Raw genomic sequence first — 45,716 nt, forward strand, 5'->3', positions numbered from 1 at the left:
GTAGAGCCGCACGGCCGTGCGGCTCTACACCGCCGTTACCGTATCAATCCAACCGTTCAAAAATCCCCGCTGCCCCCATCCCGCCGCCGATACACATCGTCACCATCCCGTACCGGCCACCGCGCCGCTCCAGTTCATCGAGGATCTGCACGGTCAATTTCGCGCCGGTGCAGCCGAGCGGGTGGCCGAGCGCAATCGCGCCGCCGTTCACGTTGACCCGCTCTTCGTCGAGACCGAGCTGGCGGATGACGGCAATGGCTTGCGCGGCGAAGGCCTCGTTCAGCTCGATCAGATCGATGTCGGCCAGCGTCAACCCAGCCTGCTTCAGCGCCTTGGGAATCGCTACCACCGGCCCGATCCCCATCACCTCCGGCTCAACGCCACCCACCGCAAAGCTCACAAAGCGCGCCCGCGGCTTCAGCCCCAGCTCAGCCGCCTTCTCGGCGCTCATCACCACTACCGCCGCCGCGCCATCGCTCGTCTGCGACGAATTGCCGGCAGTAACCGTTCCTTCGGCGGCAAAGACTGGCTTCAGCTTGGCCAACGCCTCTGCCGAGGTGTCGGCGCGCGGGCCTTCGTCGCGGTCGAAGATCTGCACCCGCCGCCGGGGTTGGCCATCCGGCCCCGGCTCAACCAGCTCAACCTCGACCGGCACGATGCTGCGATCGAACAGGCCGGCGGCCTGGGCCGCCAACGCGCGCTGGTGCGAACGCAGCGCGAAGGCGTCTTGATCGGCCCGGCTGATCTCAAACCGGCGGGCGACGTTCTCGGCGGTCAACCCCATGCCCAAGTAGACCGCCGGGTCGTGCTGGGCCAAATAGGGGTTGGGCGAGAACTTATTGCCACTCATCGGCACCATGCTCATACTCTCGGTGCCGCCGGCGACCACCACCTCGTTCTGGCCGGCCATAATCTGGTAGGCGGCCATTGCGATCGTCTGTAAGCCCGACGAACAGAAGCGATTGACCGTCACCCCGCAGACGCTATCGGGCAGACCGGCGCGCTGCGCAGCGACGCGGGCCACGTTCAACCCCTGCTCGCCTTCGGGCATCGCGCAACCCATGATCACGTCTTCGACCAACCCCGGCTCGATCCCGGCCCGCTCAATTGCCGCCTTAATCACAATCGCCGCTAAGTCATCGGGGCGCACCGTGCGCAACGCGCCGCGTCCGGCTTTGCCGACTGCGGTGCGAACCCCGGAAACAATCACTGCTTCTCGCATCGCGATAACTCCTTTGTTATACGAGTAACGCCAAGGCGCAACGTGTGTTCAACGCCAAGCCGCAAAGCTCGCCAAGAACGCAAAGTGTCTTTAACGCCAAGCCGCAAAGTTCGCTAAGAACGCAAAGATATCTGATGGGTCTGCTCCCAAGCGCGCTGATGCCAAACCATAGGAAACACCTTTGCGTCCTCTGCGGAGCCGGACAGCCGTCGGCTCTACTTGCGCCTTTGCGTTTCCCATCCTCTGGGTCTTTGCCCCCTCTGCGCCTTTAGTTCCGGAGCGGCTTGCCATGTTCGAGCATATGGCGGGCGCGGGCTTGGGTGCGCTCGTCCTTCAACAGCTCGATCACCGTCGTCCGTTCAAGGTTGTGCATATACACGTCGTCAACCCACTGCGCGCTGCTCAGTTCGCCGCCGCACAAGACATACGCCAGCTTCTCGGCCAGCACCGCATCGTAGGGGGTGGCAAAGCCGCCTTCGCGCATCTGGTAGATTGCAATGCGCGCCGCTGCCAACCCGTCGCGGCCAAGGGCATAGCACGGTTTGGCAGTGATCTGCGGCGTATACCCATCGGCCACCAGCCGCAGCACTTCGCGCTTAGCCTCGCCGATCAGATAATCAGGGTTGAAGACGATCCGGTCAGTCGGGCGCAGCAGACCCAACTCCTTCGCTTCGTGGGCGCTGGTGGCGACCTTCGCCAACGCAATCGTCTCGAACACCTGCTGGAAGGCTTTCAGCGTATCGTTGCCGCTCCGCGCCGCCGCAGCGATAATTCGCCGGTTCATCTCGGTGCAGCCGCCCCACGCCGGGATCACCCCAACGCCAAACTCAACGAATCCCATATAGGTCTCGGCGGCAGCCACTGACGCCGCGCTGTGCATCGACAACTCAACCCCGCCTCCCAGCGTCTGGCCGAACGGCGCGCTGACAATCGGCTTGGCGCTGTCGCGCATACGGCGGAAGGTCTGTTGCACCAGCGCCGCATACTCGTCGATGTCGTCCCACGCGCCGGCCATCACCGCCGCACCTACCTCGTTCAGATCGAGGCCAGCCGAGAAGCGCGGGCCTTGATTGCCGACGACTATGCCGATCCACGGCCCCTGCTCAAGTTCATCGAGCGCCTTGATCAGCATCTCAACCGCTTGCCCGCCGATGGTGTTGGCCTTCGAGTGCAGCTCGTAGCAGAGCACGCCATCGCCGAGATCGATCACGCTAGCGCTCTCATTGCCAAACAGCTCGCGTCCAGCAGCCTTGAGCGCAGCCAGATCGATGGCGCGCGGATCGCGCGCGATGGGTTCGAGTTGGCCGGTCGCGACATTGTATGCTGCCGGCACGCCATCCAGCTCGCCGTAGAAACTGCCTTCAGCCGCGATAAGCTGATCGACCCACGCCGGCAGACTCTCGCCAAAAGCACGCATACGTGCCGCCGTTTCAGCGATGCCCATCGCCTGCCAAAGCTGGAATGGCCCCATGTCGTGGGCAAATCCCCAGCGCATCGCGTTATCAACATCGGCCACGCTATCGGCAATTTCGGGCAGGCGGCGGGCGGCATACGCCATCATCGGGTAGATCGCTGCCGCTACCAGCTTCGCGCCGCGATCACCGGTTTCGGCCCGGTCAAGGATAAAACGCAGCCGGTCGGGCAGCGGTTTGATCCTGCGCGTCGAGGCGATAAGTTCATCAACCGCAGCGGTGCCTTGCGGCGGCACATACTCGAGCGTCTGCAAATCGAGCGGCCAAAACTCGCGCTTGCCGTCGCGCTTGACCTCTTTGTAGAAGCCTTGGCCAACCTTCTTGCCCAGTTTGCCGGCGGCGACCAGCCGCTGCGATAGATCGTTGTGCCGGTAGACCTCGCGGCTCTCATCATCGGGAATCGCGTCGTACAGATTCCCGGCCACGTATGCCATCACGTCGATCCCGACCTGATCGAGCAAGCGGAAGCTGGCTGTATTAGGCCTCCCAATCAGCGGGCCGGTCAGCGCATCGACCTCTTCCACCTGATAGCCATGTTCGAGCGCGAAATTGAGCAGCACCTGCCCCGCATACACAAAGATGCGGTTGCCAATAAAGTTGGGCCGGTCTTTGCAGATCACCACCCCCTTGCCCAGCCGCTCTTCGGCGAAGCGGCGGAAGGCAGCGACCACCGCCGGATCGGCCTCATCGCCGGGAATGATTTCGAGCAGGCGCAGATAACGGGGCGGATTGAAGAAGTGGCTGCCGAAGAAGTGGCGGCGAAAGGCTTCGCTGCGGCCTTCGGCGATGATCCGGATCGGGATGCCGGAGGTGTTGGTGGTGACGATCGCGTTCGGCTTCCGCACCTCCTCCAGCCGCGCCATCAACGCCTGCTTGGGGCCAATCTGCTCGACAATCGCCTCAACGATCCAATCGCATTCAGCCAGCCGGTGAAAATCGTCTTCGGTATTACCCAGCGTAATCAGTTCGGCGCTGCGCTCGCTGTAGAGATTGGATGGGCGCGCCTTGCGCATGCGTTCAAACCCCTGCTGCACAATCCGGTTGCGCACCTGCGGATGGCTGAGGGTCAAGCCTTTGGCCTCCTCCTCGGCGGTGAGAGAGTCCGGCGGCACATCGAGCAACAACACCGGAATGCCAGTACCGGCCACCAGCGCGGCGATCGCGGCCCCCATCGTTCCGGCGCCGATCACGCCAACCCGCTTGATCTGATAAGTCATTGGCTCCTCCTTGACCATGTCTCTCCGTTGCGGACTCTCGTGCGCTTGTCACGCGGTTGTATATTCATAACCGTGTGTTTAGACGCACTGCGTCATGGGATGAGCATATCATACCACAAGTTGCGCGAATTGGGGAAGGGGATTCGTCGTTTGCCCGCTTCGTCTGCCCGGTGAGCCGAGCGTTGGCTATTGTTCCCCCGTTTGACGCCCGTTGCCCTTATTGCTACAATGTTAAGTGATCTACTTGACTATGGAGGCAACGATGCGCATCTCGAGCAAAGGCGACTACGGGTTGCGCGCGCTATTTGATTTGGCGCAGCGCTATGGCGAGGGGCCGATCCAGAGCGAGGCTATCGCTGGCCGGCAGGGGATTCCGGTCAATTACCTCAACCAACTGCTGATCACGCTGCGCCGGGCCGGTTTGGTTGAGAGCTTGCGCGGGCCGCAAGGCGGCCATCTGTTGGCCCGCTCACCCGAAACGATCACGTTGCTCGAGGCGCTGACGGTGCTGGAAGGGCCGATCTTGCCGGCGGAAGGCGGGCGCGACGATTTGCAACCCACCGAACCGCTCGATCGGGCGCTGATCGATGAGGTGTGGAGCGAGCTGCGCGCGACGATCGAACGCCGGCTGGCTTCAATCACGCTCGATGATCTCTGCCAGCGCAAACGCAGCCGCGATGGGGCGGTGATGTATTATATCTAAACGCAAAGACGCAACGTATCTTCAACGCAAAGACGCCAAGTGCGCTAAGATCGCAAAGTATGGATGATCGTTCTGTGCCCAAGCGCACTAAAGCCAAACCATAGAAAAACCTCTGCGCTCTCTGCGTCCTTCGCGTCTTTGCGTTTTACCATCCCTGCGCCCTCAGAGCCGGACAGCCGTCCGGCTCTACATACCTTCGCGTCTTTGCGTTTAATCCCCTCTGCGTCTTTGCTTCCTCTGCGTCTTCAGAGCCGGACAGCCGTCCGGCTCTCCATGCGCCTTTACAGGATCAACCCCATGCTCTCCATCCAAAACCGCAGCCACGACATCACCCCTGCAATCACCAACGTCGGAATGAGCGCAATCGTCGCTGGGCCGGCCAGTTGGCGGATGCTGGTCACTTTGCCTTCATAACCCATAAACAGGCTGGTCAGCAACAAACAGACCAAATAGAGCACACCGAGAATACCGAAGAAGGCCAAAAACGCCAGCGGCCAGAAGGTGATGCCGAGGTTGCCGTAGATGGCGGCCAGCGCCAGCAGGTTAATCACGATAATGCCGAGCAACTGCCCCCAGTTGGCGAAAACCGGCTGCTGCGGATCGACATTTTGGCGCAGGGTGTTGTTGAGCACAATGTGCAGCGCGGTAGCAATCGTGATCCCCATACCCATGCCGGTGAGGGTGCGCAAGAAGTTGTCAGGCGGGTACCAGTTGGGCAGCCCTAGATCGAGGAAGAGCGAATTGAAGCCATCAACCGCCATAATGGCCACGAAAGCCACCAGCGTCAGCGAAATCGGCCACGGCGGAATCTTGCCAGCCCTCCCGCGCCCGATTGCGTACAGATAGAGGAAGGTGAGCATAAAGCTCAGATAGATGCCGCTGTTGCGCGCGCAGAGCGGAAATTGCAACCCGCCGACAAAGATGTTGTGCTGTTGGGCGCAGATGCCATGCACGACCGCGTACATCTTCCACTCCAGCGGCATGCCGGGGCTGAAGAGCAGAGCCACCAGCAGCGCGCTGAAGCTGCCGAGAAAGATCGGCCCCCACGGGATAGGCCGCTTCCCAGCCTCTTTCCGGGCCGCAATCCGCTCTTGCGCCATGCGGAGAATCTCATCAGGAGAACGTTCGCTCATCGTACCTCCGCTAGTCGCTCGGCCAGCCGCGCGGCGGTTAACGCGCCGAGATGGCGGGCGGCGATGGTGCCATCGCGATTGATAAAGAAGGTGGTCGGTAAATTCGTCACGCCGTACCGCTCGCCAATCGCGCCGTCGCGGTCGGTGATCAGGGGGAAGCTGACCCCTACTTTTGGCGCGAAGGCCGCGATCGCTTCGGTCGACTCATTGCGATTAACCGCCAGTATCACCAGATCAGGGTTAGCGCGGCGAGCCGCCTCAAATTCCGGCATCTCTTCGACGCAAGGCAAGCACCACGTGGCCCAAAAGTTGACGATCACCGGCTTGCCGCGTAGGTCGCTCAATTTGTAGGTGCCATCGGCCAGTGTGTAGCTGAAATCGGGCGCTTTTTCGCCGGGAATGGCGGCCCAATCCGGTTTGGTGTCAATCAGTTTGCTTTCCGATGCGATCGGTGTCTCGCCTACCACCAGCGGCTGGCTGGCCTGCGGTGCGCCGGTGCAGGCGACAAGGACGAAGATGAAGCTGAGAAAGATGATAGCGTGTCTCATAGTCTCATTCTACCATGGGTACAATCGGTTACCCCGCTGAACGCAGCGGGTCACGTGCTCGCGCTGCGTTTCTCTGACCACTCTGCAATGCTCGAAACGGGCCAATTGCGCTGGAGTCGCTTCCGGCGGTATAATGCTTCGCCGGTAATCATCACGACCGCCAGCGATGGTCTTATGTCTCTATCATACCGCATTCGCCAATTTCGCAACGCTTTGCGCGCCGATGTTTCACCCGCCGAATACGAGCTGGTCGCGCAGGTGCTCACTCCCGCCGAGCAGCGATTGTTTTGGCAGATGCCGCTCTACGATCGGCGGCACTGTCTCGATGTCTACCATACGCTCGTCGCCGCCGGCGAGCGCGATACGTTGTTGTTGCGCGCGGCGCTTTACCACGATTGCGGCAAAGTTGATGACGCGGGCCGCCCGATGGCGCTCGGCTGGTATGTGCTGGCGACGATCCTCAAGCGCTGGCCGGCCCTCTATTTGATGGCCGCCCGGCTCGTGCCGGCGATTGCCGTCTATGCCGACCATGCCGCTCGCGGCGCGCGCATGGCCGCTGCCGCCGGTTGCCCGCCGGAAATTGTTGAGACGCTGCGCCATTACCATGATCCGCACCCAACCGGTCGCGCTGCCCGGTTGCAGTGGGCCGACGAGCAGAACTAACCTCTGCACACGTTTGCGGCAGCCAATATGCCTTACGAAGTCACCTTGCCGGCTTTTACTGGCCCGCTCGATCTGCTGCTCCGTCTGATCGAACGCGCCGAACTTGATATCACCACCATCGCGCTGGCCCAAGTGGCCGACCAGTATCTGGCCCATGTGCGCGCGCTGGAAGCAGTCGAACCGGACGAGCTGGCCGAGTTTGTGAGTTTGGCTGCTCGTCTGGTGCTGATCAAGTCGCGCGCGCTCTTGCCCCGCTCGCCGAGCGCGCCGGCAGCGCCGGTTGATGAGGATGCCGAGCAGTTGGCTGCCCAGCTTGAGTTGTACCGGCGCTTTAAGCAAGCCGCCGAGCTGCTGCGCGTCTGGCACGAGAGCGGGCGCAGCACCTTTGCCCGCGTCGCGCCGCCGCCGCTCACGATCGCCCCGCCCCCGGCCAGCTATCGCATCGCCGATCTGTTGCAGGCGCTGGCCCGCCGCGCGCAGTTGCAATTGCCGCTCGAACCCGAAGAGCGGATTGTGCTGGCGCCTCGCCTAACCGTAGCCGAAGTCGCTGCGCGCATTCGCGCCCGGCTCGAACGCGCAGCGTGGTTCGATTTTAGCGATCTGCTCACCGCGCAGCCGGCTCCCGAAGAGGTGATCGTGTCGTTTTGGGCAATGTTGGAATTGCTCAAGCGACGCGCAATTGTGGTCGAACAGGAGTCGTTGTTCGGCCCGATTCTGATCGGGCGCGGCGAGTCGCCGATCGAGACCAGCGAAGCCGATGAGCGTGAGTTGTAATCAACGCCGCGATATGCGACAATGCAAGTACGTGACAGATCCTTCCCCCAGCGGGGGGAGTAAAGGTTGTTAGCAGCGGGCGAGCCGCCCGCACTCCGCGCCGGAGAGGGGGCGCGGGCCGCCGGCCCGCCACTCCTCCCCCCAGCGCGGGAAGGCCGGGAGGGAAGCATAGCGAACACAACCGTTGATCGCAGTGCGATGCCTCAACGCTTCGCTTTACGCTCCCCTCTCCCGCCGTCAGGTGGGAGAGGGGCTGGGGGTGAGGGCCGTCAGCCCGCGCAGCGGGCTTCGTAACCCAAGCCCGGCCCTTCAGGGCCGGGCACCGGGTCAGATGTTCGGTCTGCCCTTGAACCTAGCGCGGGAAGGCCGGGAGGGAAGCATAGCGAACACAACCGTTGATCGCAGTGCGATGCCTCAACGCTTCGCTTTACGCTCCCCTCTCCCGCCGTCAGGTGGGAGAGGGGCTGGGGGTGAGGGCCGTCAGCCCGCACAGCGGGCTTCGTAACCCAAGCCCGGCCCTTCAGGGTCGGGTACCGGGTCAGATGTTCGGTCCGCCCTTGAACCTAGCGCGGGAAGGCTGGGAGGGGGCATAGCGGACAAAACCATTGATCGCAGTGCGATGCCTCAACGCTTCGCTTTACGCTCCCCTCTCCCGCCGTCAGGTGGGAGAAGGGCTGGGGGTGAGGGCCATCAGCCCGCGCAGCGGGCTTCGTAACCCAAGCCCGGCCCTTCAGGGCCGGGTACCGCTACGTAACGAGCAACGCCTATGACAAGCGCTTCGCATCCTACAGCCACAAACCAATCACTCCCGCTCGGCGACTGGCTGGCGTTTGGTGATGCGCTGCGCGCCGATGACTCGCCGGAAGGTTTGCTTGGCGAAGTGGTAGAGACGCTGCGGCGGATCGTCGGCAGTCCGTGCGTCTATGCGCGGCTGCGCGACGACGAAAGCGACACGCTGCACGCCGTCGCCTTCGCCGGCGTCGAACCACAGCTTGCCGAGCAGTTGCAGGCCGCACCGGTTGAGCCGGCGCAGTACCAGTCCTTGTTGCGGCCCGAATACCGGCTGAGTTATTCGTACCTTGTGCCGGCGGAAGCCTTGCCCGCTGGTGTTCCGGACACGGCGGCGATTGCGCCGGCGGCGGCGTTGTTAACGCCATTGCGGGGGCGGGGCGAGCGGCTGATTGGGGTGATTGTGATCGCGTGGCCGCAGCCGCCCGATCTGGCGACGGTGCGGATGGTCGAGGCGATTGCCCGTCAAGCCGCGCTGGCGGTGGAAAACGTGCGGCTGGCCGAGCGCAGCGCCCGTTTGCTGGCCAAAGAGCAACTGCTGGCCGAGTTGGGGCGCGCTGTCGGCGCAACGCTTGATCTTGACACTATCTTGCGCCAAACTGTTGATCGGCTGGCTGCGGCGTTCGGTGGCGGTTTGGTGGCGTTGCTCAATGAAACTAACGATCTGCTCGTCGCTGCGGCGGCGCCATCGTTGGCAGACATGGTTGGCCAACGCCTGCCCCTGCTCGATGGCACGCTGGCATGGGTGGCGCAGAGCGGCCAACCGTTCGTGATTGACGATTGCCGGATTGCCACACGCGAGGCGTTGTTGTTTGGGCCTGATGTCGCCTCGTGCGTGATTGCGCCATTGCGTAGCGGCGGCAGGGTGATTGGCATCTTGAGTGTGGTGAGCCGCCGTGCCGGCGCCTTCAACGATGAAGATGTCGATCTGCTCGAAGCGATTGCGGCGCAGGTTAGCGGCCCAATCGTCAGCGCCCAACTCTACGCCGAATCGCAGCGGTTGGCGGCGCAGGTGCAGCGCCGCGCCGATCAATTGGCGGTGCTGAATTCGATTGCGCGTATTGTCACCGCCACGCTCGATCTGCGCGAGTCGTTGCCGCTGGCGACCGAACGCATCCAGCAGGGGTTTGGCTATCCGCAAGTCGATCTGTTCTTGATTGAAGATGATGCCAGCGAGCTGGTGTTAGTCGCTTCGGCTGGCCAGTATGCGCCGTCGCGGGTCGGTTATCGCCAGCACATCAACCTCGGTTTGGTGGGACGGGCTGCGCGCAGCGGGCGAATTGTGCGCGCCGAAGATGTGGCCAGCGAAGCCGATTATCTCGGTTTGAGCGAGCGGCTCGATATTCGCTCAGAGCTGTGTGTGCCGCTGATTGCCAACGGCAAAACCTTGGGCGTGCTCAATATCGAATCACCGCAACCGGCTGGCTTGACCGCCGAAGATGCGGCAGTGCTCGAAACGGTGGCCGATATGCTGGCCGGCGCGGTTGAGAATGGCCGGCTGTACCAACGGGCCCAACAGGCGGCGGCGCTCGAAGAGCGCAACCGCTTGGCCCGCGAGTTGCACGATAGCGTCAGCCAGCAGCTCTTTAGTATGACCCTCACGGCCCAAGCGGCCCGCGCCCAATTTGAGCGGAATCCGGCCCGCGTGCCGGCGTTGCTCGACCGGTTGCAAGAGACGGCTACCGCCGCGTTGGCCGAGATGCGTGCGCTCATTTTTCAATTGCGCCCGCCAGCGTTGCGCGATCAGGGATTGGTGGCGGCGATTCAACAGCATGCCCAGCATCTGGCCCACCGCGAAGGGTTGCGGATCGAGCTGAACGTGATCGGCGACGAGCGCCATGCCCGCGGCATCGAGCAACCGCTGTTCCGGATCGTGCAAGAGGCGCTCAACAATATCGTCAAACACGCCGCGGCCCGCAATGTCCAGATTCAACTTGAACTAACCGCTGAACAGGTGCGTATTCGCGTGATCGATGATGGGCAAGGCTTCGATCCCTCCGCGCGACCTTCCGGTGAAGGCCGCCATCTTGGTTTGCTCAGCATGCGCGAACGGGCAGCCGAACTCGGTGGTACCTTTGCTGTCCATTCGCGGCCCGGCGCTGGCGCCGAGATTGAGGTGGTGGTGCCGCTGCGCGGGCGGAATGCGGGGAGTGAGGAGGGAATGGGCAGAAGGGAGTAGGGAATAGCACGTTTCAGAACGACTCAGCTCCCTCTGTTCCCGCGTGCGGATGCAGGGAGCTGGAGGGATGAGGGTCAATCATCTACAGTCTCATCTTTTAGCTCATATCAAGCAATACGTGGTCAGCGCAAGCGGATGATAGATGGCTTACGCTGCCATCCCTTGGCTCGTGTACCCACAGGAGGCCGGCTGATGGAACAAATAACCGTGCTGTTGATCGATGATCATCGCGTCGTGCGCCAAGGGTTGCGCGACTTTCTCGAACTGCAACCTGATATCGAAGTGGTCGGCGAAGCAGGCAGTGGCGAAGAGGGGGTGGAACTGGCCCGCGAGCTCTTGCCCGACGTCGTGCTGATGGATCTGGTCATGCCCGGTATTGATGGCGTCGAGACCACTCGCCGCTTGAAAGCGGTCAGCCCCTCGTCACAGGTGATTGTGCTGACCAGTTTTGCCGACGACAACAAGGTCTTTCCGGCGATCAAAGCCGGCGCTATCTCATACCTGCTCAAAGATATTTCACCGGAAGAGCTGGCCCATGCCGTCCGCGCCGCCTGCCGCGGTGAAGCCGTCTTGCATCCCGATGTTGCGGCCAAATTAATGCAAGAGTTCAACACGCCGCGCCCCAACGAAGCGCCGGTCGAGCAGCTCACCCCGCGCGAGATGGATGTGTTGCGGTTAGTCGCCAAGGGCATGTCGAACAAAGAGATTGCCGATACGCTGATCGTCTCGGAAAAGACGGTCAAAACCCACATCAGCAACATTCTCTCGAAACTCCACTTGGCCGATCGCACGCAAGTGGCGATCTATGCCTTGCGCAAGCGACTGGTGCCGATTGATGATGAGGAGTAATCCACAAGGACTGCATTATGACGAACGCACGGATCGTCTTGCTCGGCACTGGCACCGGCTTGCCTGATCCCGATCGTGCCTATACCCATCTAGTCTGGGATGGGCCGGGAGGGCCGCTGCTGGTTGATGTTGGCGGCGAGAGCTACCGCCGTTTGTTAGCGGCGGGGATTGACCCGCAAACCTTGCGGGGTGTCATCCTGACCCACAGCCATTGCGATCACATCAATGGTCTGCCGGCGTTACTCTTTAGTCTGCGGTTAGGCGGGCGCAGCGAGCCGCTGCCGGTCTACGGCCTCGCGCCAACCCTCGAACTGGCACGTGGATACGTGCTGGCGGCAGGGTTGGAAGAATGGGCGGATATAGCGGAATGGCGACCGATCACTGCCGGCGATCGGCTGCGTCTGCCTGATGGCTTAGAGGTTGCGACCGCGTTAACCGCGCATAGCCGGCCATGCATTGCCCTGCGCTTCACCGCACCATCGTTGCCGGCAGTGTGCTACTCGGCTGACACTGAGCCGTGCCCAGCAGTGACCGAATTGGCCACCGGCGCGCACCTGCTGATTCACGAAGCGACGGTTGCGGAGCCGTTTGCCGGTCACACCACCCCGCGCCAAGCCGGCGCAGTCGCCGCCGCCGCCGGCGTGCGCCAACTGGTGCTGGTGCATTTCAGTCCACGCTGGACCATGCCGGTCGAACAGGCGTTGGCCGAGGTAGCGGCAGGCGGATTCACCGGCGCAGCGCAGGTCGGCCACGATTTGCAATCGTTACCACTGTAGAGCCGCACGGCCGTGCGGCTCCCCGGCGATGCGGTGAACGCTAGCAGGGTGGTTTGCGCCGGCGATGCGGCTCCCCGGCGATGCGGGTGCGCAATGGATGCCGGTCACGCAACCGGCCGCGCCACCGCCGAAATGGTTGCAGCGGCGCGGCGCAATCATCGTCACGCCGGCCGTGCGGCTCCCCGGCGATGCGGGGAACGCTAGCAGGGTGGTTTGCGCCGGCGATGCGGCTCCCCGGCGATGCGGTGAACGCTAGCAGGGTGGTTTGCGCCGGCGATGCGGCTCCCCGGCGATGCGGTGAATGCTAGCAAGGCGGTTTTCGTCCGGCCGTGCGGTTCCCCGGCGATGCCGGCGCGCAATGGATGGCGATCACGCAACCGGTCGCGCCACTGCCGAAATGGTTGCAGCGGCGCGGCGCAATCATCGTCACGCCGGCGATGCGGCTCCCCGGTGATGCGGTGAACGCCATCACGGTGGTTGCGCCGTTGCCATCAGGGAACCAGCGCCCGATCCTGTGCAACCCTGACACGATTTGCACACTCTGGCGAATCATGGTATCATTCCACCAATCCGAATGACATGAAGTCAATGCAGCGCAACGATGCCGCGTGGGGCAAGTTCGCCTCATCCCCAAAGGGACCGCACGGTTCGCAGCGCCGGAAGGTCCGGCGTGAGCGCGCAACCGTATCAGATTGTATAGGAGAGGACATGCGCAAACACATCACCTTGGTTCTGGCTGGGTTACTCAGCTTGATCTTGGCTGCCTGCGGCGGCCAAGCCCAGCAGTCGCCCACCACAGCGCCGGCCCAACCGGCCACCACGGCTCCTGAGCAGCCGACCGCTGCACCAGCGCCGACCGCAGCGCCTGCTGCGACCGCAGCGCCTGCCGGCGGCACTCCCGCCCAACCCGCAGCCGGCGGCCAGATTGAGCGGATTCTGGCGCGTGGCACGCTGATCTGTGGTGTCAACAACAACCCGCTGCCCGGCTTTGCCACCGTCGATGCGGCTGGCGTCCGCCGCGGATTCGATGTCGATTTCTGCCGCGCAGTCGCGGCGGCGTTGTTCGACGATCCGGACAAGGTTGAGTATCGCCCACTCAGCGCCCAAGAGCGCTTTACCGCTTTGCAGACCGGCGAAATTGACGTACTGATCCGCAATAGCACGTGGACGCTGGGCCGCGATGGCAACCTTGGCCTCGACTGGGCCCCGACCACGTTCTACGACGGCCAAGGCATGATGGTGCGCAAAGACAGCGGCATCGAGACGCTGGAGGACATGAATGGCGCTACCATCTGCGTGCAGACGGGTACGACCACTGAATTGAACTTGGCCGACCAGTTCCGTGCCCGTGGCCTGACCTTCACGCCGGTGGTCTTCCCCGATGGCGATTCGACCCGCGCTGCCTATGACGCCGGCCAGTGCGACGGCTTCACGACTGACAAGTCGGGTCTGATTTCGAGCTTGACCCTGCTCAGCAACCCGGCTGATCACAAGATCCTCGAAGTGACGATGTCGAAGGAACCGCTTGGCCCGTCAGTCCGGCAGGGTGATCCGCAGTGGTTTGATGCGGTGCGCTGGATCGTCTTCGCGACCTTCCAAGCTGAGGAATATGGTATTACGTCGCAAAATGTGAATGATTTCCTCAACAGCGACGTGCCGGAGATCCGCCGCTTCCTCGGTATTGAGGGCGATCTGGCCAAGGGCATCGGTTTGTCGAATGACTTTACGGTGCGCATTATTCGCCACGTGGGCAATTACGCCGAGATCTACGATCGCAACCTCGGCCCCGATACGCCCTTCAATCTGCCGCGTGGTCTGAATGCGCTCTACACCGACGGCGGTCTGCTCTACTCGCCGCCCTTCCGCTAGGCGTTGAAGGGTAGGCTGACAACAGATAAGTTCGCTCAGGAGAGAATTGGAGGGGCGACGTGTTGCGTCGCCCCTTTACTAAAGATATTGGATTGCAACGTTGCTCGGAACATCGGTTGCTTCCTGACGGTTTGCCGTGCGCATTGATATTGCACTTTTGCGCTGCACATCAAGATGCTTGAGACGGTGTGAGAGAAGTTATTGTTTGATTTCTACTCTATTTGGGAAATTCATATTCAAGGAGTAGCCTATGGCGGCTGGTTCTCCACCACTTCCTTCCGGTAAAGTAACGATTCCGTTTTATCGCGACACGCGCATTATTGCGATCATTGTGCAAATCGTCTTTGCAATCGCGGTCGCCGCGCTGCTCTGGTACCTCTACTCGAACATGATGAATGGGTTGCGGCAGGCCAATCTGTTGCCGACCTTCGCCTTCTTATCAGTTCCCGCTAGCTTCCCGATCGCCGAAAGCGTAATTCCGTATGACCCCTCGATGACCTACGGGCGCGCCTTTTTGGTGGGCATTTTGAACACGGTGCGGGTGGCCGTGATCGGGATTATCTTGGCGACCATTTTGGGTTTAATCCTTGGCATTGCGCGCCTGTCCGATAATTGGCTGTTGCGTAATGTGGCGCTGGTCTATGTAGAAATAGTGCGCAATGTGCCATTGCTCTTGCAATTGATCTTCTGGTTTTCGCTGACCCGTCTGTTTCCCCGCATTCAAGAGAGTATTGATGTCGGCGGTTTGCTCTACTTGCATAACCGTGGCGTGACGCTGGCATGGCCGCAGGCGGCCAGTGATTTTGGTGCGTGGATGGTCTGGGTGTACGGCGGGATTGTGTGCGGCGTGGTTTACTATGTGATTCGCCGCATCCAGTTTGCCCGTCGCGACCGGCCCGGTGTGGCCATGCCGCAAGCCTTCCTGATCGCCTTGGGTGTGGCCGTAATCGGCTTCTTCACAACCTATTTCGTTTACGGCGCTTGGCCGGTGAGCCTCTCGATCCCCGAATTGCAGCGGTTTAATTTCGTGGGTGGCGTTACCGTCACTAATAGCTTTGCCGCGCTGTTGGTCGGTTTGGTGATCTACACTGCTGTGTTTATCGGCGAGATTGTGCGTAGCGGTATTTTGGCGGTCAGTAAGGGCCAGCGTGAAGCGGCCCGCGCGCTGGGGTTGACTCCCGGCCAGACGATGCGGTTGGTGATTCTGCCCCAAGCGCTGCGCGTGATTATCCCGCCGCTTACGAGCCAATACCTGAACCTGACCAAGAATAGCAGCTTGGCGGTGGCGATTGCCTATCCTGACCTGTTCTACGTGGCAAGCACGATTAACAATCAGACCGGCCAAGCCGTGCCGGTGATCCTAATGTTGATGGCGAGTTACCTCTCGGTCAGCCTGCTGACGTCGCTGTTTATGAACTGGTACAACCGCCGCATTCAACTCGTCGAGCGCTAAGGAGACGCCTGTGGCTACCGAAATCAGTCGCCCAACTTCGCGCCGCGCGCCGCGCCAGCAGATCGGTTTGATCGAGTGGTTGCGCAAGAATCTCTTTTCGACGTGGTACAACGTCATTATTACGGTCGTGTTGCTCTATGTCATCGTGCAGACGGTGACGAGCTTTGTCTCGTGGATGGTGACTGCCCCCGGCTGGTCGGCGGCGTTTACCAATATCAAGCTGTTGCTAACGTGGACGTACCCGGTCGATCAGCTTTGGCGTCCGCAGGCGGCAATGGCGTTGGTGATGGTGTTGCTTGGTCTGAGTTCGGGTTTGTGGGGCGGCATCGTGCGCATGGTGGCGTTAGGCGCCGCAGCGATCAGCGTTGCGCTCGGTTTTGTCGCGTTTACCTTCCCGGATTTGCCCGGCCAGACCTCGCTGCCCGGCTGGCTCTTCATGTTTATCTGTGCGGTGTTGCTGGTTGGCGGCGATCAACTGGCCCGTCTCGTCGGGAATAAGGTGCGGTGGCCGCTGATCATCGCGTGGCTGCTGGCCTACCCAGCCGTGATCTTGATCTTGCGCGGCGGGATCGGCTTGCCGGTGGTTGAGACGAAGCTATGGGGCGGGTTGATCCTGACCCTCATTCTGGCCGTGAGCGGGATTGTGCTCTCGTTCCCGCTTGGCGTGCTGCTGGCGCTGGGCCGGCGCAGCTCGTTGCCGGTCATCCGTACCTTCTGCGTGCTCTATATCGAGTTGATCCGCGGGGTGCCGCTGGTGACGGTGCTCTTTATGGGGGCGCTGTTGCTGCCGCTCTTCCTCCCCGGCGGCGAGAGCATTGATGCGCTGGTGCGGGCCGTGATTGCGGTGACGCTCTTTAGTGCGGCGTATCTGGCCGAAAACGTGCGCGGCGGTTTGCAATCGATTCCGAAAGGGCAGGTTGAGGCGGCGCGCGCGCTGGGGTTGAATGTCGTGCAGACGACGCTGCTGATTACGCTGCCGCAGGCGCTGCGCGCGGTGGTGCCGGTGCTGGTCGGCCAGTTTATCTCGTTGTTCAAAGACACCTCGCTGGTCGTGATCATCGGTCTCGTCGATCTGCTCGGCGCAGCGCAGAATATCGTCGGCCAGCCGGAATGGCTGGGTACTCCCGGCGGTGTCTGGCGCGAGACGTTTCTCGTCATTGCGGCGATTTACTGGGTGTTTAGCTTTACGATGTCGCGCATTAGCAAGCGGATCGAGGATCAGATTGCGCGCAGCCGGCACTAATTGCGGATCATTCCCTATCTTGAGCGAAGGAAGTCATATATGAGCGGAAACGGCAGTAACGAACCAATTATCATCTGCGAAAACGTCAATAAATGGTACGGTAATTTCCATGCCTTGAAGGATGTGAGCCTGCGGGTGAAACGCGGTGAAGTGGTGGTGATCTGCGGCCCGTCCGGCAGCGGCAAGAGCACCTTCATCCGTACTATCAACCGGCTCGAAGAACATCAGGAGGGGCGGATCATCGTTGACGGCATCGAAATGACCAACGATATTCGCAATATCGATGCCATCCGCCGCGAAGTGGGCATGGTGTTCCAGCAGTTTAACCTCTTTCCCCACCTCACGGTCTTGCAGAATATTACGCTAGCCCCGATTTGGGTGCGCAAGAAGACCCGCAAAGAGGCTGAGGCGAAAGCCTTTGAGTTGCTCGAACGGGTGGGTATCCGCGAGCAGGCCCACAAGTACCCCGGCCAACTATCCGGTGGCCAGCAGCAGCGGGTGGCGATTGCGCGCGCGCTGGCGATGGAGCCGCGCATCATGCTGTTCGACGAACCGACCTCGGCGCTTGACCCTGAAATGGTGAAAGAGGTGCTGGACGTGATGAAGACGCTGGCTCGCAGCGGTATGACGATGCTCTGCGTGACCCACGAAATGGGGTTTGCCCGCGAAGTGTCTGACCGGATCGTCTTTATGGATCAAGGCCAGATCGTTGAGGAGGGCACTCCCGACCAATTCTTCACCAATCCGCGCAACGAACGCACCAAGCTGTTCCTCAGCCAGATTTTGTGATCCTGCGGCGGGGCGCATATCCGTGCGCCCCACGTGCTCATTCATCATCGCCGTTGTCCTCGCCTTGGCGGCGGGCAATGGCGGCAGCGTAGATCGCCTCAATCGCAATCGCGGCCCGTTCCCACGATAATTCGGCCACGGCCCGCGCTCGCGCTCCGGCAGCGCGCTCGGCAGCCAGTTCGCGGTTGGTCAGCGCCAGCTCGAGCTGAGCGGCAAAATCGGCGGCGTTGCCCAGTTTGGCGTAGAAACCGTACGGCCCCAGAATCTCGCGGTTGACCGGCGTGTCAAAGGCAACGGTGGGCAACCCCATCGCCATATAGTTGCCGATCTTGCCGTTGCCTTCGGTCAAGCTCATTTTGGGTGCGACCGCCACCTCGCCGAGGGCTAGATAACTGTGCAAATCGCGGTAGATGATGCGCCCCGGCAAGGTGACGTGATCGGCGATGCCTAAGCTGGCCGCGAGGTTGCGGTAGCTCTGCGGATCGGGGTGGCCCATAATCAAAAAGTGCAAATCAGGGTGGCGCTGGCACATCTGTTGGGCCACTTCGAGCAACAGATTGGTGCCTTGATAGGGCGCAAGCAGGCCGATATACACGACAATCCGGCGATCCGGCGGGATGCCCAATTGCGCGCGCAGTTCGGCTCGCTGGGCAGCCCATGCCGGCGAGCCATCGTAGGGGCGAAAGCGTTCGGTATCGACGCCATCGGCAATCGTAAAGAGGCGTTCTTCCGGCACCGAGCGATCACGGCGCAGCAGATTGGCTGCGTTGTGGGTCGAGGTCATGACCGCGTCGGCAGTGCGGTTCAGCATCCGTTCAAGCCGGGCCAATGGCACAAACAGCGGGTTGGTGCGCCGGATGAAGCCGTGGTCGAGCATTTCGCTGGTCATACTGCCTTGATAGTCGAGGATCAAGGGCCGGTTGAGCAGGCGTTGCAGCGGCAAGCCGATCGCAGCGGCTTCGTGAGTGTGGGCATGGATGATGTCAGGGCGAATGCGTAAGGCGGTGCGCAAGGCGCGCCACCCCAACCCCACATCGAGGTAGAGTTTGTGGCGTGATGAACCGACGACAGCGCGTTTGATCCACGGCACATCCCATGAGCGGTAGATAGTGATCCCCGGAATGTCATCGCCGTTGTGGTATGTGACCAGCACAATCCGGTGGCCGCGGCGTTGCAAAGCGCGGATCTCTTCCAAAATCCGCACGTGGTTGCCGTAGTCGGAAAAGAAGCTGGTCGAGGCAATCATCAAAATGGTGTATGGCATGGCAGTACGTGGCGCTAGCCAAGAATAGCCGCTTACTGGGCGGCGCTGGCGCGCCGTTGCACAGCAAGGTGCAACGGCGGCCCGGCTGGCGGAATCGCGCCAGCCAAAATCGCTTCATAATGGAGTTCGGGATACGGCAACCCTAGTTGACTGATCCATTCTTCGGGCAATGGGTCGGGATCAAAGGCGAGATGAACGACGCCGCGCTCGCCGTAGAAGGTGGTTTCGACGGCTTCAAACCGCTCTTCGCCGACGGTGTCGTCTTGGTACACGCCGCGGGCCCAACTGACGCCATTGCCGCCGACTTCAATCCAGACACTACGGGTATGCAGCCGGGCCGCCAATGCGCGGGCAAGGTTCCGGTCGGCAAAATAGCGAGGATCTTCCCAAATAGCCACCCACCCTTTGGTCGAGGGGGCAATAAAAAAGTGGCGATAAGGTTTATCAGGTATCATAATAATGCCGCTGATCGCATGCGGTGGAAGGTCAACCGCATGCCACCCCTGTTCGGCAAGGATAGCGGCTAGTGCCGTCGTAACGGCGGCGTGATCAGAATGGGCAACGTAAATCGCGGCGCTGTTGTTCATCATCGGCGCTATTGTATGACAGCCATCGTTCCTGCGCAACTGGAGTGCATTGATGAATCTGGCCGAATTACGCAAGGAATATACGCAACGCGGCTTATCAGAAAGCGAAGTGGACGCCGACCCGATTGCTCAGTTCATCCGCTGGCTGCGCGAAGCGGCTGAGGCTGGCCTCATCGAACCAAACGCGATGACGCTAGCGACGATTGATCCTGATGGGCGACCCTCGGCGCGGATGGTCTTGCTCAAAGGCGTTGATGAGCGTGGTTTCGTCTTTTTCACCAACTACGAGAGCCGTAAAGGGCGCGCGTTGGCGGCACATCCGGCGGTGGCATTGGTCTTTTACTGGCCGGAATTGGAACGGCAAGTGCGGGTTGAAGGCTACGCCGAGCCAATCAGCGCCGAGGAATCGGATGCCTACTACGCTACGCGCCCGCTTGAAAGCCGGATCGGGGCGTGGGCCTCGCCCCAAAGCCGGCCCATCGCCAACCGCGCTGAACTCGAACAGCGCATTGCCGAGGTGGCAGCACGATTTTCTGCGCAAGAACCGCCACGCCCGCCCTTTTGGGGCGGGTATCGGGTGTTCCCTGATCGGATTGAGTTTTGGCAAGGGCGGCCATCGCGCCTGCACGACCGGCTCTGTTATACCCGCACCGCTGCCGGTTGGCGACGCGAGCGGCTGGCGCCATAATTAGCCGTTGCCCCGGCTGGCAGTATCGTTTATAATGGCAGCAACGATTTCCCGATCACGATCGGGCAGTCTTCCGGCCTCTTACGTACATGTGCTTGTAGATACAGGTGGCCGGCTATGTGGAGGAGGATCGCGCGCATGTTTGGTTCGAACCGCAAATCCGCTCAACCGCAACCGATGGTCAATGGCCGGCCAGAGACGGTGATCGGAGCCAATACTCGCTTTGTTGGCACCTTGAATGCCGAGGGTAACGTCCGCATCGATGGCGCTGTGGAAGGCGATATTGAGGTCGTCGGCAATCTGATCATCGGTGAAACGGGGCGGGTGATTGCGACGATAAAGGCGCGGAATGTGCATGTGTCAGGCGCGGTGAAAGGCCAAATTACCGCGCTGGAACAATTGGAAATCTCGCCGACCGGAAAGGTCTGGGGTGATATTACCACTGCTGCCTTGCATATTGAGCCGGGTGGTCTCTTCCGCGGCCAGAGCTCGATGACGACCAATATCGAAGAGCCGTTGCTGTTGGAAGCGCCCCGCGAATCGCGATCATCGTCTGAGTCGTAAACACTTGCGGTTGATGACGCGCGGGAAAGCATCGTTGATCATTCCCGCGCGAACACCTTTGTATGCCACGCTATCGCCAAGCCTCGACATCCGCCACTCTCGTGACTGGCCTCCGGCGCAGTTGGGCGATGCTGCGTGGCCGGGTGCGGCGCTGGCTGGCGGCGACGTTTCCCGGTGGCGGGCGCACACTGGCCTCGTTGGCGCTGATCGCGTTGCTGCTGGTTATGACTGGCGGGATGGCGGTGAATCTGGTGAATCAAATCGTCATTGCGCGCCATCTTGAGCGTGAGTTGGCGGCTGCCAATGACCAAGTGGCCGGTTTACAGGCGACAACGCAGTCGCTGGAGGCGCGGCTTGAGTACGAACGCTCGGATGCCGCGGCGGAAGAGTGGGCGCGCGATCTTGGTTTGGCCCGTGAGGGTGATATCGTGATTGTGCCCGAACGGGTACCGGAGGTTGCGCCAACTACAGCGCCGGCGGCAGTGCCCTCTCCCGTCCCGTTGCCGCCGCCGCCGCCTAACTGGCAGCGTTGGTGGCAGGCATTCTTTCCGTAGGGTGATGTCTAAGATGGCGGACGAACGCTATGCTTGGTCATAGCGTGATCTTGTTGCGCCGTCTTCAATCCTCTGTACTATCATCCTGTTGCTCTAACTCGCTGACGAGCCCTTCCAGTTGGTTCACGAGCGCTATTTCGAGAATGGCGATGCGCGAGCTGCCGGCAATGGCGATAGCTTGCCAAATCAGGCGGCGCGCCGTCTCGCCATCTTGACGGTTCGCGTGTAAGAGCGCCTGTGTGCGCAACCCCAACACCTGCCCATAGCGATCGCCGATCGAGCGCGCAATGTGTAACGCCTGCTGCAATTGGCGCTCGGCTTCATCGAGCTGGTTGCCGGCCAACATCGTGTGGCACAGCCCGATCAACGCACGATTTTCAATGATCCAATCATTGGCCGTGCGAGCAAGCTCGTTGGCCCGCTGAAAGCGCTGGTGCGCCTGTTGAAACGTGCCCATCTCGAAGAGGATCCAGCCTTGCAATTCTTGGCTCTGCGCGGCGATGTTCTCGATGGGCATGAGGCTTGCGAGCGCATGATCCGGCACTGGTTGGCGCGCCAACATCGCGCACAGCCGGTCAACTCGTTGGAGGTGGGTGAGGGCTTCCCGCTCTTGACGCTTGAGCGCCAAGCGTTGGGCGGTGATGAGCCAGATGTTGGCCTGCAACAGGCGGCTGAGCACAGCGTTGTTGCGATTGAGCCGGTCGACTTGCAGTTGGGCATAGGCGAGATGCGCATCGAAGAGGTGCAAGGTCCCGCTAATGAGGATGTGATGCAGATGCAATACTGCCGCGATGGCAGTGATGTTCGGCTGGTCGCGCTCACGCAACAAGCTTTGCAAGAGTGCAAAATCCTCGCTCTGGTGCAGATGATTGCCGGTGCGATCATTGAGCAACATCCGCAAGACAAGGAGTTCCGCACGGCGTTCACTATGGCCCGGCAACCCAATCCCCTGTTCGAGATAACGCAACGCGCTGTTGAACAGCGAACGGCACGCACTGATCAAGGCGGCCTGCTGACAATGCTCAATCACCTCTGACCATAGTTCGGCGCGCAGCGCATGGTGGATAATGACATCGTATACAGCGAGCGGAGCTTCGCGCTGGGCGAGTTCGGCCTGATAGGCAGTGGCATACCACTGGTAAATGGCTTGATGCAATTCGCGCCGTTGCGCAAAGAGCAGGCTGGTGTAGGCTGCTTCATGCGCGATCCCGAAACTAAAGCGGTATACCGGCTCTGGATCGGCCATCTCGGTTTCAATTAACTGATCGTGTACGAGTAATTCAATATCGTGACGCAATTCGGTTTCACTCAGCCGGGCGGGATGGATGTGGTGCAGCAAGCGCAACGGGAAGCTGCGCCCGATGACCGCAGCGACTTTAAATGTCAAGCGGGTGCGTTCATCCATCTGATCGATCCGCGCTTGGACAATACCAATTGCCGAGCTGGAGAGTTGGACGTGCGGCAGTGGGCCGAGCAGGCGTGCCTCATTTTGTTCGATCGCAATCAGCCCCTTTTGTAATAAGAGCCGCACATATTCTTTGATGAAAAGTGGTTGTCCAGCCGCGTAGCGTTCGAGATACTGGAGGAGACGAGGGTCAATCGTGCGCACCCCGATCAGCTCGCAAATGAGGTTTGCCCGGTCAGCGACTGGCAGCCGTTCGAGCAGGTGATGGGTTGTAAATGGGAGTTGGCGCAAGGTTTGGGCAAACGGCACGAGATGGTCGGGCAAAGGGCGATATGAGAGTGCGACTAACAATGGGAGATGCGGCGTCAGCACTTCGATGATCTCGCCGAGCAGTAGCAACGATTCGGGATCGGCCCAATGAACATCCTCAAGGATGATCAAGATGGGTTCGCGTTGCAGCCGGTGCAACAGCAGTTCAACCACTAGTGGGGCGAGGTCGATCAGCTTAGCTGGCGGTGGAAATCCTTCCACATCGAGGAGCCGTGCTAACGCAGCTACCTGATGGGGCAGGGCCGTTGGCAACTCGGTCAATGCCTGTTGCAAGCGCGTGCGGCGCACGTGCATCGGCGCATGATCGTCAATGTCACATAACTCGCCAACAATCGCGCGCCAAGGGTGCAGGGGCCGTTCTTGGGTGCCGCTGTGACATTCGCCACGAAAACCGTGATACCCGCGCTTGAGCCATTCCAAACTAAGGTAGTACAACAGGGTCGATTTGCCAATCCCCGTCTCGCCCTCGATCAGCAAGATATTGCTGTGATGGGTTGATCGATCAATAACCTGATCAATCATCATCCGTTCGTGGTCACGCCCGATTAGAGTGACATGCGTGGGCAGCGCGGCGCGCAACGCATGCGAACCGGATTCGTCGGTGCGTATGCGATCGGAAAGCACCGTAGCTGCGGGAATATTGCGATCGTACCCCTTGATGCTCATCAGTTGCGGCGGACTGGTGCGGTAGCGGCCAATCGTATCTTGCCGCACCCGCCCTGAGATCAGAATCTCGCCATGGGCGGCAAGTTCCATGAGACGCGCGGCAAGATTCATGTCTTCGCCTTGGGCGGTGTATACGCGGCGGAGCCGGCTGCCGACTTCACCCACGAAGAGCGAGCCGACGGTGATGCCTGCTTTCCGGATCACCCCCCGGTCGCGTAATTCAAGCGCGCAGCCGATGGCGCGGCTCGTATCGTCGCCATGCGCGACCGGCGCGCCAAAGAGAAAGACCATGACGGCGCCTTTGTTGCCAACCTCAATCTCGTTTAACCACCCGCCCCACCGCATCGCCACTGATTGCGCTTGCATCACTAGTGGTTGCAGATCGATCGGGTTTTCAGGCAGATCAAAGGCAGCAAAGACCGGAACGCACCGGCGATATTCGGCCACGAGCGTGTTGAGGCGGAGGCGGCGGGCAAAGCTCGGCGGCAGGAAGTGTTCCCACGTCAAGATGGGGGCCTCGATTGGCGGCTGATACTCGATCACCGGTGTAGACTGGTGATTCGTGACGAGCAATTGCACTTCACCCGGTTGCGCTTGTTGTTCGGCCAGACTCGCGGTATTGATCGGCTGGCCGATTAAGACGGGATGGATGCCTTGATTTGGGATGCCTACCAAGGCGAGATGGACCGGGCCGACGCTGACCCCAACGCGCAATTCGAGATTGTACGGCCCGGCAGGCGTTATGATGGGGTTAAGGGCGGCGATGGCATTATGCAAGGCATAGCCGCAGTGAATAGCGACCGCGGGATCATTGATGTTGGGCCACCATGCGGTGAAAGCGTCGCCAGCGATATGGATGACGTCACCGCCATTAGCGGCGATGGTCGCAATCATCGTCTCGAAGTAGTTGCGCAAAATACTGTGCAGCCGCTCGGCTCCGTCAGGGAGGGTGGCGAAGGTGGCGGTCAAGCGGGTAAATCCGCTCAGATCGGTGTACAGGATGGTCGCTTGGTAGGTCTGCACTTGCCCCGGACGGAGCAGCCCGGCGCCGAGCGCGTCGCGCAGGGCTGCGGGTACGTAAGGCCGAAAGAGTTGGCTGGAGGTTTGCTGTTCCATTGGCAGGGGTGGCTTGTTGGTTGTCCGACTCTATTGTACCCTGACTCAGGCGGCGAAAATCGGTATGGTATACTGTCAAACGATGGTTGATGTTATTTCTTGCAACCATTGGTGAAGAACGATGATTCTTCGCCACATAACGTACATGCTGTTTACAGTCTGTGAAGCGCGTTTCCCAATATGTTCGGCATCCTTTCTCGTCTTGCCCGAACGGCAGCAGATTCGCGACGGGACGGTGGTGAGCGTTTCGTAAAGAACGTTATTCACAAACTGGTTTGAATGAAAAAGAAAGGCTATCTGTGAGTCCTGAACGATTGCAAAAAGTGTTGGCTAGTGCCGGCATCGCCTCACGCCGCGATTGTGAAGAGTTGATCGCCGCGGGACGGGTGATGGTGAATGGCCGGGTGGTCACTGTGCCCGGCACGCGCGTCGATCTTGAGCATGACGAGGTGTTGGTTGATGGGCAGCCACTGCGGATGCCGGCCAAACGCACCTACATTATGCTCCACAAACCGGCTGGGGTGGTTTCGACCGCGGAAGACACCCACGGTCGCCCAACAGTTGTCGATCTGGTTGATGTGCCGGCGCGCGTCTTTCCGGTTGGCCGGCTCGATCTTGATAGTGAAGGGTTGATTCTCCTTACCGATGATGGCGAACTGGCTCACGCGCTGACCCATCCGAGCTTTGAGGTTGAAAAAGAGTATCGGGTGTTGTTAGATCGGGCCTTAACGCCTGAGGCGCTGCGGAGTTGGCGGAATGGCGTGTTACTCGATGGCGAGATGACGGCCCCGGCATGGGTTGAGTTGATTGGCACGGTGCCGGAAGGGGTGTGGGTACGGATTGTGTTGCGCGAGGGGCGTAAACGCCAGATTCGCGCAGTAGCGAAGCTCTTGGGTTATGAGGTGCTGCGCCTGATCCGGGTGCGTGAAGGCGAGTTGGAGCTCGGTGATTTACCGCCGCGCGCATGGCGGCACCTGACCGATGAAGAGGTCGCTGCGCTCCGTGCCCACATTCCCACCCGCCGGTCGTTGCCGGAACGCCCGAGCGAACCTTCACCAGCGGCGCGGCGCGGGAGTGGCTCAGCAGAGGCTGTGCCCGAATCACCCGTTGCACCAGAACGCTCCCCGCGTGTGCCGAGGGGCGAGCGTGGTGACGCGCGCCCGCCGCGCCGGAGCGAAGAGCGGGGGCTGGGCCGGGGGTGGAGCGAGGAGCGCCCGCCGCGCCGCCGGAGCGAAGAGCGGGGGCCGGGCCGGTGGAGCGAGGAGCGTGCGCCGCGCAGCCGGGGCGAAGAGCGGGGGCCGGGCCGGTGGAGCGAGGAGCGTGCGCCGCGCAGCCGGAGTGAAGAGCGCGGGACAGGGCGGGGCTGGAGCGAGGAGCGTGCGCCGCGCAGCCGGAGTGAGGAGCGGGGGCCGGGCCGGTGGAGCGAAGAGCGCCCGCCGCGCAGCCGGAGTGAAGAGCGCGGAACAGGGCGGGGCTGGAGCGAAGAGCGCCCGCCGCGCAGCCGGAGTGAAGAGCGCGGGACAGGGCGGGGCTGGAGCGAAGAGCGCCCGCCGCGCAGCCGGGGTGAGGAGCGCGGAACAGGGCGGGGTTGGAGCGAGGAGCGCCCGCCGCGCCGGAGCGAAGAGCGGGGGCCGGGCCGGTGGAGCGAAGAGCGCCCGCCGCGCAGCCGGAGTGAAGAGCGCGGAACAGGGCGGGGTTGGAGCGAGGAGCGCCCGCCGCGCCGGAGCGAAGAGCGGGGGCCGGGCTGGCGCGGGGCCAATTATCAAGAACGCCGTGAGTCGCCATCCCAGCGCAACGCGAATACTGGCCAATCATCCCGGCGCAGTTCGGAACGCACTGATCGATCGACGTCCGATAGTCGCCGGCGTGCGCCACGGCCACGCCGTTATGACGAACAGGAATAGCTTCTATCAACACAAACTCTAGATCATCTGCTCTGATCCGCTTGACAACAGTTGGGATAGTGGTATAAATTGAGCGGTGCAATTTTGTGATAGATGCCACAAGGAAGGAACAGAGCAATGAAGATTTGGTTGCGCATGATGGCGTTCACTGTGCTGGCTGCGCTGGCAATGGCGCTGGTCGCCTGTGGCGGCGGCAGCAGTGGTGGTTCGAGCGGTGGTGGGCAGAGCAGCGGGCCGGTCACGTTAGAAATTGGCTCGAAGGGCGAAGAATTGGCATTCGATAAGACCGAATTGCGGGTCGCCGCTGGCCAGACGGTGACGCTGCGCTTCAAGAACAACTCGGCGGTGCAGCAGCACAACTGGATCTTGGTCAAGGGCGGTGATGCGGAAGCGGCAGCGATTGCCAATGCCGGCTTGAGTGCTGGCCCGGCGGCGAATTATTTGCCGGCTGACAAGAGCAATATTCTGGCTGAGTCGCCGCTGGCCAATGGCAATGAGACGGTGGAAGTCACCTTCACCGCGCCAGCAGCCGGCACCTATATCTACATCTGCACAGTGCCCGGCCACTACCCGCTGATGCAGGGCAAGCTGATTGTCACCAATTAATTTGGGGGCGTGACAGCAAACGACAAGGGGCGACATTCGTGTCGCCCCTTGTTTCATCGGATAGGTTGTTGCAGCCTACACGGTGACTGCGCGTTGGTTAGGTTCTGCTGTGCGGTACAGGCGAACCATGAGGTTCAAGAGGTGCCGTTCCACTTCGGTGGCGACGGCTCGTTCGGCTGGAGACAGCGGCAGCCGGCCAAGCTCTTCAAAATACCAGCGGATCATCGCGGTGGTGTGTTCATACGACACACCCCAGCGGGGCAAGACGCCACGGGCCCAGCGCAGTTCGGTTTCAGCGATTTCGAGGGCGTCAAACAAGAGCATAGCCCGGATCAAATCACTGAGCGGGCGCACTGCGACCTCGGCCATGCGCTCGACTGGGCCATAGTTCTCTTCTAGACGCAAGGTATGGGTCAGTTCGGGAAATGCGCGCAAGAGCCGGGCGGCAACGCGCTCAGCGATAGCTTGCCGATAGTCGTCAACGCGGCGGGCAAGTTGGGTGGCAGCGATCTCATCCATACGTGCCATCCTTCCTCTCTATGCCCCTTATTATAGCACGCCGCGCTCAAGGCCGGCTCTGTGCATAAGGCATGAATTGCGTGGAAATTCTGCGTGCAGTTCTTAGCAACTAAACCATGATTGCGCTGCGCGCACCACAGCGCGCAAGCGGGGGCGTTGGATACGCTCGATGGCTTCCGCTAGTGGCACCCACTCAGCGGCAACAATTTGCTCCCTTCCTCCGGTTGGGCGAGCACGGCCTTTGATCGCGCGCAGCAAGTAGTAATCGACCAGCTTGCGCTGCGTTCCCTGCGGCCCATTGATCAGGTAATCAATGCTGCCAATCAGATCAATGACTTCTGCGATGACGTGGGTCTCTTCATACACCTCGCGCACAATTGCCTTGCGCGGCGGTTCGTTTGCTTTGAGTTTGCCTTTCGGGAGTGACCAAAATCCTTTACGCTTCCGAATCAACAAAATCTCAATGGTTTGATCAGATTGCAACCGGAAGACGACGGCGCCAACGCCATAGATCGTTTTCATAACCGCCACGCTTGTTGTGAAGATGAGCCGCTTCTGGTTAGTTGCCGGCAATGATGCAGGCGGCCAGATACCATAGTCTCTATCATACCGCGTTTGGGTGGATGAAATGGTTGACAGGTCTAACGTTTGAGCGACATTTACTGAACATAACCATTTACGACCCTAAACTCCAGTCGTGAGCATAGTATACAGGCGTGGCATTACCACGCCTGTCTATCCATTCGTATGCCTAAGGAAGAGCGCCGGTAGTTAATTCACGGTCGCCGGTTGTTGGCGCAACAACGCAACAATATCATCTTCGATCTGCGCCGGCATATCGGTGGGTGCATAGCGCCGGCGTGGCTTGCCGTTGCGGTCAACCAAAAACTTGGTGAAGTTCCACTTGATCGCGGTGCTGCCAAAGAGGCCGGGTTGCTGGGTTTTGAGGTAGGTGAAAAGTGGATGCTCATTGGGGCCGTTCACGTCAACCTTCGCGAAGAGCGGAAAGGTGACTTGATAGGTGCGCTCGCAGAATTGGGCGATGGATTCGTCATTGCCCGGCTCTTGCATGAATTGGTTACTGGGGAAGCCGAGAACGCTAAATCCCTGATCGCGATAGCGGCGGTATAGTTGTTCGAGGCCAGCGTATTGCGGTGTTAGACCGCACATACTGGCGACGTTGACGATCAACAGCACTTGGCCACGATAGTCAGCTAGCGACTGCACCGTGCCATCGATACGCTGGGCAGTGAATTGGTATATTGGCATTGTCTTGCTCCTCGCAAAGGGTGTACAAACTGTATACGGTATTATCCCACAAATAGAGCGGCTGGCAAGATACATTGCTCATAGGGTTCCAGCCGTGCTTCTTGTTATTGTGAGGGGCGGTTGTGGCATCGATCGTTGCTGGACTTAGCCGCAGCCGTCTTCGCTGCGCGCGGCAGGCATCATTGTGACCGGTTGGCGACCGCTCGCCAACAAAAGCGTTTTGGCACAACGATATAAGGCGGCGCGCGCAAGCGCAACTCACATTGACAGCAGTGTTTATAGATGATATATTGTCTCATATAACTGAGTAGCTCGTTGTTTACTCCCACTGGTAGGTTACGATGCCGCTTTACGTCTACGAATGTGCCGAATGCGAGATTGAGCTGGAAGAGCTGCGTCCAGCGTGGCAAGCTGACGATCCGGTCGAGTGTCCGATTTGTCACGAATTTTGCCGGCGCGTTGCCAGCACCTTCCACGTGCAGCGTGCGGCTGAACCGCTCTACGCGACCCCGGCCCATCTAACGCGGGTTGCGCATGGTCTGGATTGTCCCTGCTGCCGGCCCCGCCGGCGTTCGTAAGGAGAACCCTCATGGAAACGCCTGCCCGTCCCGTTCCGGTGACGATTCTGACCGGTTTCCTCGGCGCCGGCAAGACCACGTTGCTCAACCGCATCGTGCGGGCCGATCACGGCTTGCGCGCGGCGGTGCTGGTCAACGATTTTGGCGCGATCAATATTGATGCGCAGTTGGTAGTTGGGGTTGAAGGCGATACGATTGCGCTGGCCAATGGGTGCATTTGCTGCACGATCCGCGATGATCTGCTGCGCACAGCGTTGCGCCTCGTAGACCGGCCCTTGCCGCCAGAGTATCTCATCATTGAAGCGAGCGGGGTGAGCGATCCGTGGGCCGTGGCCGATACGTTTCTGTTGCCTGAACTGCGTCCCTACTTCCGTCTTGATAGTGTGATTACGGTGGTCGATGCCGATTATGTGCGCCAGCAACCGGCCTACGAGGCGTTGATCGTTGAACAGATCAGCGCCGCCGATATTGTTGTGCTCAATAAAATCGATCTGGTTCCGCCTGATCAACTTGCCAACGTTGAAGCGTGGGTGCGCCGGATTGTGCCGCAAGCGCGGATCGTGCCGGCAACCTATGGCGACATACCGCTGTCACTCGTGCTGGATGTAGGCCGTTTTCAGCAGCGTGCCGCAACGCCGCGCATGGTGGCAGTTACTGCCCACGATGAGGGGCACGATCACGCAACAGCCGATCACGATGACCATCACCACGACCACGGCGCCGAGTTTGCCACGTGGAGCTATGTCTGTGATCGACCTTTTACCCTCAACGCTTTTCGCCGCGCGATTCTGAACTTGCCGCCGGCTATTTTTCGTGGCAAAGGGTTGGTCTATCTGGCCGAAGTTCCGCAACGGCGGGCCGTTTTGCAAGTGGTAGGGACGCGAGTGCAGGTGACGGTGGGTGAACCGTGGGGTGATCAAGCGCCGCAGACGCAGATGGTATTCATCGGTGTGCCGGGTATGATTGATGAACCGGCACTGCGCGCGGGGTTTGAACAATGCTTGCTCGCGCCGGATCAGCCGGTGAGTACGGCGCCGGCAGCATCACAGACGTGGCAGCGTCCGGCAGGATTGTGAACGAGCGCACGGCAGCGCCGGAACGGAGTGCGCTTTTATGTTATACTACAGTTCTTGTTGGAGCCGTCGCTCGTTGCACAGGAAGTCATGTATCGCCAGCACTCGTTCTGTTCATTCTGCGGCCAACCGTTTGCCGAGCACCAGTCATGGCCCCGCATCTGTTCGCATTGCGGCAGCACAACCTATCGCAATCCGTTACCAGTGGTCTTAGTCTTGCAGCCGGTTGATGATGGCTTATTGCTCATCCGGCGATCAGCCCATCCACGTCGTGGCCAGTTGGCTTTGCCCGGCGGGTTTATCGAGATGGGGGAACGCTGGCAAGACTCAGCAGCGCGTGAGTTGTACGAGGAAGCCGGGGTTGAGATTGATCCGGCGTTGGTCAGCGAGTTTGCCGTTCGCAGCACACCCGATGGTTATCTGCTGGTGTTTGGGATCGGGCCGCAACTGCGCAGCGCGGATTTGCCGGTGTTTTTGCCGAATAGCGAAGCCGCCGAGCGCGTGATCATTACCTCGCCGGCTGAGCTGGCCTTTCCGCTGCACACCGAGATGGTGCTGCGCTTTTTTACCCAACTGCGCCAATGGCGGCCTTTGACGTAGCACAGACATAGTGGCGGCAACGGTTCGATCAGCGGCCCCCTAGCCTTTTCCGTGCTTAGGGGGCTGTTTGCTTAGATCAATCCATACTGCCAGAGCCGGTCGTGATCGGCGAGGAGCGAGGAAGTTGCTTCATCGGCAACGACCCGGCCTTCGGCCAATACGATAGACCGCGGAAACACATCGGCGACGAGCGCGAGATCGTGGGTTGAGACGAGCATGGTTTGCGGCAGGGTGCGCAGCAGCTCACTCAATTCGCGGCGAGCGCGCGGATCAAGGCCGGCTGAAGGTTCATCAAGCGCCAGCAAGCTCGGCTGCATCGCCAGCACGGTCGCCAAGGCCACCCGTTTGCGCTGGCCGAGGCTCAGCCGGTGGGGCGGCCGCTGTTCATAGCCGGTCATCCCCACTGCCTGCAACGCCTGCTGGACACGCTGGTCCACCTCTGCCGGCGCGAGCCCCATATAGAGCGGCCCAAACGCAACGTCGTCAAAGACGGTTGGCGAGAAGAGCTGATCGTCGGGGTCTTGAAAGACCAATCCGACTCTGGCTCGAATCTGGCGGAGATTCTGTGCGGTGACGGGCAGGCCGTCTACCACAATGGCGCCGCTTGCTGGGCGTAAGGTACCGTTGAGGTGGAGGAGGAGCGTGCTCTTGCCGGCCCCATTCACCCCGAGCAAGGCCACCTTTTCTCCAGCAGCGACGACGAGATCGATCCCGCGCAGCGCAGGAGTGCCGTCGGGGTACGCATAACTGAGATTGGTAATGGTGAGCATAGCCGATTAGATGTAGGCAATAACGATCAGGCTCACGCAGACGATTCCGCCGCCGATGAGCGCGAAGTAATCGGTGGGCCGGAGCGGGGGTTGGGTGGCGGTAACGGGCCGGCCATCGTAGCCGCGGGCCAGCATGGCGGCATAGATCCGTTCACTCCGTTCGTAGGCCCGGATGAAGAGCGTGCCCACCATGCGTCCGGTAATGGTTGCGCGCCAGAACAGGTTACGACCGGCGGGCTGGCCGGGGATGGATGCGCTGCGGCTGTCGCGCGCGCGCAGCATCCGCAACGCTTCTTCTTGCAGTATGAAGAGGTAGCGATAGGCCATGCCGAGGATCAGGATCAATACTGGCGGTAGGCGGAGCGCCGCCAGCGCAGTGAGCAGCTCGCTGAAATGGGTGGTTGCGATCAGCGTGAGCATGGCTTGCACCGAAAGCCATGATTTCGCCATCACGGTGGCGGCGGCTACCATACCGGCATCGGTAGCCGTGATCGCTTGACCGCCGATCGTGAATTGGAAGACCGGCGCGCCGGGGCGAGCAATCGCCAGCGTCAGCGCGGCGAGGGCAAACGGCCATGCGATCAGCGAGCGCCGCCAGATCATCCACAACCCGATCCGTTTCCAGCCAATCACAAACCAGAGCGCGAGGGCGGCCATGATCAGTGCATCCCATGCGCCGGCCGGCAGCCACGCCAACGTGAAGATAAATCCGAGGGCGAGCCACGTCTTGACCCGGCCATCATCGGCGGCGGTTGGCTCAGCCGTTGCGGTGTCAGCCATCACGAGCGTGCCGGTGGTTGGGTGCGGAGCAGTCTACTCATACCCCAGATGAGGCCGATCAGCACGGCTACGCCAACCAACCCGGCAATGATGGTTGAGAGCGGCGTCTCGCCGAGCCATGGAATCGTGTAATCAGGCAAAAGCTGGTAGGGCGCATCGGTGGCGCGGGTGATGAATCCGGCATCCTCGGCGACGCGCTCAAGCCCATCGGGGTCGGGCGAAGCCAACGGCGCAAACGCGGTGATGACGGCGGCAATCACCACCCCGATGGCGGCAATCCGCGTCATTACCGGGCCAGAGGGTGGGGTGGCTTGCAGCAGATCGGGCCGGGTGCTGGCCAGAAACACGACCGCAGCGGCGGTAATGAGCCCTTCGCCGATGCCGATGATGGCATGCACGCTGAGCATGGCCGGAAAGACAATGGCTGCGGGCAGGTCAGAGAGCACCAGTTGGGCCGAGGTGAGGGCGGCAGCGGCCATCACCGACAGCCATCCCGCACCGGCAGCCACGATCGCGATCCAAAGCCGGTTGGCCGTCAGCACGCCATTCCGAATCAACAATGGCCGCGCCAGCCAGCCGCCGATGGCAGCAGTGGCGATGCCCATGTTAAAGATATTCGCCCCCATTGCCACAATACCGCCATCTTGAAAGAGGATGGCTTGCAAGGCGATCACGCTGGTCATCACGACCATGCCTGCCCATGGCCCCAGCACAAGAGCGGCAAAGACGCCGCCGAGCAGGTGGCCCGACGTGCCGCCGGCAATGGGCACATTGATCATCTGGGCCGCAAAGATAAAGGCCGCCATCACCCCCATCAAGGGCACGGCCCGCTCATCGAGTGATTGGCGCGCGGCCCGCGCCGCAATCCCAACCGCGATCACGGTTGGCAGCCACCACAACAAGGCCACCGGCGCATGCAAAAAGCCATCGGGAATGTGCAAGCCAAGCGCGATCCGTTCCACGATCCACTGCCACCACATGGTGAAGCCCTCTCAAGCACTATACGAGTGGCGATACGCTGGTATCGACCGGGTTAAACTCATTATAAACGAAGTCATGTGCCAGCGCGCTCCAAGATACGGTATAATGCGAGAGCTATGAGCGGACACTACACCATTCCAACTCGCATCCGGCTGACCGAGGCGCAACGCGACCAGCTTTACTGGCTGCTCCGCGAGCGCAGTATCGAGCTGGATGATTTTATGACCGAGCTGGTGAACGAGTATCTGGCTGGCCAGCCATTGCCGCCAGCGCCGGCGCCGGTCGATCGGCAGGCGACCATTCGCGAGCAGTTGCGACTGCGCCGCAACCAATTGCGCATGTTGCGCGCCCAACTGCACGATCCGCATAACCCTCCCCCTGACTGGTTGCGGGCAATGGTGGCCGAGTTGGAAGACGAAATTACCCGGCTCGAAGTTGAATTACGCCGAGAAGAGTAGCATGGCTCGCCAACGTCTCGATACGCTGCTGGTCGAGCGTGGTCTGGCTGAGACGCGCGCGCGGGCGCAGGCGATGATCATGGCCGGGCAGGTGTTGGTCAACGGCCACGTGCAGACCAAGGCCGGCACGATGGTCGCCATCGATGCCCACATCGATGTGCGCGGCGGCTTGCCTTACGTCAGCCGCGGCGGCTTCAAGCTGGCGCACGCGCTCGACCAGTTTGGGCTTGATCCGGCAGGTTTGACCGCGATCGATGTTGGCGCTTCCACCGGCGGCTTCACCGACGTATTGTTGCAGCGCGGCGCGGCGCGGGTCTTTGCGGTTGATGTCGGCTATGGTATTCTCGACCACCGGTTGCGCACCGATCCACGGGTGGTTACGCTCGAACGCACCAATATTCGCCACCTCACCGCACTGCCTGATGGCGTGCTGGCCGATTGCGCCGTGATCGACGTCAGCTTCATCTCGCTACGGCTCGTCTTGCCGGCGGTGCAGCGGCTGATCACGCCAAGCGCATGGATCGTGGCGTTGATTAAGCCGCAGTTTGAAGCCGGCCCGCAACACGTGGGCAAAGGCGGCGTCGTGCGCGATCCGGCGGTGCATGCGCAGGTGATCCGCGATGTGCTAACCTTCGCTACGACCCAACAGCTCAACCCCGCCGGTCTCACCCGCTCGCCGATTACCGGCCCGGCGGGGAACGTCGAATTTCTCGTCCTCTGCCATCCCCATCGTCCGGCTATCGACCACCAGCGCGCAATTGCCGCATGCGTGGAAGGGGGCGCGTTGTCGTAGGGACACAGCGTTGTAATGTCTTTTAGGACACAGCGCCGCTGTGTCCCTACGGTGTGTCACTACGTTGCCCGCCTTCTGCACACCTTTGTTTACCCGGTTTTTACCCTGAGTGAATGACTTACAACCGGCAAATGCGAGTAAAGATGTTACATTTATTGCATACGTTGACATTTCAAACAATGTCAGTAGGCGTACTATGCAAGATGTAGCACACGTCGCTGAAGTTGCCCGGATCGGGCCGAATTCGATCATCCAGACCATTGCTGCCTTGCGCGAGCAGTATGGCGCCGAGACTACCGCAGCTTGGCTGCGCCGCAGCGGGCGCGGGCATTTCCTTGAAACGATGCCCGACCACATGCTGGCCGAGAGCGAATTTGGCGCGATGATCCGTGACTTGCGCGACTGGCTGGGGATGCCGGCGGCGATGCGGGTGCTCGACCGTTCGGGCGAACTTACGGCGAACTATGTGGCGACGAACCGGGTGCCGGCGCCGATCCGGCTGCTCTTGCCGCGCTTGCCGGTAGGGTTGGCGTTGCGCATCTTTCTGCCCGCCATTGCCAAACATGCGTGGACATTCGCTGGCAGCGGGCAATTTGGCTATACGCTACGGCCACAGTGGCAGTTGACGCTGGCCAATAGCGTTGAGGCGCGTGAAGTGCAGGCCGCCGAGCCGGTGTGTAGTTACTACCGGGCGGCGTTTGAAGGATTGTTGCGACGGGTGGTGAGCGATCGGATCCGTGTGCGCGAGGTGACATGCCGGGCCATGGGTGCGCCGCGCTGCACGTTTGCCGTATCGCTGGAGGGGTAATCCGGGGGCGTCGATTTTGTTCGTCCTCGCGTTGTTGTAGTTCAGACTTGGTCGTCAGAAAGGAAGAGAGGCCACGCATGCGGATCATGATGATCCAGCCGAACTACCATGCCGGTGGGGCTGAAATTGCTGGGAACTGGCCGCCGAGCTGGGTCGCCTACATCGGCGGCGCATTGCGCACCGCAGGCTTCAACAACCTGCGTTTCGTCGATGCGATGACGGAGGATCTGCCCAATGAGCAATTGCGCCTGATCCTGCGCCATAATCGGCCTGATGTGGTGATGGCCACGGCGATCACGCCGATGATCTACAAGGCGCAAGAGACGTTGCAGATCGCGCGTGAAGAGGTGCCGAATGCTCGGCTCATCCTTGGCGGTATTCACCCGACCTTTATGTATGGTCAGGTCTTGACCGAGGCGCCATGGATTGACTACATTGTGCGCGGCGAGGGTGAAGAGATTATCGTCGAGCTGATGCAGTCGATTGAGGCGGGTACCGACCGGCGCGACCGGGCCAACATTAAGGGGATTGCTTACCTTGAGGACGGCAAGGTGGTGGCGACGCCGGCCCGTGATCCGATCGCCGATCTCGATAAGCTCACCCCGGATTGGAGCCTCTACGACTGGAAGCGCTATATCTACGTGCCGCTCAATGTGCGGGTGGCCGTGCCTAACTTCGCCCGTGGCTGCCCCTTCACCTGCCGCTTCTGCTCGCAGTGGAAGTTCTGGCGTCGCTATCGCGCCCGCAGTCCGCAGAAGTTTGTTGATGAGATCGAGACGCTGGTGCGCGAGCACAATGTGGGCTTCTTCATTCTGGCTGACGAAGAGCCGACCATCAACCGCAAGAAGTTCACCGCGCTCTGCGAAGAGCTGGTGCGGCGCAAGCTGCCGGTTCACTGGGGCATTAACACCCGCGTGACCGACATTCTGCGTGATGAAGCGCAGTTGCCGCTCTGGCGCGCTGCCGGCTTGGTGCATATCTCGCTCGGCACTGAGGCTGCTGCCCAGATGAACCTTGACCGCTTCCGCAAGCAGACCACGATCGAGCAGAACAAGCGCGCGATCGAGCTGATCAAGAAGCACGGCATGGTGGCCGAGGCCCAGTTCATTATGGGCATGGAGAATGAGACGCCGGAGACGATCGAAGAGACCTATCGCTACGTGCTCGACTGGAAGCCGGATATGGCCAACTGGAATATGTACACGCCGTGGCCGTTTGCCGAGCTGTTTGAAGAGCTGGGTGATCGGGTCGAGGTGCGCGACTATGCGAAGTACAACTTCGTGACGCCGATTATGAAGCCTGAGCTGATGGATCGCGAAGATGTGCTCAAGGGTGTGTTGCGCAACTATGCCCGCTTCTATATGCGCAAGGCCTTCCTTGAGTATCCGTTTATCAAGGATCCGTTCAAGCGGCGCTACATGCTCGGCTGTCTGCGCGCCTTTATGAAGACCACTGTCACGCGCCGCTTCTACGACCTCGGTCGCGTCCACATGCGTGGCGCCCAGCTTGAGATCGATCTCGGCTTCGATGAGTCGCGCGTGCTAACGCCGGAGCAGATCGCGGCGATGAAGCAGCGCAAGGAGATGAATGCCGATACCACCTTCGGCGGCGCGGCTCCCGGCATCGACCCCGAAGAGATCAAGATTCAGGCCGAGAATCCGCTCAACTTGCCGTTGGAAGTGGCGGTTAACGAGAACGCTAATGCGACGACTCCGGCTAAGCCGGCGTCATAAGATAAGCGGCGACTCGTACCTCCCACCTCCCCCTCTCCCATCTTACGGTGGGAGAGGGGGAGGTGTCATTGGTGAGCAATAGCCACAAAAAGACACAAAAATACTCATTATTTCGTGTCTTTTGTGGCTCTTTGTGGCTACGCTTCGGCTCGGCCCGGAAGGGCTGGGCGATACGGCGCAGCGATGCCTTGCTTTGCCCCACCCCTCCCCCGCTGGGTTCAAGGGTGGGCAGAACCTCTGTCTGGAACCGGGCCCTAAAGGGCCGGGCTAGGGTTACGCCCGCTGCGCGGGCTGATGCCCCCAGTCTCTCCCCCGCTGGGGTTCAAGGGCGGACAGAACCTCCGTCTGGAACCCGGCCCTAAAGGGCCGGGCTAGGGTTACGAAGCCCGCTGCGCGGGCTGATGCCCCCAGCCCCTCCCTCGCAGGGGTTCAAGGGCGGGCAGAAGATCCGTCTGGAACCGGGACCTAAAGGGCCGGGCTAGGGTTACGAAGCCCACTGCGCGGGCTGATGCCCCCAGTCTCTCCCCCGCTGGGTTCAAGGGCGGGCAGAACGGATGAGCATAGATACGGTTGATGGCGTTGGGATGGGCTGGTTTGCCCCCACCCCCAGCCCCTCCCCCGCTGGGGGAGGGGAGTGGTTCTCATCCCCCCGGCCCCCTCTCTCACCGTCAGGTGGGAGAGGGGGGATGTGGCATTGGCGAGTAATAGCCACAAAAAGACGCAAAAATACTCATGTTTCGTGTCTTTTGTGGCTCTTTGTGGCTACGCTTCGCGATGGCGGGCACGGCAGGGCGGGAATCGAAACCGGACTTTATCCTTGGCCTAAGAGATCGCGCAGATCGGGGAAGGTGCTCGACCGGCGGGGTTGGGTGATCTGTTCGGCGTAGGCGCCGAGTTCGCGAATGTGGTGCAAGATGCGCTGAATCTCTTCCTCGTTGTCGAGTTCGCGCAGGCGTTCGTTGTACCGGTGGATGCGCGCCATGACCTGCGCTTTGCGCAAGATGCGGGCGCACTGTTCGGCTTCGTGGCGGTAGCGCACGTCGTCAGGCCGGCGATTGAGGGTAGCGATCAATGCTTTGGCTTCGCTGGTGAGCGGTTCGCCGAGGGTTTCCACCCACGCCTGCAAACTCTCGGCATCGGTGGGGCGCAGTTCGAGCGGGGTGGCGAGGTAGGCGCGCCAGATCGCTTGGTGGAGCGGCTCTTCAAGCAGGTCTTCCAAGCCGGCCCCGAACAGTTCACCTGCTTCGCGCCGGCGGGCGTTGTACTCTTCGAGCAGCTTTTCGATCGCGACATTGACGCTGGGATAGCGTAGCGCTAGTGCCAGCAAGTAGGCTTCGGTTTTGCGGCGACGTTCGTCGAGCGGCGCGGCCGCCACCGGCGCCGGGGCGGGTGGCGGCGGCGGTGACGGGGTGGTGCGGCGCGCGCGCTCGTTGCGCCGGGCCGGCTGCACCCGCGCCCGCAGCAGATCGACGATCAGTTCGCTGCGCATACCGGTGAGCTGTTCGACGCGTGCCACGTAGACGCGCTGGGCCGCGCCGTCGAGTTCACTCAGCAACGGAATGATCCGCTCAAGCGCCAGCCGTTGTTGGGCTGGATCATGCATGTCGAGGCCGGCGGTGTAGGCTTCGAGGTAAAAATCCATCACCGGCGCGGCTTGCTCGACCAACTGCTGCCAGAGCGCGGGATCGGCGGCGATCACCTCGTCGGGGTCGCGCCCCGCCGGCAAGCGGATGATACGGATCGTGACATCGTTTTCGAGCCGCACAATGCCTTGGGCGGTTGTCACCATACGCCCCTCGCCCTCTTCTTCGGTGGCGGTGCGGATCGTTTCGAGACCGCGCAACGTCGCCTTCTGGCCGGCAGCATCGGCGTCGAGCGCCAGATAGACGGCATCGGTCAGGCGCTTGAGCTGGTTGATGTGCGCTTTGCTCAGCGCGGTGCCGAGCGGCGCCACGACGTTGCGGAAGCCGTGCTGGTGCGCGGTGATCACATCCACGTACCCTTCAACCACAATCGCGCGGTTGGCGGTGCGGATGGCGTCGCGGGCCAGATCAAGCCCGTACAGCACCTCGCTCTTCTTAAAGAGCGGGGTCTCAGGTGTGTTGAGATATTTGGGTTGGGCGTCACCCAACGCGCGCCCGCCAAAGCCAATCACCTCGCCGCGCACATTACGGATAGGGAAGATGAGGCGGTTGCGGAAGCGGTCATACGGGCCGCGCTCGCCGGGGATGGCAAGGCCGGCGGCGATGATGTCTTCGACGCTATAGCCCTTTTTGTCGTGCAGATAAGTAAAGAGGTGGCCCCAGTCGTCGAGGCTATAGCCGATCTGGAAGGCGTCAATCGCCTCTTGGTTAATCCCGCGGCGAGCGACATATTCGCGACCGGCAGCGCCGCGGCTGAGGTTGAGCAGCACGTAGTTGAAATAGCGGGCAGCGACGCCATTGATCTCGAGCAGCCGCGCCCGGCGCGCATCTTCTTGGCGTTGGGCGTCGTTTTTGGGTTCGAGCCGGATACCGGCCCGTTCAGCCAGTAGTTCTAAGGCCCCTTTGAAATCGAGGCCCTGTTTGCGCATCACGAAATCGAAGGCCGTGCCAGAGGCGTGGCAACCAAAGCAGTAGAAGCTCTGGGTGTCGGGGTAGACGTGGAAGGCGGGGGTGCGGCTGTTGGGGTGAAATGGACAAAAACCGACGAAACTGCGCCCGCTGCGCCGCAGCCCCACCCCCATCGAATTGATGAGGTCAACGATGTCGATGTTGGCTTTGATTTCGTCGATGACGTTCATGGTGCGAATGCCGTTACCCGCCCCACGTGCGCGGGATGAATATCCGTTTGAATACGGCCAATGCGTAGCGGTCGGTCATGCCGGCGATATAATCAATGACCGCCTGTTCAACCGGCTCGCCCCGCCGTTCGCTAATCGCCAGCAGCTCAGCGGGCAGCTCTTCGGGATGGCGCATGAAATGGGTGTAGAGCGTTTCAATAATGAAACGCACCTTCTCGTCTTCCACTTTTGCTTCTGCTCGCCAGTAGACGTTTTGGTAGAGAAAATCGCGCAGCTTGTTGGTAGCGGCCAAGATGGCCGGGCTCATCGAGATCAAGGGCGGGTCGGGTGGCACTCCTTCGCCGGTTGCCCACCAGTTATACTCGATCAGATCGCCGACCATGGTGGCAAGGCGTTTGCTATGGCTGTCGCCGAGCAGCTCGATGCAATCGGCTGGCAAATCTTCGGCGCGCAGAATACCGGCGCGAATGGCGTCGTCGATGTCGTGGTTGATGTAGGCGACGCTATCGCAGAGTTTGATAATCTGGCCTTCGAGGGTGCTGGCGGTGCCCCACGCTTTGGCGGTGATGTCGCGCCGCCCTTTAGAGTGCATATAGATGCCTTCACGCACGGCGTAAGTAAGGTTCATCCCTTCGCCATGCTGTTCCAGCACTTCGACGATCCGGCGCGATTGTTCGTTGTGGCGAAAGTGGCTGGAACAGATCCGGCTGAGCGCCGTTTCACCGGCGTGGCCGAACGGCGCGTGGCCAATATCGTGGCCGAGGCCGATCGCTTCGGTCAGGTCTTCGTTGAGGCGCAACGCGCGGGCGACGGTGCGCGCAACTTGTGTGACCTCTAGCGTATGGGTAAGCCGGGTGCGGTAGTGATCGCCCAAGGGGGCGATAAAGACTTGGGTTTTGTGTTTGAGCCGGCGAAACGGTTTCGAGTGCAAGATGCGGTCGCGGTCGCGCTGGTATGCGGTGCGGATCGGGCAGGGCGGTTCGGGCCGGTCGCGCACGGCATCGGCGCTCTTGGCCGCGTATGGCGAGAGGATTTGCGCTTCGAGCGCTTCGCGCATTTCACGCACCGAAGGCCGGGTCATAGGTGTGCTCCGTTAGCGTGGAATGGAGGGTTACAGCAACGCTGTGTTTCCTGTTGGGACACAGCAACGCTGTGATCCTTGGGTAGGACACAGCAACGCTGTGTTTCCTGTTGGGACACAGCAACGCTGTGTCCCTACTTTACCACACGTTCCGTCTAAGGTTAGAGTTACTCTTGCACCGCTTTTGCGCGCAATTCGGTCGAAGAGATGTCACGCCGGAAGAGGTGTTCGGGTACCGGGATGAAGAGCGATTCGTACCCCGCCGGCAAAGTCAGATCGGCGAGCGTATAAAACCTCCCGTTGATCTGTCTGCCAGCGACGAAGAAGCGGCAGTTGGCGGCGGCAATGGCGGCGAAGGCGGCGGCCATCGCCTCGGCGCTGCCATAATAGCGCGGATCGACGAGCCGCACTGCGGTATCGTAGCCGAGCACGAAAGCGCGTCCGGGGTAGAGACGCGCCTTCTGCACAAAGAGCGGCGCGGCAGCGAGGATGACATAATGTTGGCCGCGGAATTGGGCAACGCGCCGTTCAATCTCGGCCAGCGGCAACTCGCCTTTGTCGGCGTTGCGCACCGTCAGCTCGAAATGCACCGGTTGGCCGGTCATTACCACCACTGCCCGCTGTAAGCCGAGATGCCCCGCGTGCAGTGGGTTAAAGCTGCCGGGAAAGATCGCTCCCGGCGGCGGATCGTCGGGGCGCAGTGCGCCATCAGGCGCGATGGTCAACGATCCGATCCTCCCGCTCAAGAGATCGGCCAATTCGGCGGCATGGATCATGCCTCTTCTCCCACATACTCTTCCACGCGCAACGAGACCACTCGCGAAGCGCCGTCGTCTCCCATACTCACTCCGTAGAGCGTGTCGGCTACTTCAATCGTACCACGATTGTGGGTGATCACGATGAATTGGGTGCGATCGGTCAGGCGCTGCAACATCTCGCGAAACCGGCCCACATTGCTCTCATCGAGCGCGGCGTCAGTTTCGTCGAGAATGCAAAATGGGCTAGGATTGACCTTCAAAATCGCGAAGAGCAATGCCACTGCGGTCAAGGTGCGTTCGCCGCCGGAGAGCAGGGCGATGTTTTGCGGACGTTTGCCCGGCGGGCGAGCGATAATTTCGACGCCTTGCTGCGGGCGTTTGCCGTTGCTCTCGCTGCCGTCGGGATCGGTGTCGATCAGTTCGAGACGGGCGCTGCCGCCGCCGAACAGTTCTTGGAAGGTGGCGCTGAATTCGGCGGCGACGGCGTGAAAGGTATGCTGGAAGCGGTCGTTCATTGCGCCGTCGAGTTCATCGATCAGTTGGTGAAGTGTCGCACTGGCGGCGCGGAGGTCATCGGCTTGCGCGGTGAGGAAGGCGTAGCGGTTATTGGCCTCTTCATACTCTTCCAGCGCCAGCGGGTTGACCACGCCGAGGCGGATGATGCGCGCGCGCAAGGCTTCGATCGCTGCCGGCAGTTCGGCCAACGGCGGGCTATCACCGGCGGGAGGCGGTGCGGTGAGGTCAACGCCATCGGCGACGGCTCGCTCGAAGAGGGTTTCGAGGCGGTCGGCGGCGCGTTGCGCTTCGCGGGCCAACCGGCTGTGCTCGGCTTCGGCGGCCAACAGATCGGCGGTGGCCTGCGCTTCAGCGGCTTCGAGGCGGGCCAATTCGGCTTCAGCGGCGGCCAATTCGGTTTCCGCCGGCGCAATCTGCGCCTGCACGTCGTGCAGTTCGGCCAGCAATTGCTGTTGGCGGGCCAGCGCTGCCGCATACGCCGTTTCGCGTTGGGTACGCTCGTCGCCCAATGCCTGTAACGCGGTTTCCAGCTCGCTTTGTTGGCGGGCGAGGGTAGCGAGTGTGCGTTCGTGACCGGCAAGCATTTCGGCGAGCATGCGCTGCCGGCTCTCGGCGGCGCTGAGCGCAGCGCGCAGGTTCGCCAGCCGCTCTTGGCCGGCGCGATCGGCGCTAGCCTGCTGCTCTTGCCGTTCGCGCACCGCGGCAAGGGCTGCTTCAGCGGCAGCGCGTTCGGTGCGCAGGCTGGTTTGGCGTTCATGTAAGCCTGCCAACTGCTCGGCCAGCGTGGCCAACTCTTGCCCCAGCCGCTCTTGTTGCGCTATCACCCATTGTTGTTCCTGTTCCACCTGCCGGGTACGGCGTTGAGCCTGATCGAACGCATTGCGGGCCGTTTCGCGCCGTCGTTGCGCTTCGCGTTCGGCGTGTTCGGCGCTGCGCAGGCGGGTGGTGGCGGCCTGCAGCTCTTGGTCGAGCGCGGCCCGTTGCCGGTCAATCGCCTCAAGCGCGGCGCGCGCCGCTGCAACCTGTGCAGGCAGTTCGCGCAGCTCGCGTTCGCGGCGCAATGCACCGCTCTCGCGGGTAGGCGCGCCGCCGGTGACCGCGCCGCCGCTCTGTACCTGTTCACCGGCCAACGTCACAATCGTCCAGCCGGGAGGCAGATGGCGCAACTCGGCACGGGCCGTCGCCAAATCAGCGACGACTAGTGTGCGGCCCAGCAACTGTTCGACCACCACCGCGTAGTGCGGATCGTACTCGACCAGTTCGGTGGCGACGCCGATCACCTGCGCCGAGAAGGCGGGGCGGCGAGCATCGCCGCTGGGCCGGCGCAGCGTATCGAGCGGCAAGAAGGTGGCCCGGCCTACGCCGGTACGGCGCAATTCGGCAATCGCCTCTTCGGCGTCGCGCCACTGCTCGACCACGATATGTTGCAGGCGCGCGCCAAGGGCAACTTCGATCGCGGTTTCCAATTCGGCGGGCACGCGGATGATTTGTTGTACCAGTGTAAAGCCGGCGCGCCCGTTGCGTTCGGCCCATTCCAGCGCGGCCTTCACGCCGGCAAACGCACCGGCGTGCGAGCGGGCAAGGCGTGTGAGCGCCTCAAGACGGGCTTCGCGTTCGGCCAGCGTGTGGCGGCGCGTGGCGCGCTCTTCGTCGGCGGCGGCGCGGGCAGCGCGCAGACGGTCGAGTTCTTGGCGCGCAGCTTGCACTGCCGCCGTGCTTTCTTGATAGGCTTGTTCAGCGGTGGCCAGCGCGGCTTGCGCCTCGGCCACAGCGGCTTGAGCCGCGCTGGTTGTGCCGGCAGCTTGCGCCAAAGCGGCGGCCAAGCGTTCGCTTTCGGTACGCAAGCGAGCCTGTTGGGCATTCATCTGCTCAATCTGGCTCGCGACCGTCGCTTCGGCGCGGGCAGCTTGCAACGCGCGCTCTTGAGCCGCCTTGAGTTCGGCAACTAAGCTGGTGCGCGCATGGTCGCCAGCCTGCCGTTCGCGTTCGGCCAGCGCCAGATCGTGCCGCGCCGCTGCCACCTCTTGCGCGGCCTGCGCAGCCTCGGCAGCTACGCGATCTCGTTCGTGCGCCGCCAACCGCTGCTGTTCCGCCAGCGCCGCCATCTGCCGCTCAAGCTCGTCGTGGCGGCGCGTGGCAGCGGCGATCCGCTCGTGCTCAACCGCCAGCTCGCGTTGCAAGGTCTCGGCTTGGTGGTGCAGCGCCGAAGCCTGATGGTGCAACGCACCGAGCGCCTCGCGCCGTTCGCGCAACGCGGCCCGGCGGGCCTGCACCGTCGCTGCTGCTTCAGCCTGCACCGCTCGCCGGCGAGCCAGCTCATCATCGGCCTGTTGGGCCTGCGCTTGGGCCTGTTGGGCATAGGCTTGGGCCTCGCGCCACTGGGCATGGTGCCAATGGGCCAACAGCGTCTGCAACTCGGCTTGCCACTCGCGGTACTGGCGGGCTTGGCCGGCCTGCCGGCGCAATGCACGCAAGCGCGGCTCTAACTCGGCCAGCAAATCGGCCACGCGCTGCAAATTGGTCTCGCTCTCGCGCAAGCGGCGGAGGGCCTCGGCCTTGCGCAGCTCATAGCCGCCAATTTCCGCCGCATCTTCAAACAGGCGGCGGCGCTCGGCGGGGCGCAGGGTCAGGGCAGCGTCAACCAACCCCTGATTGATAATCGTATACGAACCGCCGAGCGGCTCGATGGCAGCCAGCAAATCGCGCAGGCGGACGCGGGCGCGGTTGATGAAATACTCATTCTCGCCGGTGCGAGTGACGCGGCGGGTAATCGTCACCTCGTCGAAATCGAGCGGCAGCAAGCGATCGGTATTGTCAATCGTCAACGCGACTTCGGCCAGACCGGCAGGCGGGC

The 45,716-nt window shown here is 61.4% G+C and carries 40 protein-coding genes; 22 read left to right on the plus strand and 18 right to left on the minus strand.

Annotated elements, in window-relative coordinates:
* Window positions 1-43: 43 nt before the first annotated feature.
* Both A6A03_RS12435 and A6A03_RS12440 read right to left on the minus strand, forming a co-directional pair.
* The gene (locus A6A03_RS12435; protein WP_066788726.1) at window positions 44-1,222 is read right to left on the minus strand and encodes a thiolase family protein; all 1,179 of its coding nucleotides are present in this window, start codon (window positions 1,220-1,222) and stop codon (window positions 44-46) included.
* Between the two features lie 268 nt (window positions 1,223-1,490).
* Window positions 1,491-3,911, minus strand: a complete 2,421-nt coding sequence (locus A6A03_RS12440; protein WP_066788728.1) for a 3-hydroxyacyl-CoA dehydrogenase/enoyl-CoA hydratase family protein — start codon at window positions 3,909-3,911, stop codon at window positions 1,491-1,493.
* Between the two features lie 262 nt (window positions 3,912-4,173).
* Here A6A03_RS12440 and A6A03_RS12445 point away from each other — a divergent pair, with 262 nt between their 5' ends.
* Window positions 4,174-4,614, plus strand: coding sequence for an RrF2 family transcriptional regulator (locus tag A6A03_RS12445; RefSeq protein ID WP_066788730.1), 441 nt, complete (start codon window positions 4,174-4,176; stop codon window positions 4,612-4,614).
* A gap of 281 nt (window positions 4,615-4,895) precedes the next feature.
* Here A6A03_RS12445 and A6A03_RS12450 read toward each other — a convergent pair whose 3' ends face one another.
* On the minus strand, window positions 4,896-5,747 hold the full coding sequence (locus A6A03_RS12450) for a DUF2085 domain-containing protein (RefSeq protein WP_066788733.1): 852 nt from the start codon (window positions 5,745-5,747) through the stop codon (window positions 4,896-4,898).
* Complete coding sequence (locus tag A6A03_RS12455) at window positions 5,744-6,295, minus strand: TlpA family protein disulfide reductase (protein WP_066788736.1); 552 nt, start codon at window positions 6,293-6,295, stop codon at window positions 5,744-5,746. Before A6A03_RS12455 ends, A6A03_RS12450 begins: the two co-directional genes overlap by 4 nt.
* Window positions 6,296-6,349: 54 nt before the next feature.
* Between A6A03_RS12455 and A6A03_RS12460 the strand changes: the two genes are divergently transcribed.
* The 5 genes from A6A03_RS12460 to A6A03_RS12480 all read left to right on the plus strand — a co-directional run bounded on the left by A6A03_RS12460 (window position 6,350) and on the right by A6A03_RS12480 (window position 12,325).
* Window positions 6,350-6,958, plus strand: a complete 609-nt coding sequence (locus tag A6A03_RS12460; RefSeq protein ID WP_245668975.1) for a hypothetical protein — start codon at window positions 6,350-6,352, stop codon at window positions 6,956-6,958.
* Between the two features lie 27 nt (window positions 6,959-6,985).
* Entirely contained in the window at window positions 6,986-7,732 is a 747-nt protein-coding gene (locus A6A03_RS12465) for a segregation and condensation protein A (RefSeq protein WP_066788739.1), read from the plus strand.
* 766 nt (window positions 7,733-8,498) lie between these two features.
* Window positions 8,499-10,700, plus strand: coding sequence for a sensor histidine kinase (locus A6A03_RS12470; RefSeq protein WP_066788742.1), 2,202 nt, complete (start codon window positions 8,499-8,501; stop codon window positions 10,698-10,700).
* 192 nt (window positions 10,701-10,892) lie between these two features.
* Entirely contained in the window at window positions 10,893-11,549 is a 657-nt protein-coding gene (locus A6A03_RS12475) for a response regulator (protein ID WP_066788745.1), read from the plus strand.
* 17 nt (window positions 11,550-11,566) lie between these two features.
* Window positions 11,567-12,325: an MBL fold metallo-hydrolase gene (locus A6A03_RS12480; RefSeq protein ID WP_066788748.1), complete on the plus strand. Its 759-nt coding sequence runs from the start codon at window positions 11,567-11,569 to the stop codon at window positions 12,323-12,325.
* A gap of 304 nt (window positions 12,326-12,629) precedes the next feature.
* Here A6A03_RS12480 and A6A03_RS20415 read toward each other — a convergent pair whose 3' ends face one another.
* On the minus strand, window positions 12,630-12,878 hold the full coding sequence (locus tag A6A03_RS20415) for a hypothetical protein (RefSeq protein ID WP_156525334.1): 249 nt from the start codon (window positions 12,876-12,878) through the stop codon (window positions 12,630-12,632).
* A gap of 155 nt (window positions 12,879-13,033) precedes the next feature.
* Here A6A03_RS20415 and A6A03_RS12495 point away from each other — a divergent pair, with 155 nt between their 5' ends.
* The 4 genes from A6A03_RS12495 (at window position 13,034) to A6A03_RS12510 (ending at window position 17,679) form a co-directional block, all read left to right on the plus strand.
* The gene (locus A6A03_RS12495; RefSeq protein WP_066788757.1) at window positions 13,034-14,194 is read left to right on the plus strand and encodes an amino acid ABC transporter substrate-binding protein; all 1,161 of its coding nucleotides are present in this window, start codon (window positions 13,034-13,036) and stop codon (window positions 14,192-14,194) included.
* 250 nt (window positions 14,195-14,444) lie between these two features.
* A complete protein-coding gene (locus tag A6A03_RS12500) occupies window positions 14,445-15,647 on the plus strand; it encodes an amino acid ABC transporter permease (protein WP_066788760.1) in 1,203 nt (400 codons plus the stop codon).
* 10 nt (window positions 15,648-15,657) lie between these two features.
* The gene (locus tag A6A03_RS12505; protein ID WP_066788763.1) at window positions 15,658-16,890 is read left to right on the plus strand and encodes an amino acid ABC transporter permease; all 1,233 of its coding nucleotides are present in this window, start codon (window positions 15,658-15,660) and stop codon (window positions 16,888-16,890) included.
* Window positions 16,891-16,929: 39 nt separating this feature from the next.
* Window positions 16,930-17,679, plus strand: coding sequence for an amino acid ABC transporter ATP-binding protein (locus A6A03_RS12510; protein WP_066788766.1), 750 nt, complete (start codon window positions 16,930-16,932; stop codon window positions 17,677-17,679).
* Between the two features lie 37 nt (window positions 17,680-17,716).
* On the opposite strand, the gene A6A03_RS12515 is transcribed toward A6A03_RS12510, so the two are convergent.
* Window positions 17,717-18,943 carry a glycosyltransferase family 4 protein gene (locus tag A6A03_RS12515; RefSeq protein WP_082908968.1) on the minus strand — a complete coding sequence of 409 codons (1,227 nt, stop codon included), beginning with the start codon at window positions 18,941-18,943 and terminating at the stop codon, window positions 17,717-17,719.
* 32 nt (window positions 18,944-18,975) lie between these two features.
* Complete coding sequence (locus A6A03_RS12520; RefSeq protein WP_066788769.1) at window positions 18,976-19,533, minus strand: hypothetical protein; 558 nt, start codon at window positions 19,531-19,533, stop codon at window positions 18,976-18,978.
* A 49-nt stretch (window positions 19,534-19,582) separates the two neighbouring features.
* Between A6A03_RS12520 and pdxH the strand changes: the two genes are divergently transcribed.
* The 3 genes from pdxH (at window position 19,583) to A6A03_RS12535 (ending at window position 21,336) form a co-directional block, all read left to right on the plus strand.
* A complete protein-coding gene (pdxH, locus tag A6A03_RS12525; protein WP_066788771.1) occupies window positions 19,583-20,218 on the plus strand; it encodes a pyridoxamine 5'-phosphate oxidase in 636 nt (211 codons plus the stop codon).
* 138 nt (window positions 20,219-20,356) lie between these two features.
* Entirely contained in the window at window positions 20,357-20,782 is a 426-nt protein-coding gene (locus tag A6A03_RS12530) for a bactofilin family protein (protein WP_066788774.1), read from the plus strand.
* Between the two features lie 62 nt (window positions 20,783-20,844).
* On the plus strand, window positions 20,845-21,336 hold the full coding sequence (locus tag A6A03_RS12535; RefSeq protein WP_245668976.1) for a septum formation initiator family protein: 492 nt from the start codon (window positions 20,845-20,847) through the stop codon (window positions 21,334-21,336).
* A gap of 64 nt (window positions 21,337-21,400) precedes the next feature.
* Here the strand turns inward: A6A03_RS12535 and A6A03_RS12540 are convergent, their stop codons facing one another.
* Window positions 21,401-24,853: an AAA family ATPase gene (locus A6A03_RS12540; RefSeq protein WP_066788784.1), complete on the minus strand. Its 3,453-nt coding sequence runs from the start codon at window positions 24,851-24,853 to the stop codon at window positions 21,401-21,403.
* A 299-nt stretch (window positions 24,854-25,152) separates the two neighbouring features.
* Here A6A03_RS12540 and A6A03_RS12545 point away from each other — a divergent pair, with 299 nt between their 5' ends.
* Both A6A03_RS12545 and A6A03_RS12550 read left to right on the plus strand, forming a co-directional pair.
* Window positions 25,153-26,757 (plus strand): pseudouridine synthase, encoded by a 1,605-nt coding sequence (locus tag A6A03_RS12545; protein WP_066788786.1) that lies wholly within the window; start codon window positions 25,153-25,155, stop codon window positions 26,755-26,757.
* Between the two features lie 117 nt (window positions 26,758-26,874).
* Complete coding sequence (locus A6A03_RS12550) at window positions 26,875-27,363, plus strand: plastocyanin/azurin family copper-binding protein (RefSeq protein ID WP_066788790.1); 489 nt, start codon at window positions 26,875-26,877, stop codon at window positions 27,361-27,363.
* Between the two features lie 75 nt (window positions 27,364-27,438).
* Here A6A03_RS12550 and A6A03_RS12555 read toward each other — a convergent pair whose 3' ends face one another.
* From A6A03_RS12555 to A6A03_RS12565, 3 genes are all read right to left on the minus strand, one after another.
* The gene (locus A6A03_RS12555) at window positions 27,439-27,882 is read right to left on the minus strand and encodes a hypothetical protein (protein WP_066788791.1); all 444 of its coding nucleotides are present in this window, start codon (window positions 27,880-27,882) and stop codon (window positions 27,439-27,441) included.
* 102 nt (window positions 27,883-27,984) lie between these two features.
* Window positions 27,985-28,404, minus strand: coding sequence for an NUDIX hydrolase (locus A6A03_RS12560; RefSeq protein WP_066788794.1), 420 nt, complete (start codon window positions 28,402-28,404; stop codon window positions 27,985-27,987).
* 249 nt (window positions 28,405-28,653) lie between these two features.
* Window positions 28,654-29,151, minus strand: coding sequence for a glutathione peroxidase (locus tag A6A03_RS12565; RefSeq protein WP_066788797.1), 498 nt, complete (start codon window positions 29,149-29,151; stop codon window positions 28,654-28,656).
* 341 nt (window positions 29,152-29,492) lie between these two features.
* On the opposite strand from A6A03_RS12565, the gene A6A03_RS12570 reads away from it, so the two are divergent.
* The 3 genes from A6A03_RS12570 to A6A03_RS12580 all read left to right on the plus strand — a co-directional run bounded on the left by A6A03_RS12570 (window position 29,493) and on the right by A6A03_RS12580 (window position 31,402).
* Complete coding sequence (locus tag A6A03_RS12570) at window positions 29,493-29,729, plus strand: FmdB family zinc ribbon protein (protein ID WP_066788800.1); 237 nt, start codon at window positions 29,493-29,495, stop codon at window positions 29,727-29,729.
* Window positions 29,730-29,740: 11 nt separating this feature from the next.
* Window positions 29,741-30,805, plus strand: coding sequence for a CobW family GTP-binding protein (locus tag A6A03_RS12575; protein ID WP_066788802.1), 1,065 nt, complete (start codon window positions 29,741-29,743; stop codon window positions 30,803-30,805).
* 87 nt (window positions 30,806-30,892) lie between these two features.
* On the plus strand, window positions 30,893-31,402 hold the full coding sequence (locus A6A03_RS12580) for an NUDIX domain-containing protein (protein WP_066788805.1): 510 nt from the start codon (window positions 30,893-30,895) through the stop codon (window positions 31,400-31,402).
* A 71-nt stretch (window positions 31,403-31,473) separates the two neighbouring features.
* On the opposite strand, the gene A6A03_RS12585 is transcribed toward A6A03_RS12580, so the two are convergent.
* The 3 genes from A6A03_RS12585 to A6A03_RS12595 are packed head-to-tail and all read right to left on the minus strand — an operon-like array spanning window position 31,474 to window position 33,932.
* The gene (locus tag A6A03_RS12585; protein WP_066788808.1) at window positions 31,474-32,172 is read right to left on the minus strand and encodes an energy-coupling factor ABC transporter ATP-binding protein; all 699 of its coding nucleotides are present in this window, start codon (window positions 32,170-32,172) and stop codon (window positions 31,474-31,476) included.
* Between the two features lie 6 nt (window positions 32,173-32,178).
* The gene (cbiQ, locus tag A6A03_RS12590; protein ID WP_066788852.1) at window positions 32,179-32,952 is read right to left on the minus strand and encodes a cobalt ECF transporter T component CbiQ; all 774 of its coding nucleotides are present in this window, start codon (window positions 32,950-32,952) and stop codon (window positions 32,179-32,181) included.
* Entirely contained in the window at window positions 32,952-33,932 is a 981-nt protein-coding gene (locus tag A6A03_RS12595) for an energy-coupling factor ABC transporter permease (RefSeq protein WP_082908969.1), read from the minus strand. The genes cbiQ and A6A03_RS12595 overlap by 1 nt, the downstream gene beginning before the upstream one ends.
* A gap of 117 nt (window positions 33,933-34,049) precedes the next feature.
* On the opposite strand from A6A03_RS12595, the gene A6A03_RS12600 reads away from it, so the two are divergent.
* The 4 genes from A6A03_RS12600 to bchE all read left to right on the plus strand — a co-directional run bounded on the left by A6A03_RS12600 (window position 34,050) and on the right by bchE (window position 37,725).
* Complete coding sequence (locus A6A03_RS12600) at window positions 34,050-34,391, plus strand: hypothetical protein (RefSeq protein WP_066788811.1); 342 nt, start codon at window positions 34,050-34,052, stop codon at window positions 34,389-34,391.
* 1 nt (window position 34,392) lies between these two features.
* Window positions 34,393-35,184 (plus strand): TlyA family RNA methyltransferase, encoded by a 792-nt coding sequence (locus A6A03_RS12605; protein WP_066788819.1) that lies wholly within the window; start codon window positions 34,393-34,395, stop codon window positions 35,182-35,184.
* A gap of 196 nt (window positions 35,185-35,380) precedes the next feature.
* Window positions 35,381-35,992 carry a bacteriochlorophyll 4-vinyl reductase gene (bchJ, locus tag A6A03_RS12610; RefSeq protein ID WP_066788822.1) on the plus strand — a complete coding sequence of 204 codons (612 nt, stop codon included), beginning with the start codon at window positions 35,381-35,383 and terminating at the stop codon, window positions 35,990-35,992.
* Between the two features lie 77 nt (window positions 35,993-36,069).
* Window positions 36,070-37,725 carry a magnesium-protoporphyrin IX monomethyl ester anaerobic oxidative cyclase gene (bchE, locus tag A6A03_RS12615; protein ID WP_066788825.1) on the plus strand — a complete coding sequence of 552 codons (1,656 nt, stop codon included), beginning with the start codon at window positions 36,070-36,072 and terminating at the stop codon, window positions 37,723-37,725.
* Window positions 37,726-38,536: 811 nt separating this feature from the next.
* On the opposite strand, the gene dnaG is transcribed toward bchE, so the two are convergent.
* The 4 genes from dnaG to smc all read right to left on the minus strand — a co-directional run.
* Window positions 38,537-40,507, minus strand: a complete 1,971-nt coding sequence (gene dnaG / locus A6A03_RS12620; protein ID WP_066788830.1) for a DNA primase — start codon at window positions 40,505-40,507, stop codon at window positions 38,537-38,539.
* 13 nt (window positions 40,508-40,520) lie between these two features.
* Window positions 40,521-41,588, minus strand: a complete 1,068-nt coding sequence (locus tag A6A03_RS12625) for a deoxyguanosinetriphosphate triphosphohydrolase (protein ID WP_066788833.1) — start codon at window positions 41,586-41,588, stop codon at window positions 40,521-40,523.
* Between the two features lie 167 nt (window positions 41,589-41,755).
* A complete protein-coding gene (locus tag A6A03_RS12630; protein ID WP_066788837.1) occupies window positions 41,756-42,364 on the minus strand; it encodes a nucleotidyl transferase family protein in 609 nt (202 codons plus the stop codon).
* The coding region (smc, locus tag A6A03_RS12635; RefSeq protein ID WP_066788840.1) for a chromosome segregation protein SMC at window positions 42,361-45,716 on the minus strand (3,356 nt) is incomplete at its 5' end. The genes A6A03_RS12630 and smc, both read right to left, overlap by 4 nt.

The organism is Chloroflexus islandicus (assembly GCF_001650695.1).
GTDB lineage: Bacteria > Chloroflexota > Chloroflexia > Chloroflexales > Chloroflexaceae > Chloroflexus > Chloroflexus islandicus.

Bases quoted from the DNA above. Each gene is read 5' to 3' on its own strand.
- A6A03_RS12495 (WP_066788757.1), top strand. From the start codon at position 13,034: ATGCGCAAACACATCACCTTGGTTCTGGCTGGGTTACTCAGCTTGATC.
- A6A03_RS12440 (WP_066788728.1), bottom strand. From the start codon at position 3,911: ATGACTTATCAGATCAAGCGGGTTGGCGTGATCGGCGCCGGAACGATG.
- A6A03_RS12550 (WP_066788790.1), top strand. From the start codon at position 26,875: ATGAAGATTTGGTTGCGCATGATGGCGTTCACTGTGCTGGCTGCGCTG.
- A6A03_RS12605 (WP_066788819.1), top strand. From the start codon at position 34,393: ATGGCTCGCCAACGTCTCGATACGCTGCTGGTCGAGCGTGGTCTGGCT.
- dnaG (WP_066788830.1), bottom strand. From the start codon at position 40,507: ATGAACGTCATCGACGAAATCAAAGCCAACATCGACATCGTTGACCTC.
- A6A03_RS12575 (WP_066788802.1), top strand. From the start codon at position 29,741: ATGGAAACGCCTGCCCGTCCCGTTCCGGTGACGATTCTGACCGGTTTC.
- A6A03_RS12625 (WP_066788833.1), bottom strand. From the start codon at position 41,588: ATGACCCGGCCTTCGGTGCGTGAAATGCGCGAAGCGCTCGAAGCGCAA.
- A6A03_RS12560 (WP_066788794.1), bottom strand. From the start codon at position 28,404: ATGAAAACGATCTATGGCGTTGGCGCCGTCGTCTTCCGGTTGCAATCT.
- A6A03_RS12445 (WP_066788730.1), top strand. From the start codon at position 4,174: ATGCGCATCTCGAGCAAAGGCGACTACGGGTTGCGCGCGCTATTTGAT.
- pdxH (WP_066788771.1), top strand. From the start codon at position 19,583: ATGAATCTGGCCGAATTACGCAAGGAATATACGCAACGCGGCTTATCA.
- A6A03_RS12455 (WP_066788736.1), bottom strand. From the start codon at position 6,295: ATGAGACACGCTATCATCTTTCTCAGCTTCATCTTCGTCCTTGTCGCC.
- A6A03_RS12595 (WP_082908969.1), bottom strand. From the start codon at position 33,932: ATGTGGTGGCAGTGGATCGTGGAACGGATCGCGCTTGGCTTGCACATT.
- A6A03_RS12500 (WP_066788760.1), top strand. From the start codon at position 14,445: ATGGCGGCTGGTTCTCCACCACTTCCTTCCGGTAAAGTAACGATTCCG.
- A6A03_RS20415 (WP_156525334.1), bottom strand. From the start codon at position 12,878: ATGATTCGCCAGAGTGTGCAAATCGTGTCAGGGTTGCACAGGATCGGG.
- A6A03_RS12480 (WP_066788748.1), top strand. From the start codon at position 11,567: ATGACGAACGCACGGATCGTCTTGCTCGGCACTGGCACCGGCTTGCCT.
- A6A03_RS12535 (WP_245668976.1), top strand. From the start codon at position 20,845: ATGCCACGCTATCGCCAAGCCTCGACATCCGCCACTCTCGTGACTGGC.
- bchJ (WP_066788822.1), top strand. From the start codon at position 35,381: ATGCAAGATGTAGCACACGTCGCTGAAGTTGCCCGGATCGGGCCGAAT.
- A6A03_RS12565 (WP_066788797.1), bottom strand. From the start codon at position 29,151: ATGCCAATATACCAATTCACTGCCCAGCGTATCGATGGCACGGTGCAG.
- A6A03_RS12510 (WP_066788766.1), top strand. From the start codon at position 16,930: ATGAGCGGAAACGGCAGTAACGAACCAATTATCATCTGCGAAAACGTC.
- A6A03_RS12580 (WP_066788805.1), top strand. From the start codon at position 30,893: ATGTATCGCCAGCACTCGTTCTGTTCATTCTGCGGCCAACCGTTTGCC.
- A6A03_RS12540 (WP_066788784.1), bottom strand. From the start codon at position 24,853: ATGGAACAGCAAACCTCCAGCCAACTCTTTCGGCCTTACGTACCCGCA.
- A6A03_RS12570 (WP_066788800.1), top strand. From the start codon at position 29,493: ATGCCGCTTTACGTCTACGAATGTGCCGAATGCGAGATTGAGCTGGAA.
- A6A03_RS12465 (WP_066788739.1), top strand. From the start codon at position 6,986: ATGCCTTACGAAGTCACCTTGCCGGCTTTTACTGGCCCGCTCGATCTG.
- bchE (WP_066788825.1), top strand. From the start codon at position 36,070: ATGCGGATCATGATGATCCAGCCGAACTACCATGCCGGTGGGGCTGAA.
- A6A03_RS12555 (WP_066788791.1), bottom strand. From the start codon at position 27,882: ATGGATGAGATCGCTGCCACCCAACTTGCCCGCCGCGTTGACGACTAT.
- A6A03_RS12475 (WP_066788745.1), top strand. From the start codon at position 10,893: ATGGAACAAATAACCGTGCTGTTGATCGATGATCATCGCGTCGTGCGC.
- A6A03_RS12435 (WP_066788726.1), bottom strand. From the start codon at position 1,222: ATGCGAGAAGCAGTGATTGTTTCCGGGGTTCGCACCGCAGTCGGCAAA.
- A6A03_RS12520 (WP_066788769.1), bottom strand. From the start codon at position 19,533: ATGATGAACAACAGCGCCGCGATTTACGTTGCCCATTCTGATCACGCC.
- A6A03_RS12600 (WP_066788811.1), top strand. From the start codon at position 34,050: ATGAGCGGACACTACACCATTCCAACTCGCATCCGGCTGACCGAGGCG.
- cbiQ (WP_066788852.1), bottom strand. From the start codon at position 32,952: ATGGCTGACACCGCAACGGCTGAGCCAACCGCCGCCGATGATGGCCGG.
- A6A03_RS12585 (WP_066788808.1), bottom strand. From the start codon at position 32,172: ATGCTCACCATTACCAATCTCAGTTATGCGTACCCCGACGGCACTCCT.
- A6A03_RS12450 (WP_066788733.1), bottom strand. From the start codon at position 5,747: ATGAGCGAACGTTCTCCTGATGAGATTCTCCGCATGGCGCAAGAGCGG.
- A6A03_RS12530 (WP_066788774.1), top strand. From the start codon at position 20,357: ATGTTTGGTTCGAACCGCAAATCCGCTCAACCGCAACCGATGGTCAAT.
- A6A03_RS12630 (WP_066788837.1), bottom strand. From the start codon at position 42,364: ATGATCCATGCCGCCGAATTGGCCGATCTCTTGAGCGGGAGGATCGGA.
- A6A03_RS12515 (WP_082908968.1), bottom strand. From the start codon at position 18,943: ATGCCATACACCATTTTGATGATTGCCTCGACCAGCTTCTTTTCCGAC.
- A6A03_RS12470 (WP_066788742.1), top strand. From the start codon at position 8,499: ATGACAAGCGCTTCGCATCCTACAGCCACAAACCAATCACTCCCGCTC.